Source organism: Polaribacter sp. IC066, assembly GCF_007997085.1.
GTDB lineage: Bacteria > Bacteroidota > Bacteroidia > Flavobacteriales > Flavobacteriaceae > Polaribacter.
On sequence record NZ_VORR01000026.1, the window covers coordinates 1 to 57,671 of the forward strand.

Here is a 57,671-nt window from a genome sequence, read left to right on the forward strand (position 1 = left end):
TCTGCAATACGTTTTTTGTCGGAGTTCAATTTATAATGCTTTGATACAAAGGAAACAAACACAATTTAAAAGCACTAAAAATCAAACATGTAATTGTTACCTAGTAACTAACAAATGTTAACAAGAAAGTTCTTTTTCCTAAAAGCAAGGATAGAATTGTTAATAACTAGCTCTTTTTTGAAATCTAGGCTGAATAGTTACAAAAATTTTAAGTTCTGTTAGATATCCTTTCTCTACAAACAATCTCACATCAATTTCTCCAATAGGAAACCGTTTGCTATGCTGAATATTGAATTTTGGAGAACGCCCATAATTCCAGTCCCAAGAATCATACTTTTCTTCTTTCAGAATGTGTACAGCTTTCCATTCTTCTGCTGTTAAATGATAGGTTTCGAAAGGCTCCATTTCTTCATACAAACCAGTTAACAAAAGCGCTCTAAACTCTTCTATTGATAATGGTTTATTAATAAATTCGCTAATATTTGCCACACGACTACGCACAGATTTATGCCCTTTAGATATAATCTTACTCTTTTTTACCTGAAGCGCATTCGCAACTTCTGCAAGATCTGTTTTAAATAATAAAGTACCGTGGCTTATCATTCGCTTTCCTGTTGAAAATTGAGCAGTTCCAGATATTTTCTTATCATTTACAAGAATATCATTTCTCCCTTTTAGCGCTGCTTCCACTCCTATTTTTGACAATGCACTAATAACAGGCGCCGTGAATTTTTTAAAATTGTTTAAACTTTTAACATCATGATTTGTAATAAAGCTAAAATTAAGATTTCCAAAATCGTGATAAACAGCACCTCCTCCTGAAATTCTTCGGACAATGTGGATATTATTTTTTTCAACATAATCCTGATGTATCTCTTCGATTGTATTTTGACTTCTTCCTATAATTATGGAAGGTTCATTAATATAAAATAATAGATAATCAGTTTCCGACGGAAAATTACGCAGTGCATATTCCTCTAGAGCCAAGTTTAACCTTGGATTGGTATTTCCTTCATTTTCTATAAAAATCATACTTTTATATTTAGAATATTAAAGGTATGGAATTAAGCACACAATAATTTTGTCTTATAATATAATTGGCATGGATTTTATAGAATCGCAAATCTCAATAATTGCAGTCTCTGCTGTAAATGTTTTATGAATGCCTACTTTAGCAATTTCTGCTATTAAATATTCTCTAAATAAGTAACCAAAATTAGACTGCAAATCGATATACCTTTTTATGTATTTAATGAATTATAAATTCATTAAAACGAGTTCACAATAACTGTAAAAATTTAATCAAAAAGTATTATTTACTTGCTTTTTTATCACTATTCATTAATAAAAAAACAGCCAAAACTAAACCGATTACAACTAAAACAAATACCCCAATCATAATCGTACCGTTTACCCAAGAAACAAGTGGAACGTTTAAAAAATTCATAAATCTTCTATTTTGTTGTAAATTTAAAACTTATGCTATTCTTAAATTATGATAAAAGTCAGTTTTCTAAAATTTAACGTTCATAATATCGCCACTCAATTGTAATAACTGAAGCTCTATTAACTTTGCATCAAACTTTGCATTGTTTAAAGACGTTTTTGAATTAATTAAATTAATTTGAGCTTGCCTAAACTCTATAGAAGTAATTTGACCTAATTTGAAACGTTCTTCTGTTCTATCAAAATTATTTTGTGTGGTAAGCACATTTTGATTTTGAGCAGATAAAATAAATAATTGATTTTTATAATTTTCCCAAGAATTTTTTAAATTATTCTCGATGTTAACTTTCTGTTGTTCTAGCAATATTTGCTGGTTGTCTAAAGCAATTTTTGAGTTGGCCACTCTTGTTTTTGTTACACCACCATCAAAAATATTCCAGGTTAAATTGATCCCTGCATTTAAACCATCCGAAGTAATTAATTTTGCACCAAAAGGGTTTATTAAGTTTTCATTCTCTGTTCTGTTAAACCCATAAGCAGTGCTAAAATTTAGCGATGGTAAAAAATTTGCTTGGTTTATTTTGATATTGAACTCACTAATCGCAATATTTTTTTCATTCTGCAGTAAGAGTGAATTATTCTCTAAAGTTTTTTCTTTTAAATCACTGTAATTCATCAATTTATTATACTCAACCGCCGTTTCTACACGATAAGTTACGTCTTCTTTAGATCCTAAAATAACGTTTAAGCCGCGTTTTGCATTGTTTAATAACTGCTTCGCATTAATTACTGTAATACTATCGTTATTTACATCTACCTGCGCGTTTAAATATTCTAGTTTCGTAGATTGTCCGTATTCATATTGATATTTTGCACGCTTTAACCTTCTTTTAGATATTGCTAGCGCTTCTAATAAATTATTGGTATTTTCTGACAAACGAGCAATTTGAAAATAGGTTGTAAATAACTGTAAATAGGTGTTTTCAATAGTTTCTTTTACTTGTAATTCTGTTAAATTATAGGTTTCTTTTAATTGCTGATAGTTGTATTTTCTACCTAAACCATCAAAAATTGTATAGTTTACGCCCAGAGATGTATTGTATGTTTTTGAAACGATTCCGCTTCCAGATATTTCGGCATCATTTCCTGTTTGTCTATCGGTAAAGATTAAACTTTGGTTATTTCTACTATAATTTGCTCCAGAATTCAAGGCCACTGTTGGCAACGCACCTCTGTTAAAAATACTTGTATTATTTTTTGCCACTTCTAAATTATTATTTGCAATTTGAATTCCGAAATTATTAGCTAACGTAATCTCTAAAGCTTCACTTTTAGTTAGAATTTCTTGCGAAAAACCTTGTAAGGTCGATAAAAAAACGACGATTAATATTCTTGTTGTATTAAACTTCATCTTCGTCAAATTTAGATTCAATTATTGCTCTTTCTACTTCTTCTCTCGTAATATCTCGATCTGTTTTCAGCCATTTTATTTTTACTTTTATCGTGTTTGAAACTGATAAGAGCAATGGTAACATAATTAGTGTTAAAACAGTAGCAATTGCGATTCCGTAAGCAATAGAAATTGCCATCGGAATTAAAAATTGTGCTTGTCTACTTTTTTCAAAAATTAACGGTGCTAAACCCGCAACTGTTGTTAAAGAAGTTAAAAATATTGCTCTAAAACGAGACTGACCTGCACGCACTAAAGCATCATCGAATTTCATACCCTCTTTAAGGTAACTGTTAAATTTACCAATCAAAACCAAACCATCATTTACCATAATTCCTACGAGCGCAATAATGCCTAAAAACGATAAGATACCTACTGCAAAATTGTGAATATAATGCCCCCAAATAACCCCAATCATGCTAAAAGGAATCATAATAATCAGCAAAATTGGCTGGCTATAAGAACGAAATGTAAATGCGATTACAATATAAATTAAAAGCAAAATAATAGGCGCTACAACGTTTAAAGAATCTGTCGTTTTATTCGCTTCTCTATTTTGCCCTTCATATAACGGAGTAACTGTTGGATATCTAGACAAAATTTCTGGCATAATATTCGTCTTAATATTATCTAAAATTTCTGTTTCACTTGCGCTTAACTCTTTTAAATCTGCCGTAATTTGAATTTCTCTTTGTCCTTCTAAATGATTGATAGAAATATCGCCTCTTTCTATACTATAGGTTGCAATTTCAGAAAACGGAACTCTTACTCCAGACGGTGTTATAACCCGCATATCGTCTAAATTTTTAATAGAAGATCTGTCTTTTTTGTCATAACGCACCCATACTTTTATCTCGTCTTGACCGCGCTGAAAACGTTGTGCTTGAAAACCAAAGAAACCAGCTCTTACCTGTGCCATAACTGTCTGCAAGTTTAAGCCTAACAAATACGCCTTGTCTTTTAACGTAATTCTTACTTCTTTTATACCTGCCGGATCGTTATCTGTAACATCTTTTAACAACGGATTATTCTCTAGCACTTGCTTTAGTTCTTCTTTAACCGCTTTTAATTCTTTAATATTGTTACCTAATAAAGAAACCGCCACAGGACTACCCCCAAAGTTACCCCCAGAACCAAAAACCAAACTCTCTACACCATAAATTTTACCCACTTTTTCTTGAATGGCATTTGTGATTTCTGGTGATGAAAAATCTCTTGTTTCACCAGGTAAAAGATTCACGCTTAACGTTCCGTTTGCACTTCCTGGTCCTACTCTTTTTATTATATTTTCTACGACATTTAAATTACCTGTTTGCTTTTCTGTATATTCTTTGTTCACCAACCACACTTTTTCTTCAATAAAAGAAATTAAAGAATCTGTAATTTTTTCATTGGTTCCTTGTGGCATGTTTAGAGTAATTTGTACTCTATCACTTGCAATTCTTGGAAAGAAAGAACTCTTTACCACACCACCTTTTAATGCAGAAAAACTGACTAAAAGCAATGCTACAAATACACAAAAAATAAAAATTTTGTTTTGCAAAGAAAACTTTAAAAAAGGCATGTAATACGCGTCTCTAAATTTTACTAAAAGCGCATCTGCACCTTTGTTAATTTTCTTAAAAAAAGTATCAATTTTATTTGTTTTCTTAACGGTGCCGTCTTCTAACCTATTTCTTTCTAATGCTTTAGAATGTGCAATGTGTGCAGGCAAAATTATTAAAGCCTCTATTAATGAAACCGACAACGTAAGTATGACAATGGTAGAAACTTCACCAAAGAAGCTTCCTATTCTACCATCCACAAAAAAGAAGGTAGAAAAGGCAATAATTGTTGTTAAAATTGCTGAAACTATTGGCGGAATTACCTCCATTGTACCATCTATAGCAGCTCTAATTTTAGATTTGCCCAAATCGTAGTAATGATGATAAATATTTTCTCCGATAACAATTCCGTCATCAACCAAAATACCAATTACAATAATCATCCCAAATAAAGACAAAACATTAATGGTAACCCCCAATTGTGCTGCAAAAATAAACATCCCTAGAAAGGAAATAGGCAAACCAAAAGCCACCCAAAATGCCAAACGTAAGTTTAAAAATAACGCTAAAAAAAAGAGTACTAAAAGGATACCAGAAACTGCATTTTTAGTCAGTAACCAAGTTCTATCATTTAAGGTTGTACTTCTATCACTAGTAACGTTTAGCTGAATATTTTGCTGTACTTGATTGTATTTATAAATATATTCTTTAATCTTATCTGCAGATGAAATTAAATCTTCATTATTCGTGTTACTAACCGTAATATCTATTGCTAAATTACCGTTATAGTACAATCTATCAGGGTTTTCTGACCACGTGTCTCTAATTTCTGCAACATCTTTTAAACGAATAATATTTCCATTAATTTCTGTTCTTACAATTAAGTTTTGTAGCTCAATTCCGTAATAAGAACGGTTGCTAGCGCGAATTAAATAATCTTCTTCGGCTGTTTTTATGTTTCCACCAGTAATTAACAGATTAGAATTCTGAACGGCATTGGCAACTTCTGTAATCGATAAATTATAGGCAATTAAGTCTTTCTCCCTAACAGCAATTTCGATTTCCTCTTCTGGATATCCTGTAATTTCGACTTGAGAAATTCCGTCAATTCCACGAATATCGTTTTCTACATTTCTTGCATATTGCTTTAGCACTTTTAGAGAAACATTTTCTCCGCTTAACGTAAAACTAATGGTTGGTCTGTTATTTTCAACTTTTGCAATAACAGGCGGCTCCATACCCGAAGGAAAAGAAGGAACTCTATCTACGGCATTTTTTACATCCGATAAAACAACATCTATATTTTTTCCTTTTTCTACCTCAACATTTACGCTTGCCGAATTTTCTTTAGAAACAGAAGTTACGCGTTCTACACCAACAATTCCTTTTAAATTATCTTCAATTTTAAGCACAACACCCTCTTCCATTTCTGCGGGAGAAGCTCCTGGATATACCAAAGAAATTCTAATTAATTGCGAATCTACCAGAGGAAAAAAGGAAGATTTCATGCTAATGGCGCCAATAACTCCAAAAACTACAAATGCAATTATAATTACATTTACAGCAACAGGATATTTTATAAAATAAGTAATAATTTTTTTCATGTATTACTTCTTTTTATTAATTTTGACAATCATACCATCAAAAGCGCCAACCAAAGGTTGTGAAACTATTTTATCATCGGTATGTAAGCCTTTTATTATAACCGTTTCGGCACTAAAATAAACAGGTTCTATTTTCGATAATGTTAAAACACTATCATTTTTTACGGTGTAAACTGCTTCATTATTTACCAATAATTTTCTAGAAATCTCTATTGCATTTAAAATTGTTTTTGCCTGTAAGTTTGCTTCTAAAAACATACCCTCTTTTAAATCTATATGTTTTAAATCTATGTACGCATTTATTGTTTGCGATACTTGATCTATTTTACCATTCACACGAACCACTTTACCCGAATAAATTTGTGATTTATTTGAGCTAGTTAACGTTACGGATTTGCCAACTTTTAATAAATCTGCAAATTCAGCGTTTATAGACACTTCAACTTCGTAGACATCTGTGTCTATAAATTCGCCTAGTTTTTGCCCAACTCTAACCAAAGAACCATTGGTCACTAAAGCTTCTGTTAAAACCCCAGAAAAAGGAGCTCTTATTTGGTATTTAGACAACCGAGCTTCTAAATTTTTAACATTGTAGTACGCTGTTAAAATACCGCGACCCGTAATAAAATACTTTTCTTTGTCTGATGAAAATTCAGGAAGTTTTGGAACACTTTTTTCAAGGTCGAAGCTTTTTAAATAAAGCTCCCAAGTATTAAATTCTTCAGGAAAATCTAACCGTAAATCAGGTAAAACGGCGGTAATTAAATTATACAAATTACTTTTTAACGACTGTAAACTTGCATAAAACTCATCGCTATTTATACTTAATAAAACTTGCCCTTTTGTATAAGTAACACCCGGTTTAAAAGCTTTGTTTGATGTATTTAAAACCCCTTGAACTTCAGAAAATATAACAATCTTATTTTTAGCAATTAAATTGCCATTTGCAGAGATTACAACCGGAATTTCTGTGTTTTTAACCGAATTTACAAAAACAGTTTTTACACTTTTTTGATATTTTGGTCTTGGTTTCTGATTTTTATCGATGAAATACTTGCCTAAAAAAATGGCACCAGCAATTAATAGAATTCCTAAAATAGCTAGAATTATTTTTCTCATATTTAGTTGGTTGAAGTTAAATAAACGTGATAATAGCACGTTATTATAGCAGTGCAAAGATACTTTTTTGACTTAAAGCAACTATTTTAGTTGCCCTTTAGAATGTTAAAGAAACGTTATAATTAAACAATTTGAAATCAATATTTTTAATACGACTTATTTTTAAGAACTTTGCAAACACTAAAACAGAGAAACAACTCCTTGAATTTTTTAAAAAAAAACGAGTCCACACTTTTTTTTTCTTCTATTGATGCTATTTCAGTGGATATCTGGAACGCACTTAATTGCGAGCAAAACCTTTATTTTAATAGAAACTTTTTGAAATCTATTGAAAAAAATCATCCAGAAATTGGTTTTTTTTTATATTATTTTGATTGATAAAAACAGCAAACCCGCAGCTTTTGCATCTATTCAAATAGTAGATTTTTACTTTGAAACTGTGCAGAATGAATTAAAATCACAGGTTCAAAAATTGCGAAATTTTGGAGAAAAACTCCATCTTTTTCCGAAAAAAAAACCACTTAAATTGTTAATTTGCGGCAATACTTTTGTGAGCGGAGAACACGGAATTTTTATGGAACAACATCAAGATAAAAAAATCAGTATCAAAAAAATCACAAAAGCTATCTTACGCTATGTAAATGACAATAAGAATCTAACCATTGACGCTTTTCTTTTAAAAGATTTTACAAATGAATCGCTATTTATTGCCGATGAATTAAAAGATTACAACTACCATCCTTTTTCTATAGAACCCAATATGGTTTTAAATGTGGATGAAAATTGGACAAATCTAGCAGATTATTTGGCGTCCATGAAAACTAAATTTAGAGTAAAAGCAAAAAAAGCGCTTCAATTAAGTTCAGAGCTAGTTATTAAAGACGTAACCCAAGAAAATATTGAAGATCAATTGCCAGAAATGGCTGCGTTATATAAAAAAGTAGCCACAAAAGCTTCTTTTAATTTAGCTAATTTTAATCTTGCCACTTATCGAGATTTAAAAAAGAGTTTTGGCGATGCCTATGTCTTAAAAACGTATTGGTTACAAAATAAAATTGTTGGTTTTATGTCTGGTATCCTCCATAAAAATTCTTTAGATGCTCATTTTGTTGGTATTGATTACGAGCTAAATAGAACGTATGCCATTTACCAAAGAATGTTATACGATTATATTGATATTGCCATCGAAAAAAAAGTAAAAACAATTAACTTTGGCAGAACGGCAAGCGAAATTAAAAGTTCGGTTGGTGCAACGCCACAAGACCTCACCGTTTATCTTCGTCATAAAAAAAGTATTACAAACAGAATTTTAAAGTTATTTTTGCAACGTGTGCAACCCACAGCTTTTCAGCAAAAATTTCCTTTTAAAAACGAAACCAATCTCCATGAAAAATAGCACAGAATTAATAGCACTTTTAAATTTATCAAAAACAGATAACACCAACTTTTCTGGCGATAGCGTTACAATTGGGAGTGATATTGTTTTTGGTGGTCAGGTTTTAGCGCAAGCTGTAAATGCGGCGTATAGAACAATTCCTGAAGATCGTTTTTTACACTCGCTTCATTCTTACTTTTTAGAAGCCGGAAATTTAACGATTCCTATTAATTATCATGTTGCAGAAATGAGAAATGGTGGTAGTTTTTCTACAAGAAGAGTTACAGCATCGCAAAATGACCGTACTATTTTTATCATGGCAGCATCCTTTCATAAAAAAGAGGATGGTTTTGAGCACCAACAAGAAATAAACCTTGAGGTAAAGAAACCTGAAGAGTTATTGAGTTGGGAAGATATGATCGTTAAATTCGGTGATTTTTTACCAAAATCGATCAAATCATTCTTAAGTATTGAGCGTCCAATCGATTTTAAACCAGTGCGTGTTCCTAATCCTTTAAAATCTGAAAATTTACCTGCAAAAGAAGAAGTTTGGTTTAAGTTAAAAGGAGAAATACCAGCAATGGATTTGCCATTGAAACACCAAATTTTAACCTATATTTCTGATTATAATGTCTTGAATGCAGCGTTTAATCCGAATGCTAAAGAATATAATTTTGCAAATACAATGACGGCAAGTTTAGACCATTCTATGTGGTTTTTTAGAGATTTTGAGTTTGACGATTGGATGCTTTTCTCGGCAGAATCTCCAAATGCCTATGGTGCTAGAGGTTTGTGTAGAGGAAATATTTTTACAAGAGATGGTAAACTAATTGCTTCTTTTGCGCAAGAAGGGTTAATGAGGCCAAAAAAAAAGTAAGCAGTTGCAGTGAGCAGTGAGCAAATTTTAAAAATTATAATTATAATGGATCCTATTACCTATATATTAACAACAAATGGTGTGCTATTCTTAATCAGTGTTATCTTCTGGAAGTTTCCGCCTAAAAGCATTAATCGGTTATATGGCTATAGAACCCCAAAAGCAATGCTGAATCAGCAAATATGGGATTTTGCCAACACTACATTTAACCAAAGTTTTTTAATGTATAGCGGCTTTTCTTTTTTAGGCGGATTATTTTTAGCTGCCTTTTCTGCCAAAGAATTGTCTTGGGAACCGATGGTTTTAGTAATGCTTTCTCTAGTGGTAAGCATTATAAAAACAGAACGGGCTTTAAATGATAATTTTACAGAAGAAGGAAAAAAGAAAAAGTAGCTTTAATTTTTTACATTTCTTAAACGCCCATTACGCATTGCGTAGAATGCTATATTAGAAAAATAAACCACTATTAAGTCTTTAAAAACATCTAAAATTCCTCAATCTTAATGAGCAATTATTTTAACTCTTAAAAATTATAGGATGCTGTTTCTAAATTAAAATGCTTAAATTTTAAAATTGACTAAAAATCAGCAGTAAATGAAATCGATAAATTTCTAGCAGGAGAAGAAACTCCTGATGCAAATTCTATATAATGTTCATCTAAAATATTATCTAATCTTGCTTGTACAGAAAAAGTATCATTCACTAAATAACGTCCGTTAATTCCTAAAGTAATCCAACTTGGCGCACCATAAAAAGTATCTATATCTTTGGCTGCATTGGCATCTACAACAGGCGTTAATTCATGATTGTCGATACCTTCTGTAAAGTTAAAGTCTTCTATATCTTTTTTACTATTAAACCTTAAAACAGTTCCTAACTCTATTTTATCTTTTTTATAATTGACTGCAAATTGCCCAAATAATGGCGGAATTGATGACATCGGTTCTTCTGTATCATAGGTTCTTCCTTTGGTATAGGTTATAAAACCTGTTGTGTTAATGGTTTTAGAAATTTTACCTAGATAATTTAAAGTATATCCAAAAATATACGCAGTTCCTTTATTCTGATTGTTTACGGCATTCCCAAATTCGCCATCAAATTGTACTTGTTTTATGCTCCCATCTTTAGTATACACAAAATCTCTTTGTATATAATTATCTAACAATGTGTAATATATATTTGCCCCCAAACGAAATTTTCTTTTATTAAAATACTTTAAAATCCCTATCTCTGCGTTATACGCAAACTCTGGACTTACATGAATATTAGGTACCGTAACATTACCCGCTTTTTCTCGAACTCTACCAATATCATCTATATTCGGCGAACGAAACCCTGAAGATAAAACACTATTTAATTGCCAATTTCTAGACGGTTTATAGACGTAGCCTAGAGTAGCGGTTACCGCAGAATTATTTCTACTTAACGTTAATGCATCAAACTCTAAAAAAGTTTCATCTACCCAAGTTGCATTCTTATTTGTATTTGTAAAACGAATCCCTGTATTTAAGGTAGATTTACTATTAAGATCTTGTCTATACCCTACATATACAGCAGATGTTAAAAAGTTACTTCCTCCGTCAGGATACCTTGATTGCACTTTAAAATCATTAGAAAATCCGGTAATTTCGTTCTCTACAATAGTTAAAGTTTTACCATAAGCATTTGACCCCACATCATTGTAAGCAAACTCGAACCCATAAGAAAGTGTTCTTGTTTTATCTTCATCAAGAGCCACAGAAAAATCTCCGTTCACACTAAAAATATTTACCGTTTCTTCTCGATAAGAACGGTCTAAACTTCCAAATTTTCTTTGAATTCTACTTTCTTGTACATTTTGATATGCCGTAGTTATGGTGCCACTTTCTAACCAATTTTTATTCGGACTGATGCGTAATTGAGAAGAAATTAAAAGTCTTTTTTGAGGTCCGTAATTCCACTCTGCAAATTTTAAAGAAGCCGTATTTGTAATGTCTTTTAATTCTGTTAATCTATCAAATCTTGGTATGTCTGACGATTCAGAATATTGTAAATTAATTTTTAAATCTGTGTTTTCAGACAAAGGGATAAAGAATTTCTGTAAAACGTCTGTTTGATGAAAACCTGTATTTCTTAACAAATTAGGATTTGAATTTATAGTTGGATTTTCATTGTAATTCCCGTTTACATTTTCAGAAAAATAAAATACTTTTCCCCAATCAGAAAAACCATGATTTCTATTTTGACCCGCTTTTAAATCGCCAAAATCTGAATATGAAATACTTGTAAAAGAAGCCCAATTACTAAATCTTAATTCTGCAGAAACATTAGTTGTCGTTTCTTGGTTTACGGATGAGAATCTTGAAAAAAGCTGACTTATTACTTGGCTTTCTTCAGATAATTTTGGCGTTTTTGTATAATAATGAATAACCCCACCCAAAGCATCTGAACCGTATATTACAGACGATGGCCCGAAAACTACTTCTGTTTTCTCTAACAAATTTGGCGATAATGAAATTGAGTTTTGCAAATGCCCTTTTCTATAAATTGCATTGTTCATTCTAACGCCATCGACCACCAATAAAACGCGGTTAGATTCCATTCCTCTAATTACAGGACTTCCGCCACCGAATTGCGATTTTTGTACTTTAATTCCAGGAATTGTTGCTAATAGATCTGCACTTGTTTGTGGCGATATTTTTTGAATATCTTTTAAAGAAACCACCGCTATTTGTTCTGCTATTCTTTTTGATTTTTCTGCCGTTTTAAAAGCAGAAATTACAACCTCGTCTAATTCTTCAGACTCTTTTGTTAGGTATATTATAAAATTTTGCTTTCGTAAAACGGCTTTTTTAATTCTAAATATTGCGTAAGACAAATGAGAAAAAAAAATCAACTCTTGCTCTTCAATAGAAGCAATATCTGCAACACCGTTATTATCGGTGGTTAAACTAACCGAGTTACCTTCGTTAAAAATAGTAACATTTTTAACTTTTTTACCTGTTTCTTTATCTAAAACTGTAATTTCTTGAGCAAAAGAAGCTCTACCAACAAAAATAAAAAATACTATAATTAAATACTTCATCACCATCAACTAAAAACGATTTCTAAAACTTGTAAAGATTTAGGTTTTCTAAAATTGTCCAAATGTAACTTAAAATACTCAATTATCATTTGTAAAACCAACTGCCTTTCTGCTTTGCTGTAAGACACGTTTTCTAAACTATCAAAATTTATGCCTAACAACTTTTTAAATTGATAAAAATCGTTTCGGTATATAACATTTTTGTCTTGTGTGCTATCAGAAAAAACACCCTCTAAAAGATTAAAGCCTATTTTATCTTTCTCTGACATGTCAGGATAAAAACCTAAAAAACGCGATAAATTTAGTAAAAACAATAAGTGAAAATTAGAAATTTTATCATGTGTATCTAACCACACAAAAGCAGTTTCTAAATAAGAATACAGTGTTTTGTTTTGCTCTTCTTCTTGAATAGCGCTTGCTAAAATTTCTGATAAAAAAAACACTACAGATTGTTTTATAATATCTGAATGAATCGTTCTATAAGGTTGATGAACTTGAACTTCCTTGATAGCATTTAAAGTGTTTTTAGAATTGTGATTTGCTATAATCTTTAACTGTGTTAATGGCTGAAAGTAAGCGGCTTTTATGCCTTTCTTTTTGGGTTTTAAAACGCCTCTAATTAAATAAGTTTTTACACCTTCTTCTTCGGTATAGCATTTTACAATTAAGCTTGTATCGCCATATTTTAGCGAACTTAATACAATCGCTTTGGTGCTTACAATAGCCATTAATTTACAATCGCTATTTTTGCCGTAGCGGTTTCTGAACCTTGGTTATTCGATAATAAAACGATATAAATACCAGAGGCAACGCTCTTTCCTGCCAAGTTTTTTTTGTTCCAAACTACTTTTCCTCCCTGCACTTCTTGCCCCTCTACCACATTTGTCTCGTACACTAAATTACCAGCAACATCTAAAATTTTTACATTTGTCCCTTTTGGTAAATGCGTACCATTTCTGCCATCAATTGTAATTGTTTGGTGATTTTTTAATGCAGGATTTGGGTATGCATATACCTCTGCTAAAACATCTCCGAAAGGAGAAACATTGCTATTGTAGGCAACAATACCTCTATCGGTTGCAAAGTAAACCTTACCGTTATCTTGATCTACGCTAATTTTTAAAATTCTATTAGAAGGCAATGGTGAATTTTGTTTGCTAAAATTTGCTAATGTTTTTTGCCCTGAAGGATTTGTGTATAAAACACCTCCATTATCGGTACCAAACCATTTATTATCTGCCCCATCAACCACAATAGAGTTTATGCGTTGATCTCCTAACAAACGCTCTCCCACACCATTTTCTTCTATAATTACAGGTTGTGCGTTTACCACATCTGCATCAAAAATTGAGGAAGCATTTCTAAACACCACCATACCGCTTCTAGTACCTAACCAAACGCTATTGTTTTTATCAACAGCCACCGTAAGTACATCTGTATCGGGTAAATTTCCTAAATTTGGTGTTGCTATTAAGGCTCTTTTTCTGTTACCCCTTTCGTTAAAAGCGTACACGCCATTTCTTCTAGTTCCTATCCACACTGTATTACTATTATCTATCGCAATTTCACTTAAACCAAAAGCAAATATGCTTTGTAGAGAACTTATATTAAAACTACTCCACTGACCAGAGGGTGATAATTTTTTTAACGCTTCATTTCTGCTAATGTTTGCGACCCATAAGTTGCCCTGCCTATCAAATTTAGTACCCGTTATTCTCAATGTAACTCTATTTGGTAAAGTAGGTTCTAAATCTTCTAAACCACTATTTAAATGATTGTAAAATGTACTTATCTCATCATTTTCAACGACTAATAAACCACCGGTAGAAACACTATTAATAGCACGAGTATCTCCCATAGAACTTATGTAAACTCTGTTTTCTGCATTAGGATCAATCGAAATAAAATTTAAATCTATGACTGGAAAATTCGGATTAAAGGCTGTGTTTATCCAATTTTCTCCGTTAAAATGACTGAATCCTTTTCTATTTTGAGAAGGTGTATATGTGCCATCATACCCCCCAAAAACAACCCAAAGATTATTATTTTTTACCGCCATTGAAAAGACATCATTTTCAAGCGGTCCTTCTGGATGAATTTCTTCATAAGGGTTTAATTGATTTACGTTCGTTTTTAAAACACCAAACTCTTTAGTTCCTAAATAAACGGTATTATTAATAAAAAAAGCACTCGTTAATGTAAAGTCATAGTCATTAGTATTCTTAAATTCAACAATCTGATTTTGAGAAACATCTAGCACAATAGCCTTATTATTTAACGCTATTGTTAATTGCAAATTCGTGGAGTTTAAACTAATTATTGTTTCAGAAAAGTCTCTTACAAGAGTTAAAACATCGTTCTTTAACACAAATAATTTACTTTCTTCTGAGACAAAGAGTTGATTATCGAAAACTTTAATATCACTAAAATTACGACCTCTAAACTGCTGTTGCCAATTATTAAAATCAATTAAAAGCTGACTTGTAACATCCGCATTAAAAACACCATCTTCAGTAGCAGCATAAATTTTGTTCTCAAAAACCAACGTTTTGTTAATCCTTAAAGAGGTAGAACCATTGCCAATAAAAAAAGTGTCTCCAAATTCTAACTTTTCAATATCATATTCTACAATTGCAAAAGGTGTAGATACATACAAAGTGTTGCCAAATTCTGTAATGTGATTGATGTTTTTTTGCCCTAATTGATTAAAGTTAACAATATCTGATGAAATAGTGATGGCTTCTTGATCATCAATTACCTCAATTAAACCGTTTTCATAGCCGATAACAAGTCTATTAAAAGCACTGCTATAGTATATTGATGATGTTCTTTCACCAGATAAACCTTGAATAGAAGAAAATTTGTTAATTTCTAATGTAGTTTCATCAAATGTAAAAAAAGCATTATCTACCAAAGCGTAGATAATATTGTCAACTTTCACAAAATCTTTTACGTTATTATAGGAGTAAAAGTCTTCCCAAGAATCACTATAATCAACTTGAGCATGCACAAATGAACTCACAAATAAAAAACAAAGAAAAATATACTTTTTCATAAAACTATTTATAATCTCAAAGATATTTAATTATTTTAAGCTAACGCTAAAAACAAGTATATTAGTACCAAAATGAATAAATTTTATGCCTTTAGAAATTGAAAGAAAGTTCCTTGTAAAAAACAAAGCTTTTAAAAAAGAATATTATCAAAAAAAAACCATAAAACAGGGCTATTTAAGTTCTGATAAAAGCAGAACTGTACGAATTAGAATTGCAGATACTAAAGCTTTTATTACGATTAAAGGAGCCTCTAATAAAACAGGTACTACGCGTTTTGAATGGGAAAAAGAAATTGACATCTCAGAAGGTGAGCAGCTACTTTTACTTTGCGAACCTGCTATTATTGACAAAACTCGGTTTTACATAAAAAATGAGAAGCACATTTTTGAAGTTGATGAGTTTTATGGAGATAACCAAGGTTTAATTGTGGCAGAAATAGAATTAAATTCAGAACATGAAGCTTTTAAAAAACCGTCTTGGTTAGGTATAGAGGTTACTGGTAATGAAAAATACTACAACGCTAAACTCAGTAAAAATCCTTCTAAAAAATGGTGATTTTAAAGATTATAAATCGCCATAAAATGGCTTCCACTGCCTAGCAACACAAATACATGAAAAATAGCATGGTTATAAGGCATTTTCTTAATAGAGTATAAAACGGCTCCGATAGAATAAAAAACACCTCCCGCAATTAAAAACTGAAACCCTGATGCGCTAATACTCTCCATTAATGGTTTTATAAAAAACATCACTTGCCAACCCATTAATAAGTACATTGCCGTAGAAATTTTACCGAATTTGCCTGTAAAAAAAAGTTTTAAAATAATACCGGTTAATGCAAAAAACCAAACAAAAAGAAACATATACCAACCCAGGTTAGAGTTTAAACCGACCAAGCAAAAGGGCGAATAACTACCCGCAATTAACACGTAAATTGCTGCATGATCTAAAATGTTTAGCTTTCTTCTTTTCTTCGGATTTTTTGCTGCGTGATAAAAAGTAGATGCCGCATATAAGATAAGCATACTTAAACCATATATGACAAAGCTGGCGGATTGCCAAAAATCACCATAATTTAATGATTTAATGATTAAAAAAGGAAAAGCAACGGCACTTAATGCCAACCCTAATCCATGAGAAATTACATTTAATTTCTCTTCTTTTACGCTATATAGGTAATTTAAATTCTCGCTCATTATTGGGTCTGTTTGTGTCTTTCATGTATTTGTGATTCTCTAATAAAGCAGCTTCCATTAACTCAAAAGTCTGCTGTTTTAAAGTTGGTATATCCTCTTTTGTAAATCCTTTTGTTTCTATAAATTTATATTGGTGTACTCTAAACATACCGGGACCTCCTTTAAAAAAATCCCAAGAAAACAAACGCTTACAGTCATAATAAATCTGGGGTACAATTGGAATTTCAAACTCTATCGCCAGGCTAAAGGCTCCGTTTCTAAAAGGTGCCAAAACAATGTTTTCTGTGGGCACTAAGCCTTCAGGAAAAATTGCCATACTTGTTCCGTCTTGTAGTTTCTTTTTAGCCCTTTCATAGACATTTTTTCTACTTTCAGGATTACTTCTATCGACCATAATAACGACTCTTTTATAGAAAAAACCAAAAATCGGAATTCTAACAAACTCTTGCTTACCTACAAAAACAATCGGATTTTTACTTAATGCAATTAACACAAAAGGGTCCATCATTGAGCTATGATTCGGGCAGAACATATAACTTTTATCTCGATCTAAAACTTCATCAGCCATAACTCGCAGTCGAAAACCCATCCCATAAATTAACATTTTAGCCCAAATTCTTATCATTTTCCAAAATGTAGGATAATAGGCGTCTTTAGATGTTAAAATCAATAAAAACGGAATCATTAGAATGATACTTACGCCGACTAAAATGTAAAACCAAATGCGCCAAATTAAAAGAAAAGGAATTTTAAAATACTTCACAGAATTGATAAACGTTATCGTATTGTTTTAATTATGGATGCTTAAAAAGAACGTAAAGTTACAACTCTTAAACTCTATACAACGTCCAAAAATACTAATATTCTTTTGTTTGATTGGTTTTCTTAAACAAAACCTTATTTTTGCGCTCGCAGTGCGTTTAAGTGTTTCATTCTTGCACAAACTGCGCTTAAATATATAATGTTATGTCTAGAATTTTAACTGGGGTACAAAGTACAGGAACGCCGCATTTAGGGAATTTGTTAGGAGCAATTTTACCAGCCATAGAAATGGCTAATGACCCTAAAAATGAAGCTTTTTTATTTATTGCAGATATGCATTCTTTAACACAAATTAAAGAAGGAAACGTATTAAGAGAAAACACTTACAGCACTGCTGCAACTTGGCTAGCTTGCGGTTTAGACATTCATAAAACCATTTTTTACAGGCAAAGTAATGTACCCCAAGTTACCGAATTATCTTGGTATTTAAGTTGTTTTTTTCCATACCAACGTTTAACATTAGCGCATAGTTTTAAAGATAAATCAGACCGATTAGAAGATGTAAATTCTGGTTTATTTAGCTACCCCATGTTAATGGCTGCTGATATTTTATTATATGATGCAGAAATTGTTCCTGTTGGAAAAGACCAATTACAGCATATAGAAATGGCACGTGATGTTGCAAATAGATTCAACCATCTTGTTGGTGAAACCTTGGTTGTTCCGGAAGGAAAAATCCAGGAGCATGTAAAATTAGTTCCAGGAACTGATGGCGGAAAAATGAGTAAATCTAGAGATAATATTATTAATATTTTCTTGTCAGATAAAAAATTGAGAAAACAAATAATGGGTATTCAGACAGATAGTAAAACGCTAGAAGATAAAAAAAACCCAGATACCGATACTGTATTTGCACTATATAAACTACTAGCTTCTGATGCGCAAATCATTGAAATGAGAGCAAATTATGAAGGAGGTAATTATGGATACGGACATGCAAAACAAGCTTTATACCTGCTGATTTTAGAAAAATTTGCAATCACTAGAGAGCGTTATAATCACTTTATGGCAAACAAACATGAAATTGACGATGCGCTTGCTATTGGAGCAAAAAAAGCAACTAGCGTTGCAGATGATGTTTTAAAAAGAGTAAGGGCAAAAATTGGTTATTAACATCAATAATCATAAAAAACTAATAAAGACGCACGATACAAGAATGATAAAATCATTGAGCCGTTTAAAAAATATTGCAACGGACCTAAATTAAATTAGCCCAAAATACATAGAAATACTGCAAAAAGTGTAAACTTTTATTTTCAAGAAGAAAGCAGCATTGACCGCATAACACAGACAGGTATATATTTAACAGAAACCGTTATAAAATTTATCATTTTAAACCAATATGTTTTTAAAAAAGCTGTCTGTACAGAAGTTTTTCACCTCTACATGTAGACTATTTTATAAACGAAATAGGAGGTAAAAAGGCGAAATATTTTATACCTATTTGTATAAATTCTCAAAACACAAAACTGAAGAGCTTACAGTAATAATGACCGATAATACAGGGTTTCATTCTACAAGAAATTATGAGTTGCGCAGATATTATAAAATTATTAAGAATTTCTCCTTGTACCTTAAAACTAAAGCCATCAGAAAAATATAGGCAAACATAAAACAATTTTATAAACATAAAGTTTTGAAAACCTTACAACACTAAAGATTTTGTTACCTGCTTTTGTGAAAGATGATTTAAAGCAATAAATTGTTAAAAGTAGCACACATAACCAATTTTATAAGAATAACCTTATTGAGTATTTTGGATTATAAGTGGTTTTAACATAATTATTGTGCGAAAAAGCATAAAAAACGGCAAAATCTTTCACTTTTACCGTTTTTAAAAATGTTTAAATTCTATTTAATTTTAATCGACTTTGCAATTGCCTCTAGCTCAAAAAGAAAAGCTCTTTTATTTACAGAGGGTGCGTACGTAAACCCCTCCACCACAACAAGTCTATTATTTTTTTTATCAATAATGGTATAGTTTACAAAAGGTCCTGCCATAAAATCATTTTTTACTTCCCATTTACCACGAGTTTCAAACGCTTTTTTTCCATCAACCTCTACATCAAATGTAAAGGGTGTATAGGCTTCTTCTGTAATCATGTGCATTGTTTCTGGTTTAGAACCAGGTATGTGTTTTTTACCTATTTTATTTCTAACCGATACAATACTGTCTGCTACTTGAGTTTCATCTAATAAAGGAACCGTATATACTAAAATATTATTGCTACCAGATTTTGCAATACCACTTGTTAAATGGTTTCGAAGCCATAAAAAATCTCCTGTATCATCTACCATTTTAAACTTATCCGGAACGGTAAGAGAAAGCCCTAAATTTTGCAGTGTTTTAAATTGTGAATCGTCTAGTTTATCTTTTTCAAAAATGTTTTGAGTAAACTGAACGTCTGCATCTAAAAATATTTTTTTAATTTCATTCTTTCGATCTTGTAATATTTTAATAATGCCTGCGTCATCTTTTGCTTGCACATAAATAATGGTTTGCGGTTGTGCGTACACATTATTTTTTACAGAAAAATTATCTACGCCTTCAGAAATAACTAGAATATTTCTGCTCGCTTTCATCATAGAACTAAATCCGCTTGGCGCTACTTGAGAGACCGATAATATTGGCTCTGGCTGTGGTAAACCCACCATTAATTCGCCAAAAGAATTCCGAACTTCTTTTCCTACATCTCCTGTCCAATCGCTAATTTTAGCAATAACCATTACTTTATTTATCTTACCAATAGAGCCTCTAACAATCATTTTGTCGTTACCAACACAAGAAATTAATAGAATGGTACTACATATAGCTAAAAATATTTTTTTCATGTATTTTAGTTTTAAAATTTTAAGTTGGTTCTTGATCATTTAATTCTCATGTACCAAAAATTGTTCCGTTTATTACATTTTTTAAAGAAATTGCTGAAAGGAACCTTTTTTAGCTATATTTTTCAACTATTTATGTTTAAGGAAGTTTTTTGGGATAAATATACAACCGTTGCCCAATTTTTAAGCTGCTGCTTTTCAATCTATTCCAACTTTTTATACTGCTTACTCTCACACCAAATTTATTGGCAATTTTACCTAAATAATCACCACTTTTAACTTTGTAACGAATACGCTGATCCATTTCGAAGTATTTCGGCAAGGGTTTTTCTCTTTTGGCATCATCTGCGTTTGCGAGCTCATATAATTCTTTTTCCTTCTCTAAAAACTCGACAACCTTGCTACTTGGCAATCTTACTACATAATTTTTATCCTTTAAATAAGGAATAATATCTAGTTTATAAGAAGGATTTAGATGCGCTAATACTTTTTCATCAACATTTATAATTTCTGAAATTTGATCAAAACTAATCGTTCTTTTTACATGAACTGTATCGGTCTGAAAATTAAAATATTCTGGTAGGTCTGCATAAATATTATGCTCTTTTGCATATTCAAAAATATACATAGTTGCATAAAAAGCCGGTACATAACCCGCTGTTTCTCTTGGTAAATAGGGTCTAATATTCCAATAATTACGATAACCACCAGAACGTTTTATGGCTTTTCTTACATTTCCTGGCCCAGAATTATAGGCGGCTAAAGCCAAATCCCAATCACCAAATACACCGTACAATTGGCTTAAGTATTTACAGGCGGCTATTGTTGCTTTTACAGGATCGTATCTTTCATCGACATAAGAACTTACCTTTAAATCGAATTCTTTACCCGTACCATACATAAATTGCCACAAACCAGATGCACCCATACCAGATCTTGCCCTTGGTTTTAAAGCGGATTCTACAATAGATAAATACTTCATTTCTAATGGAATATCATATTGATCTAAATGTTGCTCGAACATCGGAAAATAATATTTAGCTTTTGCCATTAAAGCAGGATAGTATTTTTTGCGATATACCAAATAACTATTAATTACTTTTTCTAATGCAGGATTGTACGCTAAATTAAAAGGGGTATTTTCATTTAGTACAGCCAATCTATTTTTTAATAAAGCAGATGTTAAGGTTTGTATAGAATTGTCTATAATGTCTTTATCATTAATTACATACTCTAAAGTGTCTATTAATGCTGAATTAAATTTTTGATTCACCAATAAACTATCAATAATTTTTAAGTCTTGATCTGAATAAAAATTTTTTATTACAGCTTGTTTTATCGTGTCACTTACACTGCGTAAGCTGTCTATTTTAACAATTGCAATACTGTCTTTTTGTTCTTGAGAAAACACAGAAATGCTAACCAAAAAACATATTAAAAATAACCTCATAAATTTTATAGCTGTAGTTCTAATGCAACAGGACAATGATCTGAATGTTTGGCTTCTGTTAAAATATACGCTCTAGAAATTTTTTCTTTTAAGGGTGCAGAAACCATGGCATAATCTAAACGCCAACCTTTATTATTATTTCTAGAATTGGCCCTATAACTCCACCAAGAGAATTGCTGTACTTCTTGATTTAAATGTCTAAAACTATCTATAAAGCCACTGTTGATAAAATCGCTCATCCAGCTTCTTTCTTCTGGTAAAAAACCTGATACGTTTTTCATTTTTGGATTGTGAATATCTATTTCTTCATGACAAATATTATAGTCTCCACAAATTACTAAATTCGGAATTTCTTGCTTTAAATTATTGATGTATTCTTGAAATTCATCCATATAATTTAGCTTAAAATTGAGTCTATCTAAATTAGAGCCCGAAGGAAGATATAGGCTCATTACAGAAACGTTATCAAAATCTACACGTAAATTTCTACCTTCAAAATCCATGGTTTCTATACCTGTTCCGTACTCAATATGATTTGGTTTTTCTTTACAAAAAATAGCTACTGAAGAATAGCCTTTTTTTTGTGCAGAAAACCAATAATGGTATGGATAGCCTGCATTTTCAAATTCGGTAAGATCTAATTGTTCTTTGTGCGCTTTGGTTTCTTGAATGCAAATCACATCTGGATTTGCCACTTTTAACCAATCGATAAAGCCCTTTTTTAAAGCTGCTCTAATTCCGTTTACGTTGTATGATATTATTTTCATTAGCCCTTTTTAATTTCCCCGAAAGGAAAACACTCTTGTGCTTTAGTTAATCTATAATTATTGGTTTCTTTAGAAAAATCCAAGTTATTTCAGTTTTCTCCCCCGTTTGTGTTGTAAATTTCTTTTTTCTTGGTGATAAGAAAACAGCTAAAACTGCAGAGACACCGCCTTGTATCATTGAATTTTCTATTCCGAACACAAAACCAAAAAGAAAAATAAAAGTAACTGTCAGTATAAATATGACGATAAAAGGTCTCTTTGCTAAATACTCCATTATAAAAAATTATATTTTATGATTAATTACTTTTTTAAAAAACAACCATTTTATTTGTTCTTCTTCCCCATGCTGTTTTTGAACAATTTTAGCTTTTGGTGATAACACATAAGTTATTGGCGTTGAGACTAAAATTTGTAAGCCAGTATTGTTAATGATTTCAAAATTTTTAATCAGTAAAAATAAAACTGTAAAAAGAATTGGGTAAATTAACCAGTATGTTTTTTTAAATAATTTCATTCTGTAGTATTTTTATGTAAATAGACCTCACAGGTTTAAAAAACCTGTGGGGTCTAAACTAAAACTAAATATCCATTTCTGGGATTTCTCCATCGACAACCAACGTACCTTCAGTAGCATTTTGAATTTCTTCTACAGAAACACCTGGTGCTCTTTCTAGCAAGTGAAAAACATTGTTTTTTACTTCTAAAACCGCTAAATTAGTAACTACTTTAGTTACGCACCCCACACCCGTTAAGGGCAAAGAGCAGTGTTTTAATATTTTAGATTCGCCTTTTTTATTAGTGTGCATCATGGCTACAATAATATTTTCTGCGGATGCTACTAAATCCATCGCACCCCCCATTCCTTTCACCATTTTTCCCGGAATTTTCCAGTTAGCGATATCTCCGTTTTGAGAAACTTCCATGGCTCCCAAAATTGTAAGCTGCACATGTTTACCACGAATCATGGAAAAACTCATTGAAGAATCAAAAAAACTTGCTCCAGGCATTGTCGTAATCGTTTGCTTGCCTGCATTTATAATGTCTGCGTCTTCTTCGCCTTCAAAAGGAAAAGGGCCCATTCCTAAAACACCATTTTCAGATTGAAATTCAACTTCAATATCCTCTCTCACGTAATTTGCAACCAACGTCGGAATACCAATCCCTAAGTTTACGTAAAATCCGTTTTGAACTTCTTGTGCAATTCTTTTTGCTATTCCGTTTTTGTCTAACATAATTTAATGTACCAATTAAATAATTTAACAATGTATCAATTCTGCTTTAGAGATTTAATACTTGTACTTAATATTTTATATAAAATCAATCCTAATTCATGTACTTTTTTACTTAAATCTAAATGATTTGGATATGACTTTGATTTTTTACATAAAACCAACCAATATTTGGTTTCCTCTAGTTCTTTGGTAGCAATTTTTATTTTATGTATAAAATCTGCTTTACTTTCTGCATTTTGAGCTTCATGAACATTTGCTCCTATACTTGTTCCTGATTTTAAAAGTTGGCGAGAAATCACATATTTTCTGCCTGCCTCCAGCTCTTCACAATATTCAATTATTAATAATGCAACTTCTATTGATTTGTCTACTACAGGATTTTTTATTGCTACATTTTTAAATTGTTACATTGATTAATTGCGTATGCGCACCGTTCGCTGCTCAATTCTTTTCTCGTAGTTGACGCCTTGAAAAATACGCTGCACAAAGATTCCTGGAATATGAACATTATTTGGATCTAGCTCGCCAACAGGCACTAGCTCCTCAACTTCTGCAACGGTAATTGTTGCCGCGCCGCACATATTTGCGTTAAAGTTTCTTGCAGTTCCTTTAAAAATTAAATTTCCGGCGGCATCACCTTTCCATGCTTTTACAAAAGCAAAATCGGCTTTAAAAGCAGGTTCTAAAACATGCATTTTACCCTCAAAATCTCTTGTTTCTTTTCCTTCTGCTACTTCTGTTCCGAAGCCTGCAGGAGTGTAAAATGCAGGAAAACCAGCTTGTGCAGCTCTACATTTTTCTGCTAAAGTACCTTGTGGTGTTAATTCTACTTCTAATTCTCCAGACAACATTTGACGTTCAAACTCGTCATTTTCGCCCACATAAGAAGAAATCATTTTTTTAATTTGCTTATTTTGAAGCAATAAACCCAAACCAAAACCGTCTACACCCGCATTGTTAGAAATACAAGTAACCTCTCTAACATCTAATTGTACCAATTCTGAAATTGCGTTTTCAGGTATGCCACACAAACCAAAACCACCTAACATAAAAGTCATTCCACTTTTAACACCGATTAAGGCTTCTTGTACGTTTTTTACTTTTTTATTGATCATAATACATTAAATGAGTTGTTTGTAATTATTAGCTACCTAAATACTGAAAGACTATTCTGCAAAAACGTGTTCAGCATAAAAAAGTTTATTAGAAATCTATATCTTCTTCTAAAAATGTCTTTTTAATTTCTTTTCCTTCCTCGCCATCTTTTTCATCACAGTTTATATTGATAGATAAATCTTCTGGTTTTTCAAAATCTTCTTTACTAATATTGAGTGTTTTATCTGCATAACATTTTTTCATAAATAACGCCCAAGTAGGCAAAGACATTGTGGCACCTTGCCCTTTTGTAATCCCTGCAAAATGGGTTGCTCTATCTTCACCACCTGTCCAAACCCCGGTTGCTAAATTGGGTACAATCCCCATAAACCAACCATCAGATTGATTTTGTGTAGTTCCTGTTTTACCAGCAATTGCATTGTCAAATTCGTACGGAAACCCAGTAACTACTTTTCCGCCTGAAGTCCATTTAGAACGCAATCTAATTCCTGAACCAGACGCTGTTACGCCTTCTAATAAATTTAAGATTACATAAGCAGACTCTTCACTTAACACCTCTTGAGTTTGAGGAACAAAATTCTTTAAAACAGTTCCGTTTTTATCCTCAATTCTTGTAATAATCATCGGACTTACACGTAAACCCTTATTTGCAAATGTGCTATACGCACTTACCATTTCAAATAAAGATAAATCTACCGCACCTAAAGCAATAGAAGGATTTGGTTTCATTACAGTTTCAATACCCGCAGCTTTTGCCAAACGCACTACATTTATGGGCGCAACTTTATCTATTAAATTCACAGAAATTGTATTGATAGAGCCCGCTAATCCATCTTTTAAAGTTACCATTCCTCCATATTTATTACTAGAATTATCTGGCGTCCAAGCTTCAGGAATTCCATATTTTCCTTTCGGAATTGTATATCGAATATTTGGTAACATATCACAAGGAGACATCCTTAACTGGTTAATTGCTGTTGCATACACAAAAGGTTTAAACGTAGAACCTACTTGTCTTTTTTGTTGCGCTACGGCATCATACTTAAAATGCTTGCTATCGATACCGCCCACCCACGCTTTTATATGACCCGTTTGTGGCTCTATGGATAATAATCCTGAACGTAAAAAATGTTTGTAATATTTAAGAGAATCATTCGGAGACATTATAGTGTCTCGATCTCCCTTCCAAGAAAAAACTTTCATAGCCGTTTTTGTGTTGAAGATTTTATCTATTTCTTTGGATGATTTACCTACTTGCTTTAAACGTCTGTATCTTTCTGATCTTTTTTTAGCGCGTTCATAAATACCTTCTATTTGACTTTTTTCTAGATCATAAAAAGGTGCTATTCTATTTCTTTTTTGTTCTTCAAAAAAATACGATTGCAAATTTGCCATGTGCTCTGAAACCGCTTGTTCTGCATATTTTTGCATCCTAGAATCTATGGTTACATAAATTTTTAAACCATCACTAAAAATATCATATTCTTCGCCGTTTGGTTTTGGATTATTTTGTACCCATTTGCGCATCATTTTCTGTAAATGAGCTCTAAAATAGGTTGCATAGCCCTCATCATGACTTTCTGGAGTATAATTAATGTTTAAAGGTAACTGTTGCAAATTAATTTTTTCTGCTTCGGTAATAAAGTTGTTTTTAGACATTTGTAATAAAACAACATTTCTTCTTTGTTTTACTTTATCCTCTCTTCTTAAAGGGTTAAAATAAGAAGAATTTTTAAGCATCCCTACCAGCATGGCCGATTCCTGCACTTCTAAATCTTTAGGTTCTTTACCAAAATAAATTCTTGCCGCAGAACGAATACCCACTGCCTGATTTAGAAAATCGTATTTATTTAAATACATGGCAATAACTTCTTGTTTGGTATACTGCGACTCTAATTTAGTAGCAACCACATATTCCTTCATTTTTTGCCCAATTCTTTTAAAAATATTTCTAGAAGGCTCTCCTGTAAACAACATTTTAGCTAATTGCTGTGTAATTGTACTCGCACCACCGCTTCCTGGTTTTAAAATAGCCCTTGCCAAACCTTGAAAATCAATGCCTGTATGTTCATAAAAACGCTCGTCTTCTGTAGCAACTAATGCGTTTACCAAATTTTCTGGCAACTCTCTAAAATGCACCGGTGTTCTATTTTCTTTGGCGTATTTACCAATAGTAACGCCATCGGCAGAAATAACTTCTGTTGCTAAATTAGTCTGCGGATTTTCTAATTCTTCAAAAGTTGGCAATACTCCGAAACCATCTATTGAGGCAATAAAAAAGAGCCCAACCAGCCCAAGGAATCCACCTAAAACGATTCCCCAAAACCAAATTATATATTTCTTAAAACTTGTTGCTCCTTTCTTTGTCATTTTTATTCTATTTTTTCTATACTAAAACCTACATCTTGCACACCTTCTAAAAAAGGAATCGTTGCTACTTCTCCGCTTTTCCGCATTGCATGCCTAATATTTAGCATATATTTCCCGTTTGCAGGAAATACTTTTTCTTCTTTGTAAAATAATTTATTTTCTTTAATCTCTGTAAAACCTCTTCCTAAATATGTACCAGTAGCATCTGCCATTTCATATTGTAAGGTATCAACCACTTTATTTCCGTTCGGAAAATACAACGCTGTAATAACATATAAATTACTAAACCTGTACGCACTATTATTTCTAATATGAATAAACAAATTTTTAGCGGTAATAGTGTCTACAATATCAAACTCAAAAGAAACATTATTATGCGCCTGCCAAGAAGCATCTTGCACCGATTTAAATTTTGTAAATTCTATTTTATCGGCACAAGAAATCAAGAAAATAAATATGATCAAAAAAATAAAAATATTATTTTTCTTGAGGATTCTCTCCATTTTTAGGCCTATTAATAGTTCTATTTCTATTGTTTTTCTTTGGTTTACTCTCTGAATTACCCGCAGCTTTTGGTGTATTTGGTTTTGCTTCTGATTTCGGATTTGTCGTTCCTTTTGGCTTTGGGGTTACCCTTGCTTTTTGATTTGGATTCGGCTTCGGCTTCGGCTTTTGGTTTGGATTAACTTTTTGATTCGGGTTTGGCTTTGGTCTTCTCTTTGGCTGCTGCTTTTGAGGAGCCTCTGTTGTTTGACTTGCGCCTACCGCAACCGGCTTTTTCTTTTTATTTCTATTATTTCTTCTTTTACTATTCTTTGGTGCATCAAAACGTGTTAAGCTATCTTGCCCAACTGCATCCTCGAAACTTACCGTTTCTGGTATTTCTATTTCAGATTCATATTCTTCTAAAGAAATAGATTTCTCGTTATTTTTATTCAATTCAATAATTTCTTGAACCTGCTCTAACGTTAACCTAAACCACTTAAAACGCTCTGTTTTATAGGTGTACCAAAGGTGTCTTTTAAAAATATCCATCTTTATAAAAACAGCCTCTCCTTTTTCTGTGTTTAAGACTAAATCTTGTTTCGGAAAAGATTTAAGTGCATCTAAATAGGAGTCTAACTCATAGTTTAAACAGCATTTTAACTTACCACATTGCCCAGCTAATTTTAGTGGGTTTAGTGATAATTGCTGATAACGTGCCGCAGAAGTACTTACTTTTCTGAAATCCGTTAACCAAGTAGAGCAACATAATTCTCTACCACAAGAACCAATACCTCCTAATCTTGCCGCCTCTTGCCTTGCACCAACCTGTTTCATTTCTACTCGAATAGAAAAAGCACCTGCTAAATCTCTAATTAACTGTCTAAAATCTACCCGTGCATCTGCCGTATAATAAAAAGTAGCTTTATTACCGTCTCCTTGATATTCTACATCAGAAAGTTTCATTTGCAAACCTAAACGCCCAAGAATTTCTCTACCTTTTTTTTGTGTTTCTGCTTCTTTAGCTCTTGCCGCTTGCCAAATATCAATATCTCTTTGACTTGCTTTTCTGTATATTTTCTTTACTTCTTCATGATCTTCAGTAATTTTGTGCTTTTTCATTTGCACCTTCACCAATTCTCCTGCTAAAGAAACGGTGCCAATATCATGCCCTGGCGAACCTTCTACCGCAATAATATCGCCCATAATAATGGGTAAATTGTCTACATTTTTAAAAAAATGTTTCCGTCCATTTTTAAAACGCACTTCAAAAATATTGAAACGCTCTTGCCCACTTGGTAATGTCATATTAGAAAGCCAATCAAAAACCGCTAGTTTTTCACTACCACTTCCACAACTTCCTGATCCACAATTACCGTTACTTTTACAACCTTTTGGTACGCCATTTTCTGTTGTACCACAACTTCCACATGCCATATGCGTATATATTTTTGTCAGTTTTTAATTCTTCGTAGTTTGTTTTAAGTATAAACAATGCAAAAACAACTTTTAAAAATTTAAAAACGTCTGATTTATAATTTGATTATCAGATTGATATAAAAACACCATCTAATTTTCCTTAATCCGTAAATATACGTATTCTCAAAGAATGACAAAATAGGTTGACGAAAGTTATCTGAACTACTTTTGTACCTAATTACAGAACAAATATAGTTTTAATGTTTGATTGACTTTTGTTCTCTTTAGAATTTGCAGGGGTTGGATTAGAATTCGTGTAAAATTTGTGTTTTTTAACAAATTATTGCTTAAACTTCAAATATTTACTTATTTATTTTTAAAAAAATATTGCTTTTCCTTCAATTAAAAAAAGCTAACTTAAAAAATCAAAAACAATATTATTTTGTAAAAACTGCAACAAAAAGCAATAAAACGTAAAATATTACTAATTTTAACTGTGTCTTTACGCAGTTTTTGTAAAAAGGTAGTTTTTTCTTTGCTAGTTCCCTTTTTTTTATGTGTATTTAACTGTTTATATAAAAGTTCTGATCAAACCTTTACAGAAACTTGCTAGCAAAAAGAAGAATGTTTATAACAAATTGCGCACATTCTTTTTTACATTTTTTTAGACCTTAACCAAGAAGATATTCTTGGATGTTTTTTTGAACGTGTATTATACGTTTTTTAACTTAAATGAATAATTTTAAAAATATTTATAATGAAAAAAATTTTTCTTTTAATTGCAGTGGTAAGTCTTACTCTAATGAGTTTTTCTGAAAGTAATAGTAATAGTGTTTATACAAATGAATCTAGTATCATTGAAATTCAAATAATTGATGATATTCCATTTACGGGAGAAGTAAATTGTAAATGGAGAACTTGTCTGGTCTATGGCGATGGGAGCAAGACTTGTGGGGAATGGACCCGTGGCAAATGCAACAAAGATGACAAGGGTGTTTTAACAAAAATTTAATCATCTTAAAAAAACTAAAATTTAATTATAATCAGCTCCAAAAATAAATAATCTGGAGCTGATTTTTGAAATTAAAACAATGAGACATTTTATATCAATACTATTTTTCTTCTATTGTTTAAATATTTTTACACAAAAGAATAATTATTATGGTAAAATCACATATGAACAAGTTACTAATTTCGGTTTTGAATTTACAGAAAAATACGAATTAGTTTTTACCAGAAACTGGTCTTACAGCGAAGAAATAAATATTCAAGAAAAAGAGAACTATCAAACCACTTCTAATGATGATAATGGTATCTCAACTATAAATGTTGTTGGAAGAAAAAATAAAACACCAAAATATTTTTACAATACAAAAAGTGAGTTTTATTTTAGAGATAATTTTTCTGACCAAATCTTTACTGTTCATGAGAAGCCAGACTTCCCTGAATGGAAACTGATAAATAAAACAAAAAAAATTGGTAATTTTGAATGTAAAAAAGCAACTGTTAATTTTAGAGGTAGAACATATTTTGCTTGGTATGCGCCTAATATACCTATACCTTTTGGGCCTTGGAAAGCGAGAAACTTACCGGGAATTATATTAGAATTTTATGAAGAAAATTATGTTTTTCATATAACTACTAAAAAAATAATCATTAATAACAAACTACCATTAAGAGTAATACTACCTACCAAAGAAATAGAAAACGCTATAAATATTGAGAGTTATTTAATGAAGAAAGAAAAAATAAAAGATCTTTTTTTTAAAAAATTATCTAGCAAACAGCCTAAAGGATCAAAACCTATTAAAAGAGATAAAAACTGCGAAGATTGTAATAATTCAATTCTTGAAATATTTGATTAAAACTAAACTTACTAAAAAGAATAGATCAATTATAAGATTATTTTATAAAAATAAATAAGTTAAGAACTAATCTCTGAATGAAAAGAAAAATTGCTACATCCTCAATTTTTATAATTGTTTTTTTTATCAAAGTGAATTGCTTTTCGCAAACAAAAATTACTGGCTTTGTAAAAGATGGAAAAAACTCTCTTTTTTCTGCAAGTATTGTATTAAAAGATAGCGTAAATATTATAGATTACACCTATTCCCAAGAAAATGGAACTTACGAACTTTCCGCCCAAAAAAAGGGGGGATTCAACCTTACTTTTTCTTCTTTAGGGTACAAGTCTAAAACTATTTTTTTTGAGATTAATAAGCAAACAACAATAATTATAAATGCAATTTTAGAAGAGCAACCTTTTGAATTAAATGAGGTTATTATTGCAGCTGACAAAGCTATTAAAGTAAAAAAAGACACCATAACTTTTAAAACTAAGTTTTTTGTAAATGGTACAGAACAAACTGTAGAAGACTTACTAAAAAAAATACCGGGTTTAAATATCGATAGCAAAGGCACTATAAAAGTTGGCAATCAAGAAATAGAAAAATTAATGATTGATGGGGATGATTTATTTGAAAAAGGCTATAAAATACTTTCTAAAAATATGCCTGCTTACCCAATTGAAGAAGTAGAAGTTTTAAAAAGATATTCTAACAACCGTTTATTAAAAGGCGTTGAAGAAAGTGATAAAGTTGCTTTAAATTTAAAAATGAAAGATGATGCCAAACGGATTTGGTTTGGCAATACCACAATTGGTTTGGGGAATGACAGCTTTTATGAACTAAAAGGGAACTTAATGAATTTTGGTAAAAAAAATAAATATTATTTTTTAACCAACCTTAACAATATTGGTATTGATGCTACAGGCGATATTGAAAATCTAATAAGACCTTTTAGAGGAAATGAGCCTGGTAGTATTGGTGATGATATGCAAGTTGGGAATTTGTTGGATTTATCTGCTGGAAATTTAAACTTTAAAAGAAGCAGAACTAATTTTAACAATGCAGAATTACTCTCTTTAAATGCCATTTTTAATCCTACGAAAAAAATAAAAATAAAAACACTCGGCTTTTTTAATTGGGATGAAACTGATTTTTTTAGAAATAGTATCGAAAACTTCGACACAAACAACATCAACTTTACCAATACAGAAGATTTTACGTTGCGTAATAAAAAGAGAATAGGTTTTGGAAAACTTGATTTTACCTACAATATTTCTAACACAAAAATGTTAGAAAGTGTTACAAAATACAATGATGGCTTTTCTGATGCAAATTCTGATTTAAATTTTAATGGCAATGCAACTCTACAAACTCTTCAAAACAATAATCAACTTTTTGACCAAAAAATAAATTATACTAATAAATTTAAAGACACGAAAGTTTTTCTTTTAACTGGAAGGTTTATTAATGAAGAAACGCCTCAAAATTATACTATAAATCAGTTTTTTTATGAGGATTTATTTCCAAATGCTACAAACGCAAATAATGTAACCCAACAAAGCACCAATAAAATGACTTTTGGTGGTGTAAATGCACATTTATTAGATAGAAAAGAAAACGGCAATTTATTAGAAATACAACTAGGAAACGAATTTAGAAAAGATCATTTAAAAACCGTTTTTAATTTGTTAGAAGATGAAAATAGTATTGAAAGCCCAGCTGATTATCAAAATGAAACAACCTATTCAACAAATAACAGTTATCTAAAAACAAAATACCGATACAAAATAAAAGATTTTGCCCTTGTTGGTCAATTAGATTTTCATCAATTATACAATCGTTTGGAAACTGAACTTGAAGTAAAAGATGAAACTCCATTTTTTATAAACCCAAGTTTTGGTTTAGATTGGAAAATAAATGGTAAAAATAAGATTATGTCTTCCTATTCCTATAATTATAGAAATGCTGGCATTTTAGATGTTTATGATGATTTTGTGTTAACTGGTTTTCGATCATTTAATAAAGGAACAGGGAATTTTAATCAGTTGAATTCCTCGAATTTTATTTTTAATTATCAGTTAGGCAATTGGAGCGAACGCTTTTTTGCCAATACCTTTTTTATCTATAATAAGAATTATGATTTCTTTTCTACCAATGCTATTATTCAACAAAATTACGCTCAAAACGAAAAAATCTTAATAGAAGATCGTGCCTTTTTAAGCATCAATACTAATATTAATTATTATTTTAACTTTATATCATCAAACCTAAAATTAGATTTGAGTTATTCTAAAAATAATTTCAAAAACATCATCAATAACTCTAATTTAAGAGAAATTACATCAGAAAGTTACAATTATGGAGTTGAAATGCGTTCTGGTTTTGCGGGGGTATTTAATTATCACTTTGGTACAAAATGGAATACAAACTCAATACAAACAACCATCAAAAATTCATTTACGGATAACACTTCTTTTTTAGATCTATCCTTTCTTTTTAGTGACAAGTTTGATATTAACCTGCAATCTGAACGTTACTTTTTTGGCAATTTAGAAAATGACAACACTTATTATTTTTTAGATGCTGAAGCAACTTATAAGTTATTAAAAGACAAATTAACGGTACGTATTTCTGGCAAAAACCTTTTCAATACTCAAAAATTTAGAAACTTTTCTATTAGCGATTTTGGTTCATCTACCACAGAAATTAGATTACTATCAAGATATATTTTACTTAAAATGGAGTATCGTTTTTAATTTATCTTATCTCATTTCCTAAAAAACTAGCTAAAAATTAAAATATCAATAAATTTACCTGTGTCTTCACCCAGTTTTTTGTAAAAAAGCAAGTTTTTGTTTGTTTGTTTCCATTTTTTTTCAAAATTTATAAGTTTTTAATAATGACTTGATCCCCCATTCCTAAAAACTTGCTGGCAATTAAAAAAAAGTGTTTATAATTAGCGCACATTCTTTTTTACCGAACTTTACCAAGAAGATTTTCTTGGATGTTTTTTTGAACGTAATTGTTATGTTCTTTACAATAAATTTAAAATAAATTTTGAAATAATTAAAAACCATTGGTTTAAACCAATGGGTTAAAATATTATAATATGAGAAACATTATTACCATATTAACTTTGATAATATCACTTCAATCTTTTGCACAAAATTCTTATGATATTGAAAATAGAAAAGGAAAATTATTTTTTAATGCTGGTGTAGAATATAGAATTACACCAATATATCAAAATGGTGCTGAACTTGATATTATTAATACTAGAGGTGCTATTTCTGTTGATGCACAAAGTTCTGGTACAGCATTAAATTTTGGTTTAAACTATTTTATAACTAAAAACTTATCACTTGGATTTTCAAACTCATTTCGTTACGATATTATTACTCAAAGATCTACTGAAATATCAGGAGATTTTGGGTATAGTCCAGCTAAAAACGATTTAATTTTTGGGTATCATTTTTATTTAGATTATCATTTTAAGGTATTTAAAGAAGCTGAACTTTTTGTAAGGTTAGGAAAATCATTTTTAAACAGAGGTACAGAATTTGAAACAAAAACTAGGTTTTTTGATAATAGTGGAAACCCAACAATAACCGCTTTTAGTAAACAAGACACAGCTTATGAACCTTGGAATTTTGCTTTAGGTTATAAAAAAAATAAATTAAACCTAATTTTAGGTACATACACGTCATCTATTACAGAATATTTTGTAGATGGTTCTAGTTTTATAGTGCCTTATTTAAATTTAACTTACAATTTTGGTAAGTTATAACTAGCAAAATTATGATATTAAAATAAGTTGCTTTCTTACAAAAAATTAAAATAAAGCTTAAAAAGACCTCAATTTCGAAGTCTTTTTAAGTTTAATCAATACTATTTTTAAATGTCAAAACTTCACTCCTACCTTTTTTAAAAATCTTGTTACTGGCAAATTTCCCTTTTCTCAATTCTTTTTGAACTTCAAAAGATAATTGAATCATTTCTTGGCAATCTGTAGAGCAGGTATTTTCCATGCTTTCTGAACAGGCATCACATTGAATAAAGAGCAAGTGACATCCTTCATTGGCACAATTTGTATGTGTGTTGCAAGGTTGGCCACATTGGTGACAATTAGAAACTACATCATCTGTAATTTTTTCTGCTCTTCTTTGATCAAAAACAAAATTCTTACCAATAAATTTATTTTCTAAACCTTCGTCATTTACTTGGCGTGTATATTCTATAATACCCCCTTCTAATTGAAAAACATTTTTAAATCCTTTGTGTTTGTAATACGCAGAAGCCTTTTCGCAACGAATTCCGCCCGTACAATACATCAACAAATTTTTATTTTCTTTGTTGTCTTTTAAATCTTCTTCAATAATGTCTAAAGAATCTCTAAACGTGTCTACATCTGGCGTTAGCGCGCCATCAAAATAACCAATTTCACTCTCATAATGGTTGCGCATATCTACACAAACCGTATTGGTATTTGCCAACATTTCGTTAAACTCTTTTGCATTTAAGTGCACTCCTTTATTGGTAACATCAAACGTTTTATCATTTAAACCATCGGCGACAATCTTGTCTCTAACCTTTATTTTTAGTTTTAAAAATGATTTATTATTGTGTTCAATAGCTACATTTAAACGAATATCTTTTAGAAAAGAAATAGTGTCTATTTGATTTTTTAGCTTGTAAAAATTTTCTGATGGTACGGATAACTGTGCATTAATACCCTCGTAAGAAACATAAATACGTCCTAAAACATCTAAAGAATTCCATTCTAAAAATAACTTATCTCTTAAAATTTGTGGGTTTTTAATGTGATAATATCGATAAAAAGAAATGGTAATTCTATCTTTACCCGCTTTATCAATTAACGCAGCGCGTTTTATGGCGCTTAACTTATTGTACAGTTGCATGCTATACTTTTTTTATGCTGAACTTTTTAAACTTATTTTAAGAATAAATATTTTCAGCTTTTGTTGATTTATAATTTCTAATAGGCCGTAAAATTACAATTTTTAACGTGATTTTTTAATTTTTAAAACAGGTTTCACATATTTTCACGGATAACTGCTTAATACTAGTCTTTGCGAAGTTTGCTTTTTTGCAAATTGAAGCAATCTATAAATTAAATAAGAGTTCTTTAAAAAAACAATTCTCCATTATCTTGTCATTTCGACCTTTTGGGAGAAATCCCATAATACTAATGTATAAAAGACTACAAAACTTTATGTAATTTCTCCCTTTAATCGAAAAGACAAAATTGCGAGTTCTTATTTAAACACAAATTTTTATCATGATGTAATCTTGAAAATGCTAAAAGCTAGCAAATAAGTTTAGCCCAGATCGAAACGACATCCTTTTTTATTTCTCATAAAAAAGATATAGTGGAAAGCTGGAAACCTGTATACCGGCCAGGCAGGTAGCAACAAATAAAAATAATTGGTAGCAATTTACAGATTGCTTCAGTCATACTTCTTATACAAAGACGAGGATTTAAAAAAGTTAAATTTTAAACAATCCAAATTATATTGGTAAATATTTATTAAAATAATGGTCATATTTTAATTTGTTCTCATCTTTGCAATACAAAATAAAAAAGTAATGAAAGTAGCAGTAGTAGGCGCAACAGGAATGGTTGGCACAGTAATGTTAAAAGTTTTAGAAGAGCGTAATTTACCAATCACAGAATTAATTCCTGTAGCATCTGCAAGATCTGCTGGTAAAAAACTAACCTATAAAGGAAACGAGTATACTGTGGTTACTTTAGAAGATGCCGTAAAAATGACCCCAGATATTGCTTTATTTTCTGCTGGTGGTGATACTTCTTTAGAATGGGCACCAAAATTTGCAGCAGTTGGTACTACGGTAATTGATAATTCTTCTGCTTGGCGAATGGATCCGACGAAAAAATTGATTGTTCCAGAAATTAATGGTAATGTTTTAACTGCGGATGATAAAATTATTGCGAATCCTAATTGTTCTACGATTCAACTAGTGATGGCTTTAGCGCCTTTGCATAAAAAATATAAAATGAAACGGGTGGTGATTTCTACCTACCAATCTGTTTCTGGCACTGGCGTAAAAGCCGTGCAGCAATTAGATAATGAAGAGGCTGGTATTGATGGTGAAATGGCGTATCCTCACAAAATAGGCAGAAACGCATTGCCTCATTGCGATGTTTTTTTAGAAAACGGCTACACCAAAGAAGAAATGAAATTGGTAAAAGAACCAAAGAAAATTTTAGGCGATGCTTCTTTTTCTGTCACTGCCACTGCTGTAAGAATTCCTACTGCTGGCGGACATTCTGAAGCTGTAAATGTGCAATTTTTAAATGATTTTGATGTTGATGAAGTGCGCCAACTTTTATCGGAAACACCTGGTGTTATTGTGCAAGACGATTTAGCGAATAATGTGTACCCAATGCCAATTAATGCACACAATAAAGATGAAGTGTTTGTTGGGCGTATTAGACGCGATGAATCTCAAGAAAATACCTTAAATTTGTGGATTGTAGCCGATAACTTAAGAAAAGGTGCTGCAACAAACACAGTTCAAATAGCTGAATATTTAATAGCAAAAAATTTAGTCTAATACATTTATGGCAATATTTCACAAAGTACACATACAAGAAGTAAAAAAAGAGACCGCAAACTCGGTTTCTGTATTATTTAAAATACCTGAAAACTTACAATCAGATTTTCAGTTCACGGCGGGTCAATACATTACGTTACAAACAGAAATTAAAGGCGCACTCACAAGACGTGCGTATTCAATTTGTTCTACTCCAGAAAGTGGCGACCTTAGAGTTTCTATAAAAGCAGTAGAAAACGGCGTGTTTTCTACGTACGCAACTTCTCATTTAAAAGCAGGAGACGAGATAGAAATTACAGCTCCTGAAGGGCGTTTTTTACTGAAACCTGAACCTAATAAAAATTATATTGGTTTTGCGGCTGGCTCTGGTATTACACCGATTTTATCAATGGCACAATCGGTTTTAGAAAATGAACCAACATCTAACTTTACGCTCGTTTATGGAAATAAATCTGCCGATGAAACCATGTTCTATTCAGAATTAAATGCGCTAAAGGCGTCTTTTTCAGGAAGATTTAAATTGCATTATATCTTTAGTAGAGAAAATGTAAAAAATGAATTACAGGGTAGAATCGATAAAAGTGTAACCAACTACTTCGTAAAAAACATGTACAAAGAAACCACTTTTGATGCGGCTTTTTTATGCGGACCAGAAGGAATGATTAATACTGTTTCTAAAACACTTAAAGATAACAAAATAGCTAAAGAAAACATCCATTTTGAACTCTTCACGGTTTCTATTGATGAAGAAGCTGTTTCTGAAATAAAAGAAGGAACTACAGAAATTACGGTATTGTTAGACGAGGAAAAAACGACGTTTACCATGCAACAAACTGATGATATTTTAGCAGCAAGTTTGCGTAACGAGTTAGATCCTCCTTATTCTTGCCAAGGCGGGGTTTGTAGTTCTTGTTTGGCAAAAGTTACTGAAGGAAAGGCCATTATGGTAAAGAACTCTATTTTAACCGATAGTGAAGTTGAAGAAGGTTTAATTTTAACCTGTCAGGCACATCCTACAACCTCAAAAATTACGATTGATTTTGATGACGTATAGATAAAAGGTGAAGTAAAAATAATACATATTAGAAGTAATAAAATAAAAATCTTTATGCATAAAGGTTACTTCTACTATCTAAAATTTAATATCATACTTTTATAACATGGATATTTACGATTTTAAAAATGCAATTCTAATAGGATTTTTCATGGCTTTCATGATAGGTCCTGTTTTTTTTATGCTCATTCAAACCAGTATTTTAAAAGGCGCAAAAGCTGCTATTGTTTTTGATTTAGGTGTTATTCTTGGTGATATTTCTTTTATTTTAATTGCCTATTATGGTAGTAGATCTTTACTAGAAAAGATTAAAGACGACCCAAGATTATTTTTTATTGGTGGTTTGGTTTTAATTATATACGGCTTAATCACCTATTTTGATAGCCAAAATAAAAAAGAAGCTATTGCATCTGCTAAAAGCATTGCCGTGCCAATCGTGAAAAATAATTATCTTAAATTATTTTTAAAGGGCTACTTTTTAAACTTTATAAATATTGGGGTTTTGGCTTTTTGGCTAGGAACCGTTTTAGTGATTGGCCCCACTTTGCACATGAATCAAAATGCCATTTTTCTATATTTTTCTGTAATTATTGTTGCTTATTTTCTCACTGATTTGGGCAAAATATTTTTAGCCAAACAATTAAAAGACAAAATGACCCCCGCAGTAATTTACCGCGTAAAAAAAATAATGGGTATTATTTTAATTGTGTGTGGTGTCTTTTTAATATTAAAAGGATTTATTCCGAATGAAAGAATAGAAGAACTTATTCAATAAAAAAGAGGTTTTACATGCGTAAAACCTCTTTTCATTTAAATTACATACTCGTTATTTTGTAAGCGTGTTGTTCTCTAAATTAATGTCTGCCATTAAACCACTGGCATCAATACTTACAGATTTAACCGTTTTAGAAACCTGAAAGGTATATGTTGGGTGCGCCCAAGTCCAATCTTCCAATACAGTTGCAGCCGTTGGCTTAGATCCTCTCATGATTCTTAATGGTATATTAAAATCTTCTTTAGTACCATCTTTATACGTCACTTCTACATCTATCGGCATTGGCATTTGACCAATTCTTTCTAAAGTTACTTTTCTATTTTCAATCGATTTGATACCGTAATCGATAGTATGTGTCGTTTGCGTCCATTCATTTAAATACCAATCTAAATGAATTCCTGAAACTTTTTCCATAGAACGCTTGATATCATTTGGTGTTGGATGTTTAAAACTAAAATCTGTAAAATATTTTTTAAGACCGTTTGCAACATTTTCTTTACCAATTACATACTCTAATTGCGATAAGAAAATATTCCCTTTAGAATAACTAGCAACACTATACGCCGTATTGGTATTATATCGATCTGCATGCGTAGCTAAAGACTCTTCATAACCCGCTAAAACAACAGCTCTATATCCTGTGTAAGAGCCTAAATGTGGATTTACTTCACCTTCATTCAGAATTTCATTTACTGCTTTGTTAGAAATATACGATGTAAAACCTTCATCCATCCAAGGATGTAAACTTTCATTAGACGCTAACAAAAACTGAAACCAAGTATGTGCCATTTCATGCGCTGTAACTCCAAATAAACTGCCAAATTTACGTTTACCAGTAATTAAAGTAGCCATAGCATATTCCATTCCGCCATCTCCACCTTGCACTACAGAATATTGTTTGTAGGGATATTGACCAACATTTTTAGAGAAATAAGTCATTAATTCTGCTGTTTTTGGCTGCAAATTTTTCCAATTCTCTAAATACTTCTTTTCAAGATTTTTCTTGTATAGGAAGTGTAAATCAATTCCGTTTTCCATTTTTAAAATATCATGCTTGTATTCTGGATCTGCAGCCCAAACGAAATCATGCACATTTGGCGCTTTAAAATGCCAAGATAATTTGTCTGTATTGGCAACCTTTAAAGGTTTACTAATATCTTCATACCCATGACCTATTTCTTGCGGATTTTGTAAATATCCAGAACCGCCGATCACATAGTTTTTATCAATGTGAATAGTTACGTCAAAATCTCCCCAAACCCCATGAAATTCTCGCGCAATATAAGGAGGTGTATGCCACCCTTGAAAATCATATTCCGCCATTTTAGGATACCATTGCGACATCGATAAAGCGACACCTTCTGCACTATTTCTTCCAGATCTTCTAATTTGATTTGGCACTTGTGCATCAAAAATCATATCAAAAGTTACACTTTCTCCAGCTTTAATAGGCTTATTTAGCGTCACTTCTAAAATCGTTCCTACGGTTTCAAAAGAAACTGCTGCTCCATTTTGTTCCAAAGAATTTACCTTAATGAAGCCAATTTCAGAAGGTGATAATTTCGAGATTTTATCTCCGATTTTAGAACTTGGATCTGCAATGTTTAAAGAACGAACATCCATTTGAGAGTCTGGCTGAAATGCATTGAAGTACAAATGATAAAAAACCTTTTCTAAATCGTCTGGAGAATTATTAGTATACACTAGTTTTTGTGTTCCTTTATATTGATAATTATATACATTCATATCAATATCCATAGTGTAATCTACATGCTGTTGCCAATAACCATCAACACTAGAAGACAATTTATTTTGCAAATGCGTAACATTTTTAGTTTCTGCACATGAAATTATGATGATTAGTAGTGATAATAAAAAAAATACTTTTCTCATTTTTAAAATTTATTTATTGGTTGATTTAATTAAAAACATTAAGATTCTCTATATGTTTCAGTCTTATTTTTTGTTGGATAAAAAATCTGCTAATCTTAAAGCATTGTATGCGTTTACTACTCTCCCTGAAACTGATAAATCTGAAAAAGAGATCATTTCTCCTTCAGGGTTTTCTGGGGATTGAGAACCGGGCTTAATTACTTCAAAATTAACTTTTACACCAGAAGTCATCAAAATATACTTTACTTCTTTTGCTGATAAATTAGGGTAATAAGAACGAATTAATGCAGCAACTCCAGATGTTGATGGCGCTGCCATTGAAGTTCCGCTTAAGGGTTCATATTCATCTTTCGGAACGGCGGAATACACATCTACTCCTGGCGCAAAAACATCCACATTTATTTTTCCATAATTAGAAAAATCCGCAGGTAATTTTTCATTAAAATACAAACTACTTGCACCAATTGTAATTACATTGTTAGTAAATTCGGTTAATAAATCATCTGAATCTGTTGGATAGCTTTTTCTTACATCCATATCTTTACCCTCATTCCCCGCTGCATTTACGATTAAGACATCTTTGCGTTCTGCATACTTTAAAGCCTCATAAACCCACTCTTTGTTGGGTGAAAAACGTTTACCAAAACTTGTATTGATAATTTTTGCGCCATTATCTACTGCATATCTAATCCCTAAAGCAACATCTTTGTCATGCTCATCCCCATCGGGCACAACTCTAACCGTCATTATTTTTACATTGTTTGCAACACCAACCGCTCCCAAATTATTATTTCTTGATGCAGCTACGATTCCTGCAACATGTGTTCCATGTTTTTCTAAATCCTTGTTACCAATTACATTATTATTTCCATAAAATTTATCGGTAATGTCAAATAAATCATCTCCCAAAGATTGACGAACATTTAGTTCTAAATCATAGCCTTTCATAGCTTTTTTAATTTCTTTTGTGTAGTCTTTAATTTGACTATAATATTCTTTTAAACCTGCCTCTTTCATATCCTGTTTCAAAATATTTTGAACATTATTAACTTGCATTACGAGCTTAAGGCTAGACGGACTTAATTTTTCTAAAATAGTTTCGGTTAAAGTATCTTTTTTAGCGAATTTCTTAACGGCATCAAAATCTTCTTGAACACGCTTTAAATTAGATAAAGTGCCTTCCATTTCTTGAATTTCATAGTTTTTCTCTGTTATCGTTGCAATAAATTCATCCTCAAATTTTAAATATTCCTGATAAGATTCTTCATCTTTTTTAGCAATTTCAGAAGCTTTTTTAGCAGCAAATTGTGCTCTACCTTTTTTAACAATTCTTGTAATTTCTAGTTGATCTGCATTTACAATTTTACCAGCTGCATTTCCTAAAAAATTCCATCCAAAAATATCATCCACATAACCGTTTTGATCATCATCTTTATTGTTACCCTCTATTTCTTTAGCGTTTATCCAAACCACATCTTTTAAGTCTTCATGTTCCACATCAACACCAGAATCTGCAATGGCAACAATAATTTCTTTGCCTTTTTTACCTTTTAAAAATTTATAAGCTTTTTCTAAACTCATACCAGCAATAGAATCTTTCTCAATATCTGCATGAGACCAAGTTTTCATTTCTTCATCTGTCAACGCTACTTTTTTAGCAGGAGTTGTTAGTATTTCATTAAAAACTGGAACTGTAGTAACTTTTTGGGTAACGGAACAACCTGCAAAAATAAGCGCAAGTGCAGCGCAACCAATAAATGAATTTATGTGCTTCATTTTTATAATATCTTAATTAAAAATTTCTGAAAATGTATGTGTAGTATCTAATCGTATTCCTTTTTCTGTATGTTTTACGGTACAAATTTCATTGTAAGCATCGTGCTCTAAAAAAAGGTAATACTCATTGTCTGCAGCCTCATTTAAAAAAACTTCTTTTTCTTGAATCGTTAACAAAGGCCTTGTATCATAACCCATCACATAGGGTAGCGGAATGTGCCCAGTTGTTGGTAATAAATCTGCCATAAAAACCAATGTTTTTCCTTGATATGCAATTTTTGGCAACATTTGTTTTTCTGTATGCCCGTCCATCAATAAAACATCAAAACCAATTTGATCTTTGGCGTTTTTGTTGATAAAATTTAACTGTCCGTTTTCTTTTATCGGATTGATATTCTCTTTTAAGAACGATGCTTTTTCTCTTGGGTTGGGTTCTGTTGCCCATTGCCAATGTTCTTCATTAGACCAAACTTTAGCATTTTTAAAAGCAGGAATTAGCAACCCGTCTTTGGTTCTTTCAATAACCCCTCCACAATGATCAAAATGTAAGTGTGTAAGAAAAATATCTGTAATATCGTCTCTATGAAAACCTAGTTTCTTTAACGAAGCATCCAAAGAAAACCCGCCAAATAAATAATAGTAACTATAAAACTTATCTGATTGTTTTGCCCCTAAACCTGTATCAATCAACGTTAAACGGTTGCCATCTTCAATAAGCATACAGCGCATACTCATGTCTATTAGATTATTGGAATCTGCAGGATTTGTTCTTTGCCAAATCGTTTTGGGCACAACACCAAACATTGCGCCGCCATCTAATTTAAAATTACCAGTTTCTATAGGGTATATTTTCATCTTCTAGGTTTAAAATAGTTTTGACAATGTTAAAAACAACATATCAACTAAATCATAATTATTAAACTCACAATGTACTAGTTTTACAAAGGTGAAGAAAAATTGATGTTATTTTGTTAATAAAACTGTAAATATTTTAACAAAAAATTACTCTCTAATCGTTATTTTTTGTTCGATCTCCTCGCCAAAATCATCAACAACAGTAAGATTGTATTCGCCAATTTTAGGTACTATTTGCAACTCATGTATTTCTTTTGTTGTGCCAACATACGTTTCATTTACATACCAATATAAAGTTGCTTCTCTATTAGAGTGCGCTACTTTTAAAATAAGCTCGTTCTTTTTTCCATCAAAATCTTTAGGTAAAAAAACAGTGGTTTTTTCTGTTGGATAGATAAATTTCATTCCATTTTTAACAGCTCCCAAACAATCCTTTCTAAATTTTGGCATCACTTTATAAAACGGATTTTTATCCTTGTAGTAATATTCCATTAATGGTGGCAATACAAACCACGATTTTTGTTCGATATTCTCTAAAGATTCACAAGAAGTATTTACCTGATAATTTTCTGATCTATCAATATTTATAAGCACATGAAAAGGACAAGGCGCTGTTTTTAAACCTGAATTCTGAACATACTCTAGCTTTTTACTTTCACAAATTGCGGTTGCTCTAAATCCGCTTTTTATACAAATTTCTATTTCGGTCATTTCATCAAAAGGCTTTTCAAACCAATCTGAATTTGGTAATTTATCAAACACATCAAATAAAATTGGCGCTGCAGATTGTGCACCAACCAAACCCGGCCTTCCCTCTCCATCTGCATTTCCAACCCAAACCCCAACAACATAGTCTTTTGTGACGCCAATTGCCCAAGCATCTCTAAAACCAAAACTAGTGCCTGTTTTCCATGCAATTTGTTTTGACGAATCAAAAAACTCCCAGTTCTGTTCAGCATTTGGCCTGTTTACATCTTTTAAACTTTCAAAAGTTAGGTAGATCGAAGCGGCATCAAAAATAATTTTTTCTGGTGATTTTTTCCCAAAATCTATTGTTGAATCTGCATAAAAAGTAGGCTCGCAGAATTCATTTGTAAAATATCTACTAGAATTTTCTGTATAATGATTTAGTGTGGATGCCATCGATGCATAGCTTTTACATAAATCCCATAGGTTGCTTTCTGCGCCACCTAAAGCAAGCGTTAAGCCGTAATAACTTGCGCTTTTGCTAATATCTTTCAACTTCAGTTTTTGTAAATAGTCATGAAATTTTTCCAAACCAAATTTTTGCAACATTCTTACCGTCGGCACATTTAAAGATTTTGACAACGCCAATTTTGCTGATACTGCTCCTGAATACTTTTTATCAAAATTTACAGGCTGATAACTACCATAATTCGTAGGAATATCTGCGACCAAAGTATTTGGCAATAATTCGCCACTATCTAACATAGCCGCATATAAAAATGGTTTTAAAATACTACCTGTACTTCTTGGTTTGGTTATTATATCCACATCTTTTTGATGTTTATTTGTGGTGGGCGAATTCCCAACATAAGTCAATACCTTTCTTGTTTTTACATCTAAAATCAATACAGAAATATTATGAATTCCGTTTTTACTCAATTGATGATACTGATTTTTAACAATTGCATTTGTTTGCGTTTGTAAACGCTTATCAATGGTCGTTTTTACAATTTCACCTTTTTTTACTTTGTGAATTCTTTGTAATAAATGAGGTGCAATTTGTGGTAAATTATAAGGTTTTTCAGGAATTTCTTCTAAAATTGATAATTCATAAGTCAGCGTATCAATGACATTTTTAGTCAATAACTTTTTTAATAAACGATTTCTTTTTGCTTCTAATTTCTGTTGATTTTTCCCGGGATACATCAAATTTGGTGCATTAGGCAACACCGCTAAAGTTGCAGACTCAGACCAAGATAAGTTGGTCGGTTTTCTATTAAAATAGCGCCAAGAAGCCGCATCTAAACCCACAACATTGCCTCCAAAAGGCGCATTAGAACTCCAAAAAGCAAGAATCTTTTCTTTAGATGCTCTAAACTCTAAACGTGTTGCCAAAAACAATTCTTTCAGCTTTTCAACATACGTTCTTGACTTGTTATCTCGGCTCAATCTTATTACTTGTTGCGTAATAGTACTTCCGCCTCTTTTTACACTTCCTGATGCTAAATTTTGTTTGAATGCTTTAAAAATAGAGACAGGGTTAAAACCAGGATGTTGATAAAAATATTCATCTTCAAACTGAATTAAACAGGTTTTAAATTTCTCTGGAACTGTATCATTCTGCGGAAATCTCCATTGACCATCTTTTGCTATTAATGCTCCTAAAAGCTCGTTTTTAGAACTTGTAATTACGGTGGATGTTGGTTTTGTAAATAATTTTTTCGGTAAACAAAATGCATATAAAATTAATAAAACAACCACAAAAATTATTTTCTTTTTATGGCTTTTTAAATATATTATTAAATGGGCAAGGGGCTGAAGCCCCTTGCTATTGAAAGTTTTTGTGCTTGTTATTTTCAATTTTGATTTTTTTATCCATCCTGCAAGGTTTCAAAAACCTTGTAGGTATCGAATTTCTCCTGCAAGGTTTCAAAAACCTTGTAGGTATTTAATTTATTTGTTAATTAAACCTACAAGGTTCAAAGGAAACCTTGCAGGATTGAAAGGGAGCCTTGGAGGTTGGTTTAACTTACTTTATAACGTTCACCCAACTCCCTTTTGTTCTCACCAAATAATCATTGTCATACATAGCTTCTACTTGAATTCCGGGCAAATAATACCTACCTAAATACGCTGCGTTTAATAAGACGGTAAAAGTTTTTGTGTCTGATGTATTTTGATTTTCATACAAATCGAAATAAAAATTAACCCGATCATCTCTAATGTCCGTATACCGTGCTTCGCTTTTGGTGGTGCTTCCAAAATCTGTAAAACGGGTGTTTACAATTTCCCATCCAGAAGGAAAAATCTGTGTCAAAGCAATATCATTTACAGTTGCATTTTTAGGATTGCTCACGGTAATTTCAGCCACAAAATCCTGACCTTGCTTCAAAGCTTTTATATCAATCTGATTACCTTTTAAGTCTTTATACCTCACAGAAGCACTTAAACCTCTACTTTCTGAAAGTTCATCGCCCAGAGGCAACTTTCCAGAATTTATGATTCTTGCAAACACAATATTATTGTCATCGTTTTTAATTGTAATGGAATTCTGACCTTCTTTTACTTCGATTTTTCTTTGCACAAAAGAACTATTGGTCGTTATTTTCTCGGTTTTAGTATTGTTTGTGATGCTTAAAGCCATCGCCTTTCCGCCATTTTTCACCACCATTTTACCGATAGAAAGCAAACTATATGCGGTGGTTTGTGTGCTTAACCAACGATCGCTAGACAATTGTTTTGCAATCGTTTTGGCCAATTCTTTTGCACCTTTATCATTCGTTAACAGCATCGTTTCTAAAGCCATTGCAGTGTTTCTGGTTGAAGAACCATAATTGTGATAATTAGCACTCTCAAAATTTAAATTCGCTGTTTTAATGATAGCCTCACTTGCTTCTTTTTGCCCCACCAAAGCATAAGCCGCAGCCAAACGCCATTTTGCTTCGTTGGTAATTTGCTTGAATTCCCGCAATCTATTCATTGCAGATAAATCTGGACTTCCTGCCAAAGCTAGCGTGTATAATCTATACGCCTGTGCAAAGTCTGCTGTGTATTTCGAGTAACTTGGTCGCCAATCTCTTGCTGCCTTTTTTTGATATTTTATAAAATTAGACTTAAAAGTTAAGGGTAAAATAAAGCCTTTTTGTGCGGCTTCTAACATAAAATGACCAGCGTAACTTGTACCCCAATCACTTACATCATTTTCTCCCATCCAATAAGGTAAACCTCCATTTGCCTTTTGAAAATTCCCTAACCGTTCGATTCCTTTTTCTATATTTTGCTGAACTTGTGTACGTTTTTCTGATGTTAAATCGAATAAATCATTTAAAAATAACTGCGGAAAAACACTTGACGTGGTTTGCTCTACACAACCATGAGGATACCGTATTAAATAGGCTAATCTACCAGAGAAATTAATCGAAGGCATGGTTGATAATTCTAACATTGCCGAATTGGAACCTTCCACTCCAAACGTATCAAAATTAATGGTTTGTGTTTGCGCTCCTTGAACGGTTTTATCAATGATAGTTGCTGTTATTGGATTCGGATTTAAAACATCTATTTCCACTTTGTAAGTCGATTTCTCTCCTCCTCCTGTTGCAATAATCTCAACGGTATTGATGCCATTTGCTTTTAAAACATCCAACTCAAAATACACCATTTTTTCATCTGGCTTTTCAAAGTTGACAGTTTGAAACTTATTCCCAAGAACAGCAATTCCGTTTGAAGTTTTTACCTCAATTTTTACGCTTTTCACTTTTTTATCCATCGCAAAAACGGCAATTGGCAGCGTTACTTTTTCTTTGGGCGATAATTTTCTTGGTAAAGTAGCCAACACCATTAGGGGTTTCTTAACAGCAACTGCTTTTTCTGCTTTTCCGAAAGCTTCGTTCTCAACATCACCCGCAACAACCATCGTTCTCACAGAACCTATGTAATTTGGCAACGTAATTTTATGCGATTTCTCGGCTCCTTTTTCTAAATAAAAAGGCCCTAAATATTTTACTACAGGTTTAAAGCGGTTTGCTTTTTGATTTTTTCCTTTTGATAAACTTCCGTCCCCACCAATGGCAAAAACCTGATCTATACTTCCTGAATATGCGCCAATAACATCGTCAAAAATATCCCAAGTTTTTACACCCAAAGCTTCTCTTGCATAAAAATCATCATATGCGTTTGGTGTTTTAAATCGTGTTAAATCTAACAACCCTTCCTCCACAACGGCCAAACTATAGGTCATGGCTTTGTTGTTTTTTTCTGACACTTTTACAACGAATTCTTTTTCTGGCTGTAACTCACTTGCCATCGAAATTTGAGGCTCTAATTTGGTGTTTTCATCTTCTACCAGCATCGGAATTGTGCCATACAAACGAATTGGTAAATCGTTTTCTGTTACCTGATGTGGTTGCAACAACGAAATATTTACAAATACATTAGGTGCCATTTTTTTTGTAATCGGAATTTGCACTTGTGTTGTTCCTTGGGTTGTTTTTACCCATTTTGTTTCTAAAACTTTACTGCCATTTTCAATACTGATTAAAGCGTTTCCTTTTGATCCTGACGGAAATGTAATGGTAGCCGTTTCACCAACATTGTATTTTTCTTTATCCGCAGAAAACACCAACATTTTTGCAGCCTCTTTGTCTCCAGAAGTGGAGTTTTGCCACCAGTTTTTATAAAAATATGCGGTCCTGCCTGTTGCATGTCCACTTTTTTGATCTAAAACTCTAATTAGAAATCGTCCTCTGTCGTTGTCTGAAATATTTAAATTAAAACTACCTTTTCCTTCAGAATTTGTAGACACGTTCATGGTTCTATAAGGCTTGTGGTAACTACTAGAAGTGTAACTCGATAAATTATCTTCAGAAGAACTCCACCACCAACGCCATTTTATTTGATACACCTGCACTTCAATTTCATCATTTTGAATAGGATTTCCTTTTTCATCGACAGAAATCACAGAAAAAGTTTGGTTTTCATCTGTAAAAAACGAATCATATCTATTTGCTTCAGGCGATTTCAATCCTATAAAAGATTTAAAAGGAGCATATTTTTTGGTGAACGCATCCATAGAAAAATCGCCACCATTTTCAAAAGCTCTTACTAAAAACTGAACGTTTAACATGCCCGGAGCATTTGTACCAACAGTTAATTTATTACTTATTTTAGCCAATCCATTTTCATCTAGCTTGCCTTCAAAAAGAGTAATTTCTTCGGATGAAAAGGTTCTAGAAGGATCTGAAAAAACATAGTTTTCATACTTTTTAAAGCTAAAATTTGTTGCAGAAACTTTTGCTTTAATTTCGACTTTTAAGTTTTTTGCAGGCGTTCCGTGCAACCACTTTACGTCTAATGTTCCGTTTACCGGTTTACTTGATGATAAAATTTCGTCTTCGAAATCAACTTTAATTTTTAGACGATTTGGTTTTACCGTTTCAATTTTTAAAGTCTTGTAAAATTTGGCACCACCAACAGCAATCTTTGCCGTATAATTTCCTGTTTTTGCTTCTTGTACTGTTGTCACCGAAAATTTGTAAAAATTATTTAAATTTTCTGATGTTATTTTTTTGTACACCAACTTTCCGCTTGGGTCTGTAACTTCTAATTTTACAGGATGATTTTTAGGTAATTTATTATTGGCATCATTTAATACAAACGTTAAGTGCAAAGAATCTCCTGGTCTCCAAACACCACGTTCTCCATACAAATAGCCTTTTAAACCTTTTTGAGTTTTGCTGCCAGAAACATCAAACTTACTCAAAGACAAAGAGTTTCCATCATTTAGCTTGATATAGCCTTTATTTTCATCTTTAGAAACAACGGCAAAAGCCGCATTTTTTGGTGAATTGATGGTCACAAATCCTTCTGAATCTGAAATTCCTGATGCAATTTCTTGCTGCTGAAAATTAAATAATTTTACACTCGCGCCTATTTCGGGATTTGTATTTAGAATGTTGGTCACCGCAAAAAAGTAAGAATTACTAGCTCCTTGTTTTACAATGATTCCCAAATTGGAAGCCAATAAATTTTGAGCAATCATTCTATCTTGATTGTAATAGACCTCGTGGCAAGGATTTTCTCTTTCTCTCCAATTATAATTTTGATTTTTATAATTGTATAATTTATTATCCCAGTACAATTCTTCTCTTGCTTCTTCATCATCAACTTCGCTATAATCTTCATATTCCTCTCCATAATAGTCATCATCGTAATAATAGTCTTCTGTAGCATTATTAGTTTCTGAATCAGAACAATTATAAAACGTTTGATTTTTAGTATAACTTACCTCAACTCTATAAATTGCTCCAGGTTCAGTAGCTACCATTTTAGAAACATCAATGCTATAGGCTTTCCATTTTTGCGTGTTATTTTGCTCATTATCGATTAACGTAATCGTTTCTTTCGCAACCCTTCTCCCTACGCTTCTTATCGCTTGCTCATTATTACTATTTAGATTATTTTCTTGCAAAAACTGCAACACATTCTCTTCATAAATTTTGATAATTCTAACGTCTACCTCCCGAATATTAATGGCTTCAAAATTATATTTTAAATTCGCGGAATTGGGTAAAATCGTTCCGTTAGCAATCGCTCTTATTTGCGGTTTTTTCTGCTCGAAAGTAATAGTTTCTTCATGGGTATTCTTTAGTTTATAATCATCAACATCTCGAATTCCCTGAAATACAGAAACCAAAACACTCCCTGTTAATTTAGCTTCATAAAATATTTTTAATTCGTTCCCGTTAACGATAAATCTTGGTTTTTTTAGATTTTGAATCGTTACCAAACCATCAAAATTTTGTTGGTTTTTTAATGTATTCGAAAAGTTAATAGAAACATACTGTTCTCCTGTATTATTCACCTTTACATTAATGACTTTAAAATTATTTTTACCGGGAATTGTAATTTCATTTTCACCATTATTATCGGCTTTTATAGATTTTCCATTCCACTGAACCTTTAATTGAGAATCTTCTTCTAAACGCTGAATGCTATCAATTTTAAACTCTAAAGTTTTTCCTGATTTGTAAGATTCGTTCCAAACAATATTTTTAATGATTCCTTTTTGAGATGCTTTTACTACTGTTTTTGCGTTTTCTAAAGTAATTATATCCGCAGATTGCACAACACCTTCTAAATATTGGTATTCCTTTGAATACGACTGTAAAACGTCTGTTTTAATGGTAAAATTTGGTGTAATTGTTTTAAATTGAAAGGTGTAGTCTTCAAATTTTTTAGGAATGGTTTTATAAATTTCAGACAGTTTTACCGTTACGGTATATTCGGTATCTGCCTCTAAATTTTCGTCAGGTGTAAAAATAAAAGCATGCTTATTAAATATTTCTATTTTTCCGCTTACAAAAGGTGTGATCGATAAAATATCCGCAGAAATTTTTTGATTCGCTTCCCAACCTTGAACTTCTTTTGCAAGGTTTATGTTTATTTTTTTTGAAACTGAAATAACACCAGAAGTTGTGAAACTAATATATTCCTTGAACTTATAAATGTTATCGGTTTTAGTTTTCTCTTGTTTACAAGAAAAAATAAACAGGCAAATTAGCAATGTTGCAAGTATATTCTTGGCTTTCATGGTTGATGAATTTAATATCACAAACCAAAAATAGCACTTTAAGAATGGAAACCTTGAAGAAATGAGAATTCGTAAGATTTTATTTAGAATCCGTTATCAAAAAAAAACGCAGTCAAAGCTGTCTTAATTTTAAAGAAAAATATCTTTTTAATATTGCAAAGCATAGCGTCGGAGTATTAAACTAAAGATTTCGCTAAAATACGGAAACAAGCTCCACACATGAAGCGGGATTAGCCTACCTACCGGACAAGCAGGTTCAACTGGCAATTTTAAATTCATGGCTTCGCTATTTTTTAAAATTGAGTTTCACTAACAAAAAAAACGTTTCAATTTCTTGAAACGTTTTTTGAGGTGTCTAGCACACCACAATTACACAAAACTACACTATATTATAAACCCTTATTTTACTGATAATTTATTTTAAAATCAAACATACATAAGGTTTTTCAAAGATATTAACTTTTATTTAGTTTGCAATGGTTTTAAACAGTTTGTGTTTTACCATACAAATACAATACATATTTCTTATATTTGTATTCTAAATTTCAAAGTATGGCATCAATCAATTTTTTATACCGCTCAACAAAAGAGAAATCAAATTTAGTATTGCGTTTATTGTATCGTAACAAAGGAAACGATTATACTTTTGGAGCAAAAACACAGTTTGAAACTGAAAAAATATACTGGAGTAAACAACACAAAAAGAAATCAAAAGACATTGACGTTACAAATAAGCAAACCGAAGTTAATACGGAACTTAATAAAATTGAAAATCACGTTTTAAGGGCTTTTAATTCTGTTAATGCAGAAACTATAAACAAAGAATGGTTACAGGCTGAAATTGACTATTATTACAACCCACCGCAAAAAGAAAAAGAAGTTCCTACTGGTTTAATTAGCTTCATAGATTTTTATATTGATTATCGTAAAAACGAAATTACAGAAACGAACAAACGTAAATGCAGAGTAATAAAAAACAAGCTTATTAAATACGAAGCCTTTACAGGAAAGAAAATATTAATCAAAAACATAAATGATAGTTTTAAAAATAAGTTTGTTAATTATCAAAAAGAAAGAATGTATTCTCAAAACACTATTCAAAGAGAATTTGTGCATATTAAGACTTTTTGTAAAAAGGCAAGATTTTTAGGACTTGAAACACATCATCAGTTAGACAGTTTAAGAATAGAACGTGCAAAAGTTGAAAAGATTTATTTAACCTTTGAAGACTTAACTAAAATAGAAAATATTAGCAAAGAAAAATTAACTGATAGTTTAGACAATGCAAAAGACTGGTTAATCATTTCCGCATATTGTGGGCAAAGAGTTTCAGATTTTATGCGTTTTACTGATGAACAAATAAGAATTGAAGACGGCAAACAATTAATTGAATTTACTCAAAAGAAAACAGGTAAAAATATGACTGTTCCTTTACACCCTAAAGTTTTAGAAATATTAAAAAAACGAGATGGTAAATTTCCTTATTTAATTTCAGACCAAAAGTATAACGACTTTATAAAAACAGTTTGTCAATTAGCAGAAATCAATGAGTTAACAAAAGGTAGTAAGTTGATTGAAACTGAAAAAGATAGTAAAGTTTATCGTAAAAAATCAGGAATGTACGAAAAATGGGAACTAGCAACCTCGCATATTGGCAGACGTAGTTTTGCAACCAATTTTTACGGCAAAATACCAACTACATATTTAATTTACGTTACAGGACATAGCACCGAAGCAATGTTCTTAAATTACATAGGTAAAAGCAATAAAGATTTGGCACTTGAAATAACAAACTACTTTTAACGCAAAAAATAAAATGGTTTTTTAACGTGCATTTGGTACATAAATATAAAATATGATAAAAGATTTTCTACACAAATTAAATGAAGACTACTCAAATATAGATGAGGTTTACAGTCAATTTTTAAAAAAATACAATCCTGATAATATTACAAAAACCGAAATAACTTTTATCTCTATTATTCAGTATGATGAAATTGAAAACGATATTATCCGCAATTATTTAAGAAAAAAACAATTAAAAGCAAAAATGTATAATATTGATTACTACAATCACTACTTACTGTATGGGCGTTTTTTTTTAAAGGGTACTTCTATAAAAAAAATACAATTTAATAAAAATGAATTTCAAAATATTATTATTGACCTCAATGAATATGTATTGCAATATGAATACATTTTCAACAAATTAGATAGTAATAAAAAAATTGAATTTAAACAGGACACAATAGACCACTTGAAGAACGTCTTTCACAATCAAATACATAGTAAGTATAAAATAATCTTTGAAGATAGCATAAAACGTATTGAAAACGATTTTAGCACCAAACACAATAAACCTCAACAAATAGAAACTAATAAACCTGATGAGGTCAAAAAGAAGTTACACAATGATGTTTTTAAAGATAACGCCTTTGAAGTTTGGCAAAGTATGTTTGATAAATTTGACATCACTAAAAGACAAAGAACTGATATTGATTTTATGTTTAGTGTAATGAAAAAACAAGGTTTAATTCACGAAAACATAGGTAATACAAATATGCAAGATTGGATAAATAGAGTTTATGAAATTTCATTTGAGAAAGTAAAATTCACAAACCCAAAAGCAAATTCAAACGCAAAAAGAATGATTATTTTCAATGACATATTAGCTAAATAAAACAAAGACATAAACCGTACCCAAAAAGGTACAAAACATGGTCTTTAAGGGTACAAACTCAAACCAATATTTGCAGTGTTATTAATCATAAACATTGCAAAAATGGCAGACAGTATTTTATTACAAAATTTAAACACCGCAGATTTAACTCAACTAATCAAAGACGGCGTTAAAAGTCAATTAGCAGACTTTAAAGAAACTTTCAATACCCACAATCGTGATGAGCTATTAACACGCACAGAAACGTGCAAATTCCTTCAAATAGATAGCAGTACCTTATGGGCGTGGACTAATAAAGGCAAAGTCAAAGCGTATGGTATTGGTAACCGTAGATACTATAAAAAGGCGGAGTTATTAGCAAGTTTGAAACCTCTAAACAAATAAGGCTATGAGTACTGATAATACACAAAGCCTTGATTTTAATAGTTTCAAGAAAGGTAAAGATACAAAAAAATGCCATAAGAAAGAACTACACAAACTTCTTTATAAAAAACCAATGAGCCGTAGAATGGTCGCTACTGAATTAGGTTTTACAGACCAAACCTATGTTGTTACACAATCTATTTTCGATTGGATTAAACAAGGCAAGGCAGTTGTAATTGGTATAATAAAATGTAGTCGTTCAGGTCGTTTTGTTCAAGCTATAACTACAAACCCTGATTTGTTTCCAAAGTCTAATCAAATAAAAATGTTTTAGATTATGCAGAACAAAGAAAATTTAAAAAAGTTGATTACAAACAATAATGTAACGCTTTCAGAAAACTTTGAGAGTAATGCTAAACCACAGGCAAAAAAGTTGAGCGATGCAATTGATAACGCTATGACCACCGAACCAATTACGGAACAGGCAATTTTAAGCAAACAAATTGAAGCACACCGAAAAAACAGCATTAAATATAAAATTGATGTTACTGAAATAATCCCACCACCTCAAATAGCATGGAGTTTAGCCAATACCAAAAAAAGCGGAAACGAAATTTTAGGAACGCTGGGAAATTTTAGTGCAATAATAGGAAAAGCAAAATCCCGAAAATCATTTTATGTAAATATTGCAGTATCAACAGCGTTGAAAGAAGATAGTGTTTTAGGGCGATTTTCAAGCGATTTGCCCTCAGATAAAAATGAAGTCTTATACTTTGATACCGAACAAGGAAAGTATCACGTACAGCTCGCAGTTAAGCGTATTTGTACTCAAATTAAAGAACCCGAACCAAAAAATCTACATACGTATTATTTGCGAAGTTTAACACCATCCGAACGCCTTGAATTTATTGAAAATGAAATATTAAGTAATGACAAAGTAGGTTTTGTAATAATTGACGGAATTAAGGATTTAGTTACTTCAATAAACGATGAAGAGCAGGCTACAATGATTGTAAGCAAGCTATTAAAATGGACTGAAGAACGAAATATTCATATTGTAACGGTATTACACCAAAACAAAAGTGATACCAACGCACGTGGTCATATTGGCACAGAGTTAGTCAATAAAGCCGAAACCGTTTTAGAGGTTGCAAAATCTGAAAATGATAGCAACATCTCGATAGTAACACCTTTGCAATGCAGAAACCCCGAACCCGAAGTATTTGCCTTTGAAATCAATGAATTTGGTATTCCTAAAATGGCAGAAAACTTTGAATTAAGAACCGAAACCAAAAAAAATAGGTTTGATGTTTCAGATTTGGAGGACTTCAAAAAATATGAGGTATTAACTGAAGTATTTATTAATGGTGCTGAATTTGGTTATAAGCAATTGGAAACACAAATTAAATTAGCTTCAAAAAAGCAATTAGGAAAAGCACTGGCAAATAATTCTATCACTTCATTAATTGCTGATTGTAAAAATAACGGTTGGTTGCTTCAAGAAAAGCCGAGAGGAGCTTATACGCTGGGAACTTTTGACGAAGATGAATTTTCTACTGAAGATGTTTGTGAAGCAGAAAAATTTCATAAAAATAATTAATCTATCACTTTTATTAAAATTGATTTCATCGCTCTATCACTTTACTTTAAGCGTATATGTACGCTTATAAAGTGATAAAGCGATGAATGACACTTTAATAAAGCCCTTTAAAGCGATAAAGCGATGAAACAATATAAATACAATTTGGACAAAAGCACAAAAAAATTTGTTTGTCCTAAATGCAATAAGAAAACTTTTGTTAAACTTGTGGAATTTAAAACAGGAAACTATTTGAGCGATGAATTTGGGCGATGCGACCGTGAAACAAATTGCAGGTATCACAGCACGCCAAAATCTGAATTTAAAAATTTCTATGAAGTCAAATATATTGCACCAGCAGAACCATCACTTCACGATTATAATTTAGTGATCCAAAGCGGACGAAACTATAAACAGAATAATTTTATTCAATTCCTAAATTCAGTATTTACTATTGATGAAGTTAAAAATGCAGTTTCAAAATACTTAATAGGAACTTCAAAGCATTGGAACGGTGCAACTATTTTTTGGCAAATTGATGAGAACGAAAAAGTAAGGCATGGCAAAGTTATGTTATTCAACTTTGAAACAGGAAAACGGCAAAAGCGAGCGAACGGCAAAGCTTATATTAGTAGTGTTCGCAGTATCTTAAAACTTCAAAATTTTAATCTTAATCAATGCTTATTTGGTTTGCACCTAATAAATGAAACCAACCAAAAGACTTGTGCAGTCGTAGAAAGCGAGAAGACAGCCGT

The 57,671-nt window shown here is 31.6% G+C and carries 46 protein-coding genes (1 of these 46 running past the window's edge); 18 read left to right on the forward strand and 28 right to left on the reverse strand.

The window, feature by feature from the left end; translation table 11 throughout:
* Nucleotides 1–159: 159 nt before the first annotated feature.
* The 6 genes from ES044_RS10145 to ES044_RS10160 form a co-directional block, all read right to left on the reverse strand.
* Nucleotides 160–1,032: a lipoate--protein ligase gene (locus ES044_RS10145; protein WP_223269182.1), complete on the reverse strand. Its 873-nt coding sequence runs from the start codon at nucleotides 1,030–1,032 to the stop codon at nucleotides 160–162.
* Between the two features lie 54 nt (nucleotides 1,033–1,086).
* On the reverse strand, nucleotides 1,087–1,227 hold the full coding sequence (locus ES044_RS18550) for a hypothetical protein (protein ID WP_189663265.1): 141 nt from the start codon (nucleotides 1,225–1,227) through the stop codon (nucleotides 1,087–1,089).
* An 85-nt stretch (nucleotides 1,228–1,312) separates the two neighbouring features.
* Entirely contained in the window at nucleotides 1,313–1,447 is a 135-nt protein-coding gene (locus ES044_RS19255) for a hypothetical protein (protein ID WP_262712483.1), read from the reverse strand.
* 66 nt (nucleotides 1,448–1,513) lie between these two features.
* Nucleotides 1,514–2,857 (reverse strand): TolC family protein, encoded by a 1,344-nt coding sequence (locus ES044_RS10150; protein WP_147119215.1) that lies wholly within the window; start codon nucleotides 2,855–2,857, stop codon nucleotides 1,514–1,516.
* Nucleotides 2,847–6,044 carry an efflux RND transporter permease subunit gene (locus ES044_RS10155; protein ID WP_147119216.1) on the reverse strand — a complete coding sequence of 1,066 codons (3,198 nt, stop codon included), beginning with the start codon at nucleotides 6,042–6,044 and terminating at the stop codon, nucleotides 2,847–2,849. Before ES044_RS10155 ends, ES044_RS10150 begins: the two co-directional genes overlap by 11 nt.
* A 3-nt stretch (nucleotides 6,045–6,047) precedes the next feature.
* On the reverse strand, nucleotides 6,048–7,163 hold the full coding sequence (locus ES044_RS10160; RefSeq protein WP_147119218.1) for an efflux RND transporter periplasmic adaptor subunit: 1,116 nt from the start codon (nucleotides 7,161–7,163) through the stop codon (nucleotides 6,048–6,050).
* 328 nt (nucleotides 7,164–7,491) lie between these two features.
* Between ES044_RS10160 and ES044_RS10165 the strand changes: the two genes are divergently transcribed.
* Genes ES044_RS10165 through ES044_RS10175 form a run of 3 tightly spaced genes read left to right on the forward strand, consistent with a single transcriptional unit; the run spans nucleotide 7,492 to nucleotide 9,808 of the window.
* The gene (locus ES044_RS10165) at nucleotides 7,492–8,559 is read left to right on the forward strand and encodes a GNAT family N-acetyltransferase (protein ID WP_223813552.1); all 1,068 of its coding nucleotides are present in this window, start codon (nucleotides 7,492–7,494) and stop codon (nucleotides 8,557–8,559) included.
* Nucleotides 8,549–9,415 (forward strand): acyl-CoA thioesterase, encoded by an 867-nt coding sequence (locus ES044_RS10170; protein WP_147119221.1) that lies wholly within the window; start codon nucleotides 8,549–8,551, stop codon nucleotides 9,413–9,415. Before ES044_RS10165 ends, ES044_RS10170 begins: the two co-directional genes overlap by 11 nt.
* Before the next feature lie 45 nt (nucleotides 9,416–9,460).
* Nucleotides 9,461–9,808 carry an SdpI family protein gene (locus ES044_RS10175; RefSeq protein WP_189663266.1) on the forward strand — a complete coding sequence of 116 codons (348 nt, stop codon included), beginning with the start codon at nucleotides 9,461–9,463 and terminating at the stop codon, nucleotides 9,806–9,808.
* A gap of 184 nt (nucleotides 9,809–9,992) precedes the next feature.
* On the opposite strand, the gene ES044_RS10180 is transcribed toward ES044_RS10175, so the two are convergent.
* The 3 genes from ES044_RS10180 to ES044_RS10190 are packed head-to-tail and all read right to left on the reverse strand — an operon-like array spanning nucleotide 9,993 to nucleotide 15,534.
* The gene (locus ES044_RS10180; protein WP_147119223.1) at nucleotides 9,993–12,479 is read right to left on the reverse strand and encodes a TonB-dependent receptor domain-containing protein; all 2,487 of its coding nucleotides are present in this window, start codon (nucleotides 12,477–12,479) and stop codon (nucleotides 9,993–9,995) included.
* Between the two features lie 5 nt (nucleotides 12,480–12,484).
* The gene (recO, locus tag ES044_RS10185; protein WP_147119225.1) at nucleotides 12,485–13,207 is read right to left on the reverse strand and encodes a DNA repair protein RecO; all 723 of its coding nucleotides are present in this window, start codon (nucleotides 13,205–13,207) and stop codon (nucleotides 12,485–12,487) included.
* Complete coding sequence (locus tag ES044_RS10190) at nucleotides 13,207–15,534, reverse strand: hypothetical protein (RefSeq protein WP_147119226.1); 2,328 nt, start codon at nucleotides 15,532–15,534, stop codon at nucleotides 13,207–13,209. The genes recO and ES044_RS10190 overlap by 1 nt, the downstream gene beginning before the upstream one ends.
* An 85-nt stretch (nucleotides 15,535–15,619) precedes the next feature.
* Between ES044_RS10190 and ES044_RS10195 the strand changes: the two genes are divergently transcribed.
* On the forward strand, nucleotides 15,620–16,090 hold the full coding sequence (locus ES044_RS10195) for a CYTH domain-containing protein (protein WP_147119228.1): 471 nt from the start codon (nucleotides 15,620–15,622) through the stop codon (nucleotides 16,088–16,090).
* Between the two features lie 2 nt (nucleotides 16,091–16,092).
* Here ES044_RS10195 and trhA read toward each other — a convergent pair whose 3' ends face one another.
* Both trhA and ES044_RS10205 read right to left on the reverse strand, forming a co-directional pair.
* On the reverse strand, nucleotides 16,093–16,731 hold the full coding sequence (gene trhA, locus ES044_RS10200) for a PAQR family membrane homeostasis protein TrhA (protein WP_147119230.1): 639 nt from the start codon (nucleotides 16,729–16,731) through the stop codon (nucleotides 16,093–16,095).
* Entirely contained in the window at nucleotides 16,703–17,494 is a 792-nt protein-coding gene (locus ES044_RS10205; protein ID WP_147119231.1) for a lysophospholipid acyltransferase family protein, read from the reverse strand. Before ES044_RS10205 ends, trhA begins: the two co-directional genes overlap by 29 nt.
* A gap of 203 nt (nucleotides 17,495–17,697) precedes the next feature.
* Between ES044_RS10205 and trpS the strand changes: the two genes are divergently transcribed.
* Nucleotides 17,698–18,666, forward strand: coding sequence for a tryptophan--tRNA ligase (gene trpS, locus ES044_RS10210; protein WP_147119232.1), 969 nt, complete (start codon nucleotides 17,698–17,700; stop codon nucleotides 18,664–18,666).
* Nucleotides 18,667–19,404: 738 nt separating this feature from the next.
* Here the strand turns inward: trpS and ES044_RS10215 are convergent.
* The 11 genes from ES044_RS10215 to ricT form a co-directional block, all read right to left on the reverse strand.
* Nucleotides 19,405–20,385, reverse strand: a complete 981-nt coding sequence (locus ES044_RS10215; protein WP_147119234.1) for a DUF4837 family protein — start codon at nucleotides 20,383–20,385, stop codon at nucleotides 19,405–19,407.
* A 136-nt stretch (nucleotides 20,386–20,521) separates the two neighbouring features.
* Nucleotides 20,522–21,832: a lytic transglycosylase domain-containing protein gene (locus ES044_RS10220; RefSeq protein ID WP_147119236.1), complete on the reverse strand. Its 1,311-nt coding sequence runs from the start codon at nucleotides 21,830–21,832 to the stop codon at nucleotides 20,522–20,524.
* 5 nt (nucleotides 21,833–21,837) lie between these two features.
* Nucleotides 21,838–22,599, reverse strand: a complete 762-nt coding sequence (locus ES044_RS10225) for an exodeoxyribonuclease III (RefSeq protein WP_147119238.1) — start codon at nucleotides 22,597–22,599, stop codon at nucleotides 21,838–21,840.
* Nucleotides 22,600–22,645: 46 nt separating this feature from the next.
* Nucleotides 22,646–22,873 carry a hypothetical protein gene (locus ES044_RS10230; RefSeq protein ID WP_147119239.1) on the reverse strand — a complete coding sequence of 76 codons (228 nt, stop codon included), beginning with the start codon at nucleotides 22,871–22,873 and terminating at the stop codon, nucleotides 22,646–22,648.
* A 9-nt stretch (nucleotides 22,874–22,882) separates the two neighbouring features.
* Entirely contained in the window at nucleotides 22,883–23,113 is a 231-nt protein-coding gene (locus ES044_RS10235) for a hypothetical protein (protein ID WP_147119241.1), read from the reverse strand.
* A 64-nt stretch (nucleotides 23,114–23,177) separates the two neighbouring features.
* On the reverse strand, nucleotides 23,178–23,831 hold the full coding sequence (locus ES044_RS10240; RefSeq protein WP_147119243.1) for a 3-oxoacid CoA-transferase subunit B: 654 nt from the start codon (nucleotides 23,829–23,831) through the stop codon (nucleotides 23,178–23,180).
* A 35-nt stretch (nucleotides 23,832–23,866) separates the two neighbouring features.
* Nucleotides 23,867–24,217, reverse strand: a complete 351-nt coding sequence (locus ES044_RS10245) for a four helix bundle protein (RefSeq protein WP_147119244.1) — start codon at nucleotides 24,215–24,217, stop codon at nucleotides 23,867–23,869.
* Nucleotides 24,218–24,244: 27 nt separating this feature from the next.
* Nucleotides 24,245–24,946 carry a CoA transferase subunit A gene (locus tag ES044_RS10250; RefSeq protein ID WP_147119246.1) on the reverse strand — a complete coding sequence of 234 codons (702 nt, stop codon included), beginning with the start codon at nucleotides 24,944–24,946 and terminating at the stop codon, nucleotides 24,245–24,247.
* Nucleotides 24,947–25,034: 88 nt separating this feature from the next.
* Complete coding sequence (locus tag ES044_RS10255) at nucleotides 25,035–27,317, reverse strand: transglycosylase domain-containing protein (protein ID WP_147119249.1); 2,283 nt, start codon at nucleotides 27,315–27,317, stop codon at nucleotides 25,035–25,037.
* Between the two features lie 2 nt (nucleotides 27,318–27,319).
* Nucleotides 27,320–27,820: a gliding motility lipoprotein GldH gene (locus ES044_RS10260; protein ID WP_147119251.1), complete on the reverse strand. Its 501-nt coding sequence runs from the start codon at nucleotides 27,818–27,820 to the stop codon at nucleotides 27,320–27,322.
* Nucleotides 27,795–29,237, reverse strand: a complete 1,443-nt coding sequence (ricT, locus tag ES044_RS10265; protein ID WP_147119253.1) for a regulatory iron-sulfur-containing complex subunit RicT — start codon at nucleotides 29,235–29,237, stop codon at nucleotides 27,795–27,797. Before ricT ends, ES044_RS10260 begins: the two co-directional genes overlap by 26 nt.
* Nucleotides 29,238–29,976: 739 nt before the next feature.
* On the opposite strand from ricT, the gene ES044_RS10270 reads away from it, so the two are divergent.
* From ES044_RS10270 to ES044_RS10285, 4 genes are all read left to right on the forward strand, one after another.
* The gene (locus tag ES044_RS10270) at nucleotides 29,977–30,231 is read left to right on the forward strand and encodes a hypothetical protein (protein ID WP_147119255.1); all 255 of its coding nucleotides are present in this window, start codon (nucleotides 29,977–29,979) and stop codon (nucleotides 30,229–30,231) included.
* 79 nt (nucleotides 30,232–30,310) lie between these two features.
* Complete coding sequence (locus ES044_RS10275; RefSeq protein WP_147119257.1) at nucleotides 30,311–31,084, forward strand: GLPGLI family protein; 774 nt, start codon at nucleotides 30,311–30,313, stop codon at nucleotides 31,082–31,084.
* Between the two features lie 77 nt (nucleotides 31,085–31,161).
* Complete coding sequence (locus ES044_RS10280) at nucleotides 31,162–33,822, forward strand: carboxypeptidase-like regulatory domain-containing protein (RefSeq protein ID WP_147119259.1); 2,661 nt, start codon at nucleotides 31,162–31,164, stop codon at nucleotides 33,820–33,822.
* 353 nt (nucleotides 33,823–34,175) lie between these two features.
* Nucleotides 34,176–34,853, forward strand: coding sequence for a hypothetical protein (locus ES044_RS10285; protein ID WP_147119262.1), 678 nt, complete (start codon nucleotides 34,176–34,178; stop codon nucleotides 34,851–34,853).
* Between the two features lie 91 nt (nucleotides 34,854–34,944).
* Here the strand turns inward: ES044_RS10285 and ES044_RS10290 are convergent, their stop codons facing one another.
* Nucleotides 34,945–35,985, reverse strand: coding sequence for a rhodanese-related sulfurtransferase (locus ES044_RS10290; protein ID WP_147119264.1), 1,041 nt, complete (start codon nucleotides 35,983–35,985; stop codon nucleotides 34,945–34,947).
* 688 nt (nucleotides 35,986–36,673) lie between these two features.
* Between ES044_RS10290 and ES044_RS10295 the strand changes: the two genes are divergently transcribed.
* The 3 genes from ES044_RS10295 to ES044_RS10305 all read left to right on the forward strand — a co-directional run bounded on the left by ES044_RS10295 (nucleotide 36,674) and on the right by ES044_RS10305 (nucleotide 39,492).
* Nucleotides 36,674–37,663, forward strand: coding sequence for an aspartate-semialdehyde dehydrogenase (locus tag ES044_RS10295; protein ID WP_147119265.1), 990 nt, complete (start codon nucleotides 36,674–36,676; stop codon nucleotides 37,661–37,663).
* A gap of 7 nt (nucleotides 37,664–37,670) precedes the next feature.
* Complete coding sequence (locus ES044_RS10300) at nucleotides 37,671–38,717, forward strand: ferredoxin--NADP reductase (RefSeq protein WP_147119266.1); 1,047 nt, start codon at nucleotides 37,671–37,673, stop codon at nucleotides 38,715–38,717.
* A 106-nt stretch (nucleotides 38,718–38,823) separates the two neighbouring features.
* Complete coding sequence (locus tag ES044_RS10305; RefSeq protein ID WP_147119268.1) at nucleotides 38,824–39,492, forward strand: LysE family translocator; 669 nt, start codon at nucleotides 38,824–38,826, stop codon at nucleotides 39,490–39,492.
* Nucleotides 39,493–39,543: 51 nt separating this feature from the next.
* Here the strand turns inward: ES044_RS10305 and ES044_RS10310 are convergent, their stop codons facing one another.
* From ES044_RS10310 to ES044_RS10330, 5 genes are all read right to left on the reverse strand, one after another.
* Nucleotides 39,544–41,385: a M1 family metallopeptidase gene (locus tag ES044_RS10310; RefSeq protein WP_147119270.1), complete on the reverse strand. Its 1,842-nt coding sequence runs from the start codon at nucleotides 41,383–41,385 to the stop codon at nucleotides 39,544–39,546.
* 63 nt (nucleotides 41,386–41,448) lie between these two features.
* Nucleotides 41,449–43,161, reverse strand: coding sequence for a S8 family peptidase (locus ES044_RS10315; protein WP_147119271.1), 1,713 nt, complete (start codon nucleotides 43,159–43,161; stop codon nucleotides 41,449–41,451).
* 12 nt (nucleotides 43,162–43,173) lie between these two features.
* Entirely contained in the window at nucleotides 43,174–44,016 is an 843-nt protein-coding gene (locus ES044_RS10320; RefSeq protein ID WP_147119273.1) for an MBL fold metallo-hydrolase, read from the reverse strand.
* Between the two features lie 147 nt (nucleotides 44,017–44,163).
* Nucleotides 44,164–46,557 carry a penicillin-binding protein 1C gene (gene pbpC, locus ES044_RS10325; RefSeq protein ID WP_410524685.1) on the reverse strand — a complete coding sequence of 798 codons (2,394 nt, stop codon included), beginning with the start codon at nucleotides 46,555–46,557 and terminating at the stop codon, nucleotides 44,164–44,166.
* 175 nt (nucleotides 46,558–46,732) lie between these two features.
* On the reverse strand, nucleotides 46,733–52,294 hold the full coding sequence (locus ES044_RS10330) for an alpha-2-macroglobulin family protein (protein ID WP_147119275.1): 5,562 nt from the start codon (nucleotides 52,292–52,294) through the stop codon (nucleotides 46,733–46,735).
* 552 nt (nucleotides 52,295–52,846) lie between these two features.
* Here ES044_RS10330 and ES044_RS10335 point away from each other — a divergent pair.
* The 6 genes from ES044_RS10335 to ES044_RS10360 all read left to right on the forward strand — a co-directional run.
* Nucleotides 52,847–54,097: a tyrosine-type recombinase/integrase gene (locus ES044_RS10335; protein ID WP_147119277.1), complete on the forward strand. Its 1,251-nt coding sequence runs from the start codon at nucleotides 52,847–52,849 to the stop codon at nucleotides 54,095–54,097.
* 52 nt (nucleotides 54,098–54,149) lie between these two features.
* Nucleotides 54,150–54,974, forward strand: a complete 825-nt coding sequence (locus ES044_RS10340; RefSeq protein ID WP_147119278.1) for a hypothetical protein — start codon at nucleotides 54,150–54,152, stop codon at nucleotides 54,972–54,974.
* 75 nt (nucleotides 54,975–55,049) lie between these two features.
* On the forward strand, nucleotides 55,050–55,358 hold the full coding sequence (locus ES044_RS10345; RefSeq protein ID WP_223269184.1) for a helix-turn-helix domain-containing protein: 309 nt from the start codon (nucleotides 55,050–55,052) through the stop codon (nucleotides 55,356–55,358).
* A gap of 4 nt (nucleotides 55,359–55,362) precedes the next feature.
* Nucleotides 55,363–55,671, forward strand: a complete 309-nt coding sequence (locus tag ES044_RS10350; protein WP_147119280.1) for a hypothetical protein — start codon at nucleotides 55,363–55,365, stop codon at nucleotides 55,669–55,671.
* 3 nt (nucleotides 55,672–55,674) lie between these two features.
* Nucleotides 55,675–56,937, forward strand: coding sequence for an AAA family ATPase (locus ES044_RS10355; RefSeq protein WP_147187105.1), 1,263 nt, complete (start codon nucleotides 55,675–55,677; stop codon nucleotides 56,935–56,937).
* Between the two features lie 123 nt (nucleotides 56,938–57,060).
* Nucleotides 57,061–57,671 carry the 5' portion of a DUF6371 domain-containing protein gene (locus ES044_RS10360; RefSeq protein WP_147187107.1) on the forward strand. Its footprint extends 226 nt past the window's final position, so 611 of the gene's 837 nt are visible here — the first part of the coding sequence; it begins with the start codon at nucleotides 57,061–57,063; its stop codon lies off the right edge, out of view.

Bases quoted from the DNA above. Each gene is read 5' to 3' on its own strand.
- ES044_RS10155 (WP_147119216.1), bottom strand. From the start codon at position 6,044: ATGAAAAAAATTATTACTTATTTTATAAAATATCCTGTTGCTGTAAAT.
- ES044_RS10315 (WP_147119271.1), bottom strand. From the start codon at position 43,161: ATGAAGCACATAAATTCATTTATTGGTTGCGCTGCACTTGCGCTTATT.
- ES044_RS10260 (WP_147119251.1), bottom strand. From the start codon at position 27,820: ATGGAGAGAATCCTCAAGAAAAATAATATTTTTATTTTTTTGATCATA.
- ES044_RS10175 (WP_189663266.1), top strand. From the start codon at position 9,461: ATGGATCCTATTACCTATATATTAACAACAAATGGTGTGCTATTCTTA.
- trhA (WP_147119230.1), bottom strand. From the start codon at position 16,731: ATGAGCGAGAATTTAAATTACCTATATAGCGTAAAAGAAGAGAAATTA.
- ES044_RS10320 (WP_147119273.1), bottom strand. From the start codon at position 44,016: ATGAAAATATACCCTATAGAAACTGGTAATTTTAAATTAGATGGCGGC.
- ES044_RS10355 (WP_147187105.1), top strand. From the start codon at position 55,675: ATGCAGAACAAAGAAAATTTAAAAAAGTTGATTACAAACAATAATGTA.
- ES044_RS10160 (WP_147119218.1), bottom strand. From the start codon at position 7,163: ATGAGAAAAATAATTCTAGCTATTTTAGGAATTCTATTAATTGCTGGT.
- ES044_RS10235 (WP_147119241.1), bottom strand. From the start codon at position 23,113: ATGAAATTATTTAAAAAAACATACTGGTTAATTTACCCAATTCTTTTT.
- ES044_RS10240 (WP_147119243.1), bottom strand. From the start codon at position 23,831: ATGTTAGACAAAAACGGAATAGCAAAAAGAATTGCACAAGAAGTTCAA.
- ES044_RS10145 (WP_223269182.1), bottom strand. From the start codon at position 1,032: ATGATTTTTATAGAAAATGAAGGAAATACCAATCCAAGGTTAAACTTG.
- ES044_RS10335 (WP_147119277.1), top strand. From the start codon at position 52,847: ATGGCATCAATCAATTTTTTATACCGCTCAACAAAAGAGAAATCAAAT.
- ES044_RS10305 (WP_147119268.1), top strand. From the start codon at position 38,824: ATGGATATTTACGATTTTAAAAATGCAATTCTAATAGGATTTTTCATG.
- ES044_RS19255 (WP_262712483.1), bottom strand. From the start codon at position 1,447: ATGAATTTTTTAAACGTTCCACTTGTTTCTTGGGTAAACGGTACGATT.
- ES044_RS10300 (WP_147119266.1), top strand. From the start codon at position 37,671: ATGGCAATATTTCACAAAGTACACATACAAGAAGTAAAAAAAGAGACC.
- ES044_RS10330 (WP_147119275.1), bottom strand. From the start codon at position 52,294: ATGAAAGCCAAGAATATACTTGCAACATTGCTAATTTGCCTGTTTATT.
- trpS (WP_147119232.1), top strand. From the start codon at position 17,698: ATGTCTAGAATTTTAACTGGGGTACAAAGTACAGGAACGCCGCATTTA.
- ES044_RS10150 (WP_147119215.1), bottom strand. From the start codon at position 2,857: ATGAAGTTTAATACAACAAGAATATTAATCGTCGTTTTTTTATCGACC.
- ES044_RS10290 (WP_147119264.1), bottom strand. From the start codon at position 35,985: ATGCAACTGTACAATAAGTTAAGCGCCATAAAACGCGCTGCGTTAATT.
- ES044_RS10215 (WP_147119234.1), bottom strand. From the start codon at position 20,385: ATGAAAAAAATATTTTTAGCTATATGTAGTACCATTCTATTAATTTCT.
- ES044_RS10180 (WP_147119223.1), bottom strand. From the start codon at position 12,479: ATGAAGTATTTAATTATAGTATTTTTTATTTTTGTTGGTAGAGCTTCT.
- ES044_RS10225 (WP_147119238.1), bottom strand. From the start codon at position 22,599: ATGAAAATAATATCATACAACGTAAACGGAATTAGAGCAGCTTTAAAA.
- ES044_RS10220 (WP_147119236.1), bottom strand. From the start codon at position 21,832: ATGAGGTTATTTTTAATATGTTTTTTGGTTAGCATTTCTGTGTTTTCT.
- ricT (WP_147119253.1), bottom strand. From the start codon at position 29,237: ATGGCATGTGGAAGTTGTGGTACAACAGAAAATGGCGTACCAAAAGGT.
- ES044_RS10340 (WP_147119278.1), top strand. From the start codon at position 54,150: ATGATAAAAGATTTTCTACACAAATTAAATGAAGACTACTCAAATATA.
- ES044_RS10255 (WP_147119249.1), bottom strand. From the start codon at position 27,317: ATGACAAAGAAAGGAGCAACAAGTTTTAAGAAATATATAATTTGGTTT.
- recO (WP_147119225.1), bottom strand. From the start codon at position 13,207: ATGGCTATTGTAAGCACCAAAGCGATTGTATTAAGTTCGCTAAAATAT.
- ES044_RS10295 (WP_147119265.1), top strand. From the start codon at position 36,674: ATGAAAGTAGCAGTAGTAGGCGCAACAGGAATGGTTGGCACAGTAATG.
- ES044_RS10350 (WP_147119280.1), top strand. From the start codon at position 55,363: ATGAGTACTGATAATACACAAAGCCTTGATTTTAATAGTTTCAAGAAA.
- ES044_RS10190 (WP_147119226.1), bottom strand. From the start codon at position 15,534: ATGAAAAAGTATATTTTTCTTTGTTTTTTATTTGTGAGTTCATTTGTG.
- ES044_RS10275 (WP_147119257.1), top strand. From the start codon at position 30,311: ATGAGACATTTTATATCAATACTATTTTTCTTCTATTGTTTAAATATT.
- ES044_RS10170 (WP_147119221.1), top strand. From the start codon at position 8,549: ATGAAAAATAGCACAGAATTAATAGCACTTTTAAATTTATCAAAAACA.
- ES044_RS10310 (WP_147119270.1), bottom strand. From the start codon at position 41,385: ATGAGAAAAGTATTTTTTTTATTATCACTACTAATCATCATAATTTCA.
- ES044_RS10230 (WP_147119239.1), bottom strand. From the start codon at position 22,873: ATGGAGTATTTAGCAAAGAGACCTTTTATCGTCATATTTATACTGACA.
- ES044_RS10250 (WP_147119246.1), bottom strand. From the start codon at position 24,946: ATGATCAATAAAAAAGTAAAAAACGTACAAGAAGCCTTAATCGGTGTT.
- ES044_RS10285 (WP_147119262.1), top strand. From the start codon at position 34,176: ATGAGAAACATTATTACCATATTAACTTTGATAATATCACTTCAATCT.
- ES044_RS10195 (WP_147119228.1), top strand. From the start codon at position 15,620: ATGCCTTTAGAAATTGAAAGAAAGTTCCTTGTAAAAAACAAAGCTTTT.
- ES044_RS10280 (WP_147119259.1), top strand. From the start codon at position 31,162: ATGAAAAGAAAAATTGCTACATCCTCAATTTTTATAATTGTTTTTTTT.
- ES044_RS10270 (WP_147119255.1), top strand. From the start codon at position 29,977: ATGAAAAAAATTTTTCTTTTAATTGCAGTGGTAAGTCTTACTCTAATG.